This is a genomic window from Devosia lacusdianchii (assembly GCF_022429625.1).
GTDB lineage: Bacteria > Pseudomonadota > Alphaproteobacteria > Rhizobiales > Devosiaceae > Devosia > Devosia lacusdianchii.
In genome coordinates this window covers 2,599,656-2,656,034 of record NZ_CP092483.1, presented here as the reverse complement: position 1 = coordinate 2,656,034, position 56,379 = coordinate 2,599,656, and the positions used below count along the sequence as shown (strand labels likewise).

At 63.1% G+C, this 56,379-nt stretch carries 52 protein-coding genes (2 of these 52 running past the window's edge); 23 read left to right on the top strand and 29 right to left on the bottom strand.

Annotated features, from left to right (window positions below):
- Together MF606_RS13095 and MF606_RS13090 are read left to right on the top strand one after the other, a co-directional pair.
- Positions 1-886: the 3' portion of an MFS transporter gene (locus MF606_RS13095; protein ID WP_240229741.1), read on the top strand. The gene continues 314 nt to the left of window position 1, outside the view; the window shows 886 of its 1,200 coding nt (coding positions 315-1,200); its start codon lies off the left edge, out of view; its stop codon occupies positions 884-886.
- Positions 887-889: 3 nt separating this feature from the next.
- Positions 890-1,294 (top strand): NlpC/P60 family protein, encoded by a 405-nt coding sequence (locus MF606_RS13090; protein WP_240229739.1) that lies wholly within the window; start codon positions 890-892, stop codon positions 1,292-1,294.
- A 61-nt stretch (positions 1,295-1,355) separates the two neighbouring features.
- Here MF606_RS13090 and MF606_RS13085 read toward each other — a convergent pair whose 3' ends face one another.
- Entirely contained in the window at positions 1,356-6,731 is a 5,376-nt protein-coding gene (locus tag MF606_RS13085) for an apolipoprotein A1/A4/E domain-containing protein (RefSeq protein ID WP_240229737.1), read from the bottom strand.
- A 357-nt stretch (positions 6,732-7,088) separates the two neighbouring features.
- Between MF606_RS13085 and MF606_RS13080 the strand changes: the two genes are divergently transcribed.
- The 4 genes from MF606_RS13080 to MF606_RS13065 all read left to right on the top strand — a co-directional run bounded on the left by MF606_RS13080 (position 7,089) and on the right by MF606_RS13065 (position 11,009).
- Positions 7,089-7,481: an Hpt domain-containing protein gene (locus MF606_RS13080; protein ID WP_240229735.1), complete on the top strand. Its 393-nt coding sequence runs from the start codon at positions 7,089-7,091 to the stop codon at positions 7,479-7,481.
- Positions 7,482-7,655: 174 nt separating this feature from the next.
- A complete protein-coding gene (locus MF606_RS13075) occupies positions 7,656-9,257 on the top strand; it encodes a peptide chain release factor 3 (RefSeq protein WP_338084373.1) in 1,602 nt (533 codons plus the stop codon).
- Positions 9,254-10,429, top strand: coding sequence for a class I SAM-dependent methyltransferase (locus tag MF606_RS13070; protein WP_240229733.1), 1,176 nt, complete (start codon positions 9,254-9,256; stop codon positions 10,427-10,429). The genes MF606_RS13075 and MF606_RS13070 overlap by 4 nt, the downstream gene beginning before the upstream one ends.
- 259 nt (positions 10,430-10,688) lie before the next feature.
- Positions 10,689-11,009 carry a 2Fe-2S iron-sulfur cluster-binding protein gene (locus MF606_RS13065; RefSeq protein WP_240229731.1) on the top strand — a complete coding sequence of 107 codons (321 nt, stop codon included), beginning with the start codon at positions 10,689-10,691 and terminating at the stop codon, positions 11,007-11,009.
- On the opposite strand, the gene MF606_RS13060 is transcribed toward MF606_RS13065, so the two are convergent.
- The gene (locus tag MF606_RS13060; protein WP_240229729.1) at positions 11,006-11,434 is read right to left on the bottom strand and encodes a hypothetical protein; all 429 of its coding nucleotides are present in this window, start codon (positions 11,432-11,434) and stop codon (positions 11,006-11,008) included. The two genes, MF606_RS13065 and MF606_RS13060, sit on opposite strands and share 4 nt — an antisense overlap.
- 246 nt (positions 11,435-11,680) lie before the next feature.
- Here MF606_RS13060 and cysG point away from each other — a divergent pair, with 246 nt between their 5' ends.
- From cysG to MF606_RS13030, 6 genes are all read left to right on the top strand, one after another.
- The gene (gene cysG, locus MF606_RS13055) at positions 11,681-13,072 is read left to right on the top strand and encodes a siroheme synthase CysG (protein WP_240229728.1); all 1,392 of its coding nucleotides are present in this window, start codon (positions 11,681-11,683) and stop codon (positions 13,070-13,072) included.
- Positions 13,072-13,395, top strand: a complete 324-nt coding sequence (locus MF606_RS13050; protein WP_240229727.1) for a DUF2849 domain-containing protein — start codon at positions 13,072-13,074, stop codon at positions 13,393-13,395. The genes cysG and MF606_RS13050 overlap by 1 nt, the downstream gene beginning before the upstream one ends.
- Entirely contained in the window at positions 13,382-15,040 is a 1,659-nt protein-coding gene (locus tag MF606_RS13045) for a nitrite/sulfite reductase (RefSeq protein WP_240229725.1), read from the top strand. Before MF606_RS13050 ends, MF606_RS13045 begins: the two co-directional genes overlap by 14 nt.
- Positions 15,027-16,301 carry a phosphoadenylyl-sulfate reductase gene (locus tag MF606_RS13040; protein ID WP_240229723.1) on the top strand — a complete coding sequence of 425 codons (1,275 nt, stop codon included), beginning with the start codon at positions 15,027-15,029 and terminating at the stop codon, positions 16,299-16,301. Before MF606_RS13045 ends, MF606_RS13040 begins: the two co-directional genes overlap by 14 nt.
- 168 nt (positions 16,302-16,469) lie before the next feature.
- Positions 16,470-17,495 carry an NAD(P)/FAD-dependent oxidoreductase gene (locus tag MF606_RS13035; protein ID WP_240229721.1) on the top strand — a complete coding sequence of 342 codons (1,026 nt, stop codon included), beginning with the start codon at positions 16,470-16,472 and terminating at the stop codon, positions 17,493-17,495.
- 162 nt (positions 17,496-17,657) lie between these two features.
- Positions 17,658-17,978 carry a 2Fe-2S iron-sulfur cluster-binding protein gene (locus MF606_RS13030; RefSeq protein ID WP_240229720.1) on the top strand — a complete coding sequence of 107 codons (321 nt, stop codon included), beginning with the start codon at positions 17,658-17,660 and terminating at the stop codon, positions 17,976-17,978.
- Here the strand turns inward: MF606_RS13030 and MF606_RS13025 are convergent.
- The 3 genes from MF606_RS13025 to MF606_RS13015 form a co-directional block, all read right to left on the bottom strand.
- Positions 17,975-18,439 carry a MarR family winged helix-turn-helix transcriptional regulator gene (locus tag MF606_RS13025; protein ID WP_240229719.1) on the bottom strand — a complete coding sequence of 155 codons (465 nt, stop codon included), beginning with the start codon at positions 18,437-18,439 and terminating at the stop codon, positions 17,975-17,977. The two genes, MF606_RS13030 and MF606_RS13025, sit on opposite strands and share 4 nt — an antisense overlap.
- Before the next feature lie 8 nt (positions 18,440-18,447).
- On the bottom strand, positions 18,448-19,590 hold the full coding sequence (locus MF606_RS13020; protein WP_240229718.1) for an Acg family FMN-binding oxidoreductase: 1,143 nt from the start codon (positions 19,588-19,590) through the stop codon (positions 18,448-18,450).
- A 94-nt stretch (positions 19,591-19,684) separates the two neighbouring features.
- Positions 19,685-20,260 (bottom strand): NADPH-dependent FMN reductase, encoded by a 576-nt coding sequence (locus MF606_RS13015; protein ID WP_240229716.1) that lies wholly within the window; start codon positions 20,258-20,260, stop codon positions 19,685-19,687.
- A gap of 96 nt (positions 20,261-20,356) precedes the next feature.
- Here MF606_RS13015 and MF606_RS13010 point away from each other — a divergent pair, with 96 nt between their 5' ends.
- Positions 20,357-20,782 (top strand): winged helix-turn-helix transcriptional regulator, encoded by a 426-nt coding sequence (locus MF606_RS13010; RefSeq protein ID WP_240229714.1) that lies wholly within the window; start codon positions 20,357-20,359, stop codon positions 20,780-20,782.
- Between the two features lie 186 nt (positions 20,783-20,968).
- On the opposite strand, the gene MF606_RS13005 is transcribed toward MF606_RS13010, so the two are convergent.
- Both MF606_RS13005 and MF606_RS13000 read right to left on the bottom strand, forming a co-directional pair.
- Positions 20,969-21,982 carry a YcjF family protein gene (locus MF606_RS13005; RefSeq protein ID WP_240229712.1) on the bottom strand — a complete coding sequence of 338 codons (1,014 nt, stop codon included), beginning with the start codon at positions 21,980-21,982 and terminating at the stop codon, positions 20,969-20,971.
- A complete protein-coding gene (locus MF606_RS13000; protein WP_240229711.1) occupies positions 21,979-23,430 on the bottom strand; it encodes a YcjX family GTP-binding protein in 1,452 nt (483 codons plus the stop codon). The genes MF606_RS13005 and MF606_RS13000 overlap by 4 nt, the downstream gene beginning before the upstream one ends.
- 153 nt (positions 23,431-23,583) lie before the next feature.
- On the opposite strand from MF606_RS13000, the gene MF606_RS12995 reads away from it, so the two are divergent.
- From MF606_RS12995 to MF606_RS12985, 3 genes are all read left to right on the top strand, one after another.
- Positions 23,584-25,515, top strand: coding sequence for a glycosyltransferase family 2 protein (locus tag MF606_RS12995; protein WP_240229710.1), 1,932 nt, complete (start codon positions 23,584-23,586; stop codon positions 25,513-25,515).
- Positions 25,512-26,624 carry a hypothetical protein gene (locus MF606_RS12990; RefSeq protein ID WP_240229709.1) on the top strand — a complete coding sequence of 371 codons (1,113 nt, stop codon included), beginning with the start codon at positions 25,512-25,514 and terminating at the stop codon, positions 26,622-26,624. Before MF606_RS12995 ends, MF606_RS12990 begins: the two co-directional genes overlap by 4 nt.
- Positions 26,625-26,804: 180 nt before the next feature.
- Positions 26,805-28,787 carry a PhoX family protein gene (locus MF606_RS12985; protein ID WP_240229708.1) on the top strand — a complete coding sequence of 661 codons (1,983 nt, stop codon included), beginning with the start codon at positions 26,805-26,807 and terminating at the stop codon, positions 28,785-28,787.
- A gap of 58 nt (positions 28,788-28,845) precedes the next feature.
- Here MF606_RS12985 and MF606_RS12980 read toward each other — a convergent pair whose 3' ends face one another.
- Positions 28,846-29,757 carry a homoserine O-succinyltransferase gene (locus tag MF606_RS12980; protein WP_240229707.1) on the bottom strand — a complete coding sequence of 304 codons (912 nt, stop codon included), beginning with the start codon at positions 29,755-29,757 and terminating at the stop codon, positions 28,846-28,848.
- 67 nt (positions 29,758-29,824) lie between these two features.
- A complete protein-coding gene (locus MF606_RS12975) occupies positions 29,825-30,691 on the bottom strand; it encodes an ATPase (RefSeq protein WP_240229706.1) in 867 nt (288 codons plus the stop codon).
- Positions 30,692-30,917: 226 nt separating this feature from the next.
- Here MF606_RS12975 and MF606_RS12970 point away from each other — a divergent pair, with 226 nt between their 5' ends.
- The 3 genes from MF606_RS12970 to MF606_RS12960 all read left to right on the top strand — a co-directional run bounded on the left by MF606_RS12970 (position 30,918) and on the right by MF606_RS12960 (position 36,573).
- A complete protein-coding gene (locus MF606_RS12970) occupies positions 30,918-32,699 on the top strand; it encodes a flagellar hook protein FlgE (protein WP_240229704.1) in 1,782 nt (593 codons plus the stop codon).
- A gap of 70 nt (positions 32,700-32,769) precedes the next feature.
- A complete protein-coding gene (flgK, locus tag MF606_RS12965; protein ID WP_240229702.1) occupies positions 32,770-34,632 on the top strand; it encodes a flagellar hook-associated protein FlgK in 1,863 nt (620 codons plus the stop codon).
- 12 nt (positions 34,633-34,644) lie between these two features.
- Positions 34,645-36,573 carry a hypothetical protein gene (locus MF606_RS12960; protein WP_240229701.1) on the top strand — a complete coding sequence of 643 codons (1,929 nt, stop codon included), beginning with the start codon at positions 34,645-34,647 and terminating at the stop codon, positions 36,571-36,573.
- Between the two features lie 66 nt (positions 36,574-36,639).
- Here MF606_RS12960 and flaF read toward each other — a convergent pair whose 3' ends face one another.
- From flaF to MF606_RS12920, 8 genes are all read right to left on the bottom strand, one after another.
- Positions 36,640-37,005: a flagellar biosynthesis regulator FlaF gene (gene flaF / locus MF606_RS12955; RefSeq protein ID WP_240229699.1), complete on the bottom strand. Its 366-nt coding sequence runs from the start codon at positions 37,003-37,005 to the stop codon at positions 36,640-36,642.
- Positions 36,965-37,381 (bottom strand): flagellar biosynthesis repressor FlbT, encoded by a 417-nt coding sequence (flbT, locus tag MF606_RS12950; protein ID WP_240229697.1) that lies wholly within the window; start codon positions 37,379-37,381, stop codon positions 36,965-36,967. Before flbT ends, flaF begins: the two co-directional genes overlap by 41 nt.
- A 108-nt stretch (positions 37,382-37,489) precedes the next feature.
- Positions 37,490-38,923, bottom strand: a complete 1,434-nt coding sequence (locus MF606_RS12945) for a flagellin N-terminal helical domain-containing protein (RefSeq protein ID WP_240229696.1) — start codon at positions 38,921-38,923, stop codon at positions 37,490-37,492.
- A gap of 257 nt (positions 38,924-39,180) precedes the next feature.
- The gene (locus tag MF606_RS12940; protein ID WP_240229695.1) at positions 39,181-40,614 is read right to left on the bottom strand and encodes a flagellin N-terminal helical domain-containing protein; all 1,434 of its coding nucleotides are present in this window, start codon (positions 40,612-40,614) and stop codon (positions 39,181-39,183) included.
- Positions 40,615-40,823: 209 nt separating this feature from the next.
- A complete protein-coding gene (locus tag MF606_RS12935) occupies positions 40,824-41,171 on the bottom strand; it encodes a hypothetical protein (protein ID WP_240229694.1) in 348 nt (115 codons plus the stop codon).
- Between the two features lie 102 nt (positions 41,172-41,273).
- Entirely contained in the window at positions 41,274-41,741 is a 468-nt protein-coding gene (locus tag MF606_RS12930; RefSeq protein WP_240229692.1) for a flagellar protein FlgN, read from the bottom strand.
- The gene (locus tag MF606_RS12925) at positions 41,738-42,064 is read right to left on the bottom strand and encodes a rod-binding protein (RefSeq protein WP_240229690.1); all 327 of its coding nucleotides are present in this window, start codon (positions 42,062-42,064) and stop codon (positions 41,738-41,740) included. Before MF606_RS12925 ends, MF606_RS12930 begins: the two co-directional genes overlap by 4 nt.
- Entirely contained in the window at positions 42,064-43,188 is a 1,125-nt protein-coding gene (locus MF606_RS12920) for a flagellar basal body P-ring protein FlgI (protein WP_420842208.1), read from the bottom strand. The genes MF606_RS12925 and MF606_RS12920 overlap by 1 nt, the downstream gene beginning before the upstream one ends.
- 247 nt (positions 43,189-43,435) lie before the next feature.
- On the opposite strand from MF606_RS12920, the gene MF606_RS12915 reads away from it, so the two are divergent.
- Together MF606_RS12915 and dksA are read left to right on the top strand one after the other, a co-directional pair.
- A complete protein-coding gene (locus tag MF606_RS12915; protein ID WP_240229688.1) occupies positions 43,436-43,855 on the top strand; it encodes a flagellar assembly protein FliX in 420 nt (139 codons plus the stop codon).
- A 152-nt stretch (positions 43,856-44,007) separates the two neighbouring features.
- Positions 44,008-44,427 (top strand): RNA polymerase-binding protein DksA, encoded by a 420-nt coding sequence (gene dksA / locus MF606_RS12910; RefSeq protein ID WP_236898844.1) that lies wholly within the window; start codon positions 44,008-44,010, stop codon positions 44,425-44,427.
- A gap of 52 nt (positions 44,428-44,479) precedes the next feature.
- Here the strand turns inward: dksA and MF606_RS12905 are convergent, their stop codons facing one another.
- The 9 genes from MF606_RS12905 to MF606_RS12865 form a co-directional block, all read right to left on the bottom strand.
- Positions 44,480-45,067 (bottom strand): ankyrin repeat domain-containing protein, encoded by a 588-nt coding sequence (locus MF606_RS12905; RefSeq protein ID WP_240233845.1) that lies wholly within the window; start codon positions 45,065-45,067, stop codon positions 44,480-44,482.
- Between the two features lie 138 nt (positions 45,068-45,205).
- Positions 45,206-45,694, bottom strand: a complete 489-nt coding sequence (locus tag MF606_RS12900) for a GlcG/HbpS family heme-binding protein (protein ID WP_240229686.1) — start codon at positions 45,692-45,694, stop codon at positions 45,206-45,208.
- Between the two features lie 120 nt (positions 45,695-45,814).
- Positions 45,815-46,399 (bottom strand): response regulator transcription factor, encoded by a 585-nt coding sequence (locus MF606_RS12895; protein ID WP_240229684.1) that lies wholly within the window; start codon positions 46,397-46,399, stop codon positions 45,815-45,817.
- The gene (locus MF606_RS12890) at positions 46,396-47,949 is read right to left on the bottom strand and encodes a sensor histidine kinase (RefSeq protein ID WP_240229683.1); all 1,554 of its coding nucleotides are present in this window, start codon (positions 47,947-47,949) and stop codon (positions 46,396-46,398) included. The genes MF606_RS12895 and MF606_RS12890 overlap by 4 nt, the downstream gene beginning before the upstream one ends.
- 175 nt (positions 47,950-48,124) lie before the next feature.
- On the bottom strand, positions 48,125-48,544 hold the full coding sequence (locus MF606_RS12885) for a curlin (RefSeq protein WP_240229682.1): 420 nt from the start codon (positions 48,542-48,544) through the stop codon (positions 48,125-48,127).
- A 309-nt stretch (positions 48,545-48,853) separates the two neighbouring features.
- Positions 48,854-49,237, bottom strand: coding sequence for a curli-like amyloid fiber formation chaperone CsgH (csgH, locus tag MF606_RS12880; RefSeq protein ID WP_240229680.1), 384 nt, complete (start codon positions 49,235-49,237; stop codon positions 48,854-48,856).
- Between the two features lie 86 nt (positions 49,238-49,323).
- Positions 49,324-49,755, bottom strand: coding sequence for a curlin (locus MF606_RS12875; protein ID WP_240229678.1), 432 nt, complete (start codon positions 49,753-49,755; stop codon positions 49,324-49,326).
- 247 nt (positions 49,756-50,002) lie between these two features.
- Positions 50,003-51,592 (bottom strand): ABC-F family ATP-binding cassette domain-containing protein, encoded by a 1,590-nt coding sequence (locus tag MF606_RS12870; RefSeq protein WP_240229677.1) that lies wholly within the window; start codon positions 51,590-51,592, stop codon positions 50,003-50,005.
- A gap of 301 nt (positions 51,593-51,893) precedes the next feature.
- Entirely contained in the window at positions 51,894-53,384 is a 1,491-nt protein-coding gene (locus MF606_RS12865) for a carboxypeptidase M32 (RefSeq protein WP_240229675.1), read from the bottom strand.
- A 118-nt stretch (positions 53,385-53,502) separates the two neighbouring features.
- Here MF606_RS12865 and MF606_RS12860 point away from each other — a divergent pair, with 118 nt between their 5' ends.
- Positions 53,503-53,868 (top strand): hypothetical protein, encoded by a 366-nt coding sequence (locus MF606_RS12860; RefSeq protein ID WP_240229674.1) that lies wholly within the window; start codon positions 53,503-53,505, stop codon positions 53,866-53,868.
- A 3-nt stretch (positions 53,869-53,871) separates the two neighbouring features.
- Here the strand turns inward: MF606_RS12860 and MF606_RS12855 are convergent, their stop codons facing one another.
- Positions 53,872-54,423: a methyltransferase family protein gene (locus tag MF606_RS12855; protein ID WP_240229672.1), complete on the bottom strand. Its 552-nt coding sequence runs from the start codon at positions 54,421-54,423 to the stop codon at positions 53,872-53,874.
- A gap of 141 nt (positions 54,424-54,564) precedes the next feature.
- Between MF606_RS12855 and MF606_RS12850 the strand changes: the two genes are divergently transcribed.
- Complete coding sequence (locus MF606_RS12850) at positions 54,565-55,380, top strand: alpha/beta fold hydrolase (protein WP_240229670.1); 816 nt, start codon at positions 54,565-54,567, stop codon at positions 55,378-55,380.
- 155 nt (positions 55,381-55,535) lie between these two features.
- On the opposite strand, the gene flgH is transcribed toward MF606_RS12850, so the two are convergent.
- Both flgH and flgA read right to left on the bottom strand, forming a co-directional pair.
- Positions 55,536-56,273, bottom strand: coding sequence for a flagellar basal body L-ring protein FlgH (gene flgH, locus MF606_RS12845; RefSeq protein WP_240229669.1), 738 nt, complete (start codon positions 56,271-56,273; stop codon positions 55,536-55,538).
- Positions 56,274-56,293: 20 nt separating this feature from the next.
- Positions 56,294-56,379, bottom strand: the final stretch of a protein-coding gene (flgA, locus tag MF606_RS12840) for a flagellar basal body P-ring formation chaperone FlgA (RefSeq protein WP_240229668.1). Its footprint extends 859 nt past the window's final position; the window shows 86 of its 945 coding nt (coding positions 860-945); its start codon lies off the right edge, out of view; the stop codon is at positions 56,294-56,296.

The window sequence follows — 56,379 nt, the reverse complement described above, 5'->3', positions numbered from 1 at the left end:
GTTCTGGACCTTGATCAGCCTGCCAACCGGTGCGATCGGCCCGGTGCTCGACGCAGCGACGATGCGTCTGACGCGGCGTAATGGCACCGATTTCGGCACCATCCGAGCCTGGGGCACGGTCGGCTATATGCTGTTCAATGCCCTGACCGGCTTTCTGGTCGTCTGGTTCGGCTCGGCGATCTTCGTGCCGCTCTTTGTCGGGCTCGCCTTGGCGCGCTCTGCCGCTTCACTGCAGTTGCCGGCCTTCCGCGCGCCGGCCGAGCAGGCCACTATCGCCGCTGTGCGCCCGGTGGCCGGCAAGCTGCGCGAGATCATCTCCAAACCCTGGTTCGTCCTGCCGCTCATCGGCTTTGCGCTGATTTTCGGCACTCACGTCGTGCTCAATGCCTTCGCGTCGCTGCTCTGGAAGGAACAGGGGATTTCCGAGAGTGTCATCGGGCCGCTGCTGGCGCTGGGTGCCCTGGCCGAGGCCGTCACGATGTTCGGCTGGAAGCGTTTCGGCGGCAGGATTTCGGCGCGCCATATGATCCTGATTTCAGCTGTTGCGTCGATACTGCGCTGGACGGCCATGGCGTTCTCGCCGCCAGTGCCCGTTTTGGTGCTGCTGCAGCTCACCCATGGCCTGACCTATGCGCTCGGATTCCTCGGCTGCGTGCACTTCATCGCCAACTGGACCAGCGAAGATATCGCGGCGGAGACGCAGAGCCTGTTCACCGTCGTGCAGCAGGTCGCCGCAGTGGTCGCACTCATCGGTTTTGGTTGGCTTGTCGGCCTGTTCGGTGCCCATGCCTACCTCGTCGCGGCCATCGCTGCCGCAATTGGCGCATTGTGCATCTGGCAATCGCTGCGCATGATGCAGCCGAAGGACGACGCAACGGCGAGGTAAGGCTTGGCAAATCTGCTGGACCGATTGCCACCAGAGTTCGGGACCGTGCCGTACAATGGCGCCGCCATTCCGGATGGTAGTCATGATCTGACGGCGGGCGCCAACTGCCAGCGCTTCGCCTATGCGGTGCTGGCGCATTTCGGCCTATCGCTGCCGCCCTGGTGGTCCAGCGAGCTCTGGCAAGACACCGCGCTGACTATCGTGGTGACCACGTTCGAGCCGTTGGACCTGCTGCTGTTCAATCGTACCGACGAGCCGTTCGGCGCGCATCTGGGCGTCTATGCCGGGCAGGGCGGGGTATTGCATCTCGCCAAATCGGTCGGCATTCCCGCGATCTGGCCGGTGGTGGAGTTTGCCCGGAGGGACGACTATCGCGTGCTGGTTGGCGGCAAGCGGGTGCTGCAGTAGAGAGCGCGCTCAAAGCAAAAGGCCCCGGTTTACCGGGGCCTTTTCATTCTAAATGTGAGGCCTAGCTCAACCGGCCGCTGGCATGTGCCAGTGTGGTGTAGACCTTGCCGCGATCGGACAGCAGGTATTCGCGGGTCTCGGCGGCAGGCTGCGGGCCGGCGGCGGCGCGCTTCAGCAATTGCTCGAACTCGCTCATATAGGCCTGAGCCGTACGGGCGAATTCGGGGTCGCGCTGCAGACGCTTGCGCACGTCGTCGTAGGTGCCCTGGCCAGCCAGGGTGTAGATGCGGCGCGAGAACACGTTGCTTTCGCCAGCCTGGTAACGGGCCCAGGCGTCGGCCAGCGCATTGTCATCGATCGAGCGGGCGATCTCTTCGGTCAGGCCGGAGAGGCCGGCCTGCGGTTGGGTGCTCTGCTGCTTGGCGGTGGCGTTGCGCAGCACGTCGCGCAGCCAGCCGCCATTCTCGCCCTGCGGGGTCGCTGCCGCCGGAGCTTCAGCTACCGGCTGCGGTTCGGGCTGGCGGACCGGTTCCGGCTGGCGGACGGGCTCGGGCTGACGTACGGGCTCTGCCTGGCGGACCGGCTCGGGCGGGCGTTCGATCGTGCGGATAGGATCGACCAAGGTCTGGCGGGCCGGCTCGGGGCGGTAGGCCTCGCGCGGCGGCTGATAGGCGGGCGGATCGTTGCGAACCTCCTGGCGTGGCGGCGTGGAACGCTGCGGCGGACGGCGGTTGTTGAGGTCATGCGTGGCCGGCTGGCTGCGCACGATGGCATTGAGCTCGCTCAGCGCCTCGATCTGCTCTGCCACGACGCGACGCATCGCGGCGGCGCTGGCGCGGGTTTCTTCCGGCAACTCGTTGACGCCGCGGGCCAGTTCGGCGCGCGTGGCTTCGAGTTCGCCGCCCACTTCGCGCGCTGTCTCGCGCATGGCGCGGGCGGTGTCGTTGAAGCGCTGGGTCGCTTCCTCGATGGCGCGCTGCATTTCGGCGACCATCTGCTGCTGGGCCTGCTGCAGGGCAGCATTGGCACGGCGGCCTTCGGCATCGGCCGCGCCTCGGAACTCACCCAGGCGGTCGGTGACTTCGCCCGACGTTTCGTCCAGCGCCTGGCGGAAGGTGCCGGTGGTCTGGTCGATGGCCTGGCGGAGTTGGCCGGTATTGGCAGCGATAGCGCTGCGCACAGAGCTGGCGCTGTCATTGATGGTGTCGGCCAGCGTGCTCGTGGTCGAGGTCAGCACGTCGGTGACATTGCCAGCGGTAGAGGCCAGCACATCGCTGACCCGGTTGGCGTTCTGTTCGAGCGCGTCGTTGACCTGCGAGGCCTGGTCCGACAGCGCCAGACGTACCGACGAGGCGGTTTGGTTCAGAGCATTGGCGGCCGCGTCGGCGGCGCGCTGTACGACGTTGTCGACCTGGGCGGCATTGCTGTTCAGCGTGGTGTTGAAACGCTCATTGGTGGCGTAGAGCGCGTTGCTGACGTTGTCCGAGGTCGAGCGCAGGGTTTCGTTGATCTCACCGGTGGCTGCAGCCAATGTATCGGTGATGGTCGAGGTAGTCTGCGCAAGCGTCTCGGCAACAGTGCCTGTCGTGGCACTGAGGGCCTCGTCCATGGCGCGGCGGGCACCGATGAGGCGGCGTTCGGTATCGTTGACAGTGTCGGCAATTGACTGGGCGAACATGCGCATGCGGCCGTCGATATCGTCGGCGCGGGCCGCAAAGCTCTGCGCCAGGGCATCCATGGCGCCGCGGCGTTCCTCGAGGGTTTCGAGGGCGTTGTCGCTGGTCGTGGTGAGGGCGGTCGATGCTTGGGCCATATGGGCGGCTTCGGTATCGAGCTTGCCGAGGACGGTCGAGAACTCGTCGACCATGCCGCGAATGGTGGCCTGCAGTGCGGTGACGTGCTGGCTGACCATGCTGCCGGCCTGTTCGGTCTGGCCGATAGCGTCGCGGATGGTGTTCGAATACGTCGAGGTCTGCTGGGCGACGCTGGTTTCCAGGTTGGCCAGGTTGGCGGTCGACGCGTCGAGCACGCGCTGCAGCAGCAGGTTGGAGTCGTTGAGCTTGCCGAGCGCCGCGGTGACATCGGTAAGGATGCGCGAGGTCGAAACCGCCATGATGGCTTCGGCTTCCCTGGCATTCTCGCCGAGCGCATCGCGCAGCAGGTTGCCGTGGCTGTTGAGCGCACCCTGGAGCTGGTCCGAACGTTCGCTGACCAGCGCCGCGAAGGCGTTGGTGTGCTCTTCCACTGAACGGTTGATGTCGGTCAGGCGGGTCTCGATCGTGTCGACCGCGGTGACGGCCTTGACCGTCAACAGCTGGTCGATATCGCCGGCCGCCACACGGATCTGGTCCAGCGCCACGCGCACGGCGCTGTCCATGCGGTTGGCCGTTGTCGTGATGTCGGTCGCGATGTTCTGCGTGGCCGCGGTGATGCGGGTCGCAATGGTTTCCTCGATGCGGTCAGCGCCGGCTTCAAGATCGGCCATCGATTGGGTGATCGAGGTATTGATCGAGGCATTGAGGGCAGCCAGGCGCTCGGCCGTGATATCGGCGCGGGCGGTGATGGCCTCGGGCAGGGTGCCCAGGCGGCTGTCGACCATGTCGGCAATGGCCTTGCGGGCCGAATTGACGCCGTTCTCGATGATGTCGGCGGCCTTGCGGGCGCTTTCGCCCACGGTGGCGCTGGCCGCGTCGATGCGGGTGGTGACGCCGTTCTCGGCATCGGTGATGCGGGCGATGGCGCTGTCGAGGCCCGAACCGAGATTGGTATTGAGCTCGGAAACGCGGTCGGCAATCAGCGTCGACATCGAGTTGACGCGCTCGCCCATCGTGTCGGTCGCGGCGCGCAGCGACGCATCGATTTTGGTGCGAGCTTCCTCGCCCTGCGCCGAGATGGTGTCGGCCAGTTCGGCCGTGCGCAGGCCGATGGTCTCGCCTATCGAGGCAGTGTGCGTGGCCAGCGTGTCGCTGAGAGCTTGGGTGCGCGTGCCCAAGGCTTCGGAAAGCTGCTGGGTGCGGGTGCCGACGGCCTGGGCGAGCTGCTGGGTGCCACCGTCGAGGGCGGTGCGCAGTTCGCTTGAGCGGGCATCGAGTTCGCCGGTCAGCGTGGCCGTACGTTCGGCGATTTCGCTGGCGATCAGCGTCGTACGCTCTTCGATGCGGCTGGTGAGCGTTGCTGCACGCTCGTCGATATGGTCTGCGAGCGCGGCAGTACGTTCGTCGAGCTGGCTGGTCAAGCTGCCGGTACGGCTATCGAGTTCCAGCGACAGGGCCGTGGTCTTTTCGGCCAGGGTATCGGCGAGGCGCTGGGTGCGCCCCTGGATGGCCTGATCGAATGCACTGGTGCTGCCGGAAAGGGTTTCGCCCAATTCCTGGCTGCGTACGCGAATGGCCTCGCTCATGTCGCGGCTGCGGCCGGAGAGCGTTTCGTCGAGTTCGAGGACGCGGGTCTCGATGGCGCTGGTCAACTCGCCGGTGCGGCTCGCCAGGATATCGTCGATGGCCTTGGTGCGGCCGTCGAGGGCTTCCGAGATGATGCCGGCATGGCCGTCGAGCGAGTCGGCGATTTCGCGGCTGCGGTTGAGCAGGCTTTCGGTGATCGCCTTGGTCTTGGCGCCGAGCACTTCGCCAATTTCGCGGGTGCGTTCGGACACGACGTCGTTGAAGCGGCCGGATTCTTCGTTCAGCGCCATTTCGAGCACATTGGCGCGGGCGGCAAAGCTCGTACCCTGTTCCTCGAGGCGCGCGATCAGGCTGTCGCCCTTGTCGCCGATGACGCCGTCCAGCGTATGCAGGCGCGTGTCAAGAATCGCGGCAATCTCGGTCAGGCGCGCGTCGAACTGGCTCAGCGAATCCTGCCCGGCCGAGGCCAGGGTGATGCGGGCGCGTTCGGAGGTGTCGTCGAGCGCGCCATTAATCTCGATAACCGCTGACTGCAGGCGGCTATCCATGGCGTTGAGCTGGATGGACACCGATTCATCGAGCTGGCGGGTGAGGGCGCTCAGCAGCACTTCGGCTTCGCGCGAGCGCGCCGTGATGTCGTCGGCAATGCGCTGGCCGATCATGTCGAGGCCGCCGGTCACTTCGTGGCCGCGATTGCGCAGCTGGTCGAGCAACGAAGCGCCGCCCGTGCTTAGCAGGTTGGACAGCGCGGCGGTGCGCTCGTCGATCGACGCAGCGAGACGGCCGGTCGTATCGTCCAGCGTCTCGGACAGCTTGCCGGTCGTGCCTTCGAGCAGGCCGGCGAGGTTGGCGGTACGGTCCTCGAACGTGCCGGTCAGGATGCCGGTGCGCTCCTCGATGATGCGGGTACGCTCATCCATGGCTGCGGCAATGCTGGCGGCGTGGCTATCGAGCGCATCGGTCAGCGCCGCGATGCGGCTCTCGACGCCGGCATTGAGGTTGCCGGCACGGCTGTCGAGCGCGTCGGTGAGGGTGGCGGTCTTGTCGTCGAAGGTCAGCGACAGGCGGCCCGTGCTGTCATCGAGCGAGGAGATGAAGTCGGTGGTGCGGTTGTCGACCAGCGTGACGAAGCTCTCGGTGCGTTCGCCGAACGAGTTGGTCAGCGTGTTGCCGGCGGTTTCGAGGGCGCGGGTCAGGTTGCCGCCGCTTTCGACGATGGTGCCGGCAATGCGCTGGCTGATCATGTCGAGGTCGAAGACGAGGCCGGTATGGCTCTCGGTAATGGCCTCGCGCACGCGCTCGGTATTGGTCAGCACGCTTTCGCGCTGGCTGGCCAGCTCGGCGATCAGCGCACGCATGCGCGATTCATTGTCCGAATAGGTTCGTTCGAGCGCGGTGACCTCGTTGTGGATCATCACTTCGAGCTCGCCGGCGCGGCTCAGCGCGCGCTCCAGGCCATCGCCCAGGGCATTGACCTCACGGCGGACGGCCTGGCCAACCGAGGCGACCTTGTCGGCGGCGGTGACTTCGGGCTCGGCCAGGCGAATGGCCGCCTGGGTGATCGACGACGCCGCGTTGCGCAGGTCCTGCGCGCGGCGGAAAAGGGTAGCGACGGCAAAGAAGCCGACCACCGGCAGGATCAGGATGGCGAGCAGCCCGACGAAATCGATCGTGCCGGCAAACTGGCTGAAATTGTTGAGCTGCGGGCCATAGCGCAGCCACGCAACGGTACCGGCAGCGGCAAGCCAAACCACCGACAGCAGCAGGGCGATCCAGGTCGGCGCGGCGGACGAGCGGTTCTGCAGGTTGTAGAGAATCTTGGACGTGGGGAAGCGGTCGTCATTGGCGACGGCGCCGGCCTGCTGCGCGATCTTGTCGGCAGCGCGCAGGCGCTCGGAGCGGGCGGCTTCGGGCTTCCGTTCGGAAGCCTGCTGCGGCGTGCTGTCGAGGCTGAAAACCGATTCCTTGAGAGCGTCTTCGACGGCTGAAAAGGCCAGCGCGGCGGGATCGTTAGTGGGGGTCGGATTCTTCGCCATACTCTTTACAACTCTCGCGTCGGCTTCACAGCGACAGGGCGGATTCTGGGAGTTGTTATGACTCCTGACCCGTTTCCGGGCCCATGGTCAAATAGGAACAATTCGATGCAAATGCCCCGCATCATTCCCCCAACCCTCGCCGCCGCGCGCTGGTTCAAAGCCCATTAATACATTCAATTTGAAGCAAACCGAACGCTTTCTTACCCAAAGGTTAATTTTCTGGGGAAGAGGCTGGCGCATCCAAATCGGCAAAGAAAGGCGAAGATGTGGCTTAATCACCTGTTCACCCGGGCCTTCTAGGCTGGCTGCTCGGCATTGTCCCGTTGGACGCGTAGCCGGGTGTATGAGGTGGCCAGAATGGCGCAGGCATCGGCAGCAGTCGAAAAGATCGTCCAATTTCCCATCAGGCGGGCAATGCGGCCGATCGACCTGGTTCACCTGGCCAAACAGTGCCTCGGCGACGAGCATCTCGAATACGAAATCCTGCGGCTGTTCGACACCACCATGCAGACCTATTTCAACCGTCTGGTGCTGAGCATGGGCACGGCCGAACTGGCGATGAACCTGCACTCCATCAAGGGCGCGGCGAGCGGCGTCGGCGCCTGGACCATCGCCGAACTGGCCAAGACCGCCGAGGCGGACATGCAGGCCGGCCGCGACGTCAGTCCTGAACTGGTCGCCGATCTGGGCTTAGCCGTGGAAGAAGTGCACACGTTCATCGAGCGCATGCTGAGCAACGAGCCGGCTTGAGGGGAAGCGGCCCCAACGGAAAGTCCCGCTGTCGCGGGAATGACGTTGTGGATGTTGAGGGTGGGTGAACCTTCGCCTGGACCATCCCCAATTTGACCCTCTCCCCGCCATCCCCTATATAGCGCCGCAATCCCGCCGCGGTGCTATCTGCGGCCCAACAGTCCAGCAGTACCGATGTCCATGTCCACCGCCGCCGAGGCCGCGCCCCGGCTCATTGCCGAACCGTTCCGCACTCGTCGAACTTTTGCGATCATTTCGCACCCTGACGCCGGCAAGACGACGCTGACCGAGCGCCTGCTCGCGGCCGCCGGCGCCATCCAGCAGGCTGGCGCGGTGCGCGGCAAGGCTGGCGTGCGCTCGACCCGATCGGACTGGATGGAGATGGAGCAGCAGCGCGGCATTTCGATCACCTCGTCGGTGATGACCTTCGATTATGACGGTCTCACGCTGAACCTGCTCGATACGCCGGGCCACTCGGACTTTTCCGAGGACACCTATCGCACGCTCACTGCCGTCGACGCCGCCATCATGGTGATCGACGCCGCCAAGGGTATCGAGGCGCAGACGCTGAAGCTCTTCGAAGTCTGCCGCCTGCGCGACATTCCGATCATCACTTTCATCAACAAGGTCGATCGCGAGGGTTTGGCGCCGCTCGACCTGATCGACGAAATCCAGGGCAAGCTGGCCCTCGACCTCACCCCCGTGCTGTGGCCGATCGGGCAGGGTGTCGATTTCCACGGCTATCTCGATCTGCTGGAAAAGCGCGTGCTGTCGCCGCAGGGCAAGCCGGTTGCCGAATACAATGCCATCGAAGACCTGCTCGATAACGAGACGCTGATCGAAGACCCGGTCTTCATGACGGCGCTCGAAACGCTCGAAATGGCGACGGCGATGCTGCCGAGCTTCGATCTCGAAACCTTCCACGCCGGGCATCTCAGCCCGGTGCTGTTCGGCTCGGCGCTCAAGGGCATCGGCGTTGCCGAACTCCTGCGCACGCTGGGCGAATGGGGGCCAGAGCCGCGCCCGCAGCCGGCTATTCCCGCGCCGATCGAACCATCGGACAAGAAGGTCACCGGCTTCGTGTTCAAGGTTCAGGCGAATATGGACGCCAACCACCGCGACCGCATCGCCTTCGTGCGCCTGTGCTCGGGCACTTTCACCCGCGGTATGCGCCTCAAGAATGTGCGCTCCGGCAAGGACATGGCCGTCAGCAACCCGATGTTCTTCTTCGGCAATGATCGCGAACTGGCCGAGCAGGCGGTTGCTGGTGACATTGTCGGCATTCCCAATCATGGCACTTTGTCGGTTGGCGATACGCTCACTGAAGGCGCCACGATCAACGTCACCGGCATTCCGAATTTCGCGCCGGAAATCATTCGCCGCGTGCGCCTCACCGACCATATGAAAACCAAGCAGATGGCCAAGGCACTGTCCGACTTGTCGGAAGAGGGCGTCACCCAGGTGTTCCGTCGCGTCGTCGGCGCCGACTGGATCGTGGGCGTTGTCGGTCAGCTCCAGCTCGAAGTGCTGTCGTCGCGCGTCGCCAAGGAATATGGCGTGCCGATCACCTTCGAGAGCCTCAACTACGAAGTCGCCCGCTGGATCGAGAGCGACGAGTCGGCGGAGTTGCAGAAGTTCATTACCGCCCAGAAGATGAACATTGCCGAGGATCGCACCGGCGCGCCGGTCTTCCTGGCCCAGAACGCCTGGTGGGCCGATCGGGCCAAGCAGGATTTCCCGAAAATCCGCTTCCTCACCACGAAGGAACGGCATTGAGCGCGGAACGCATCGAAGAGTTTCTCGGCGCGGTAAAGTCGGCCTTTGCCGGCAATACGCTAATCAAGCTCAAGCTGGGCGGCTATCACGGCGGCGAGGCCGATCTCAAGTCGATCGACGTCAAGAAGATCGTTGCCAAGGGGGCGGAGAAGTTCAGCTTCACCTTCCACTACAAGACGCGCGACATCATCAAGAACCACATCCAGCCCGAGGCGCTGGCGCTTCTGCGCAGCGCGCTCAAGGACGAATTCCGCAGTGCTCAGCTCGCAACCACCGCGTTCGACATGAGCTTTGAGCGCAATGGCGACAAGGTTCGCCTCAAGCGCACCGAAGTTGCCGGACGCGACTCCGTGTCCACCGAGCACAACCGCGCCAAGAACCGGCCTTTGGCGGCGACCGACAAGCCTTATCTCCATGCCCTCGGTATTACCGGCAAGGATGGCCAGATCCGCAACGATGCGCAGGATAAGTTTCGTCAGATCAACAAGATGGTCGAGATCTTTGCGCCTTTGATTCAGGCGATCAAGGCCGACAAGCCGCGTATCGTCGACATGGGGGCGGGCAAGGGCTACCTGGATTTTGCGCTTTACGACTATCTCGCCAACGTCGCCAACCGGTCGGCCGAGATTGTCGGCGTCGAAATGCGCGACAAGCTGGTGGCGGATGGCAATGCCACCGCGGCCGGTTCCGGCTTTGACGGCTTGAGTTTCGAACCTGGCACGATCCTCAACTACGACGCCACAGGCGCTGACGCGGTTATTGCGCTGCACGCCTGCGACACGGCTACCGACGACGCTATCTACAAGGGCATTGCGGCGGGAGCATCGCTGATCGCCGTCGCGCCCTGCTGCCACAAGCAGATCCGTCGCCAGATGGAAGCCGGGAAGCCTGTGACCCAGCTCGACGTGCTGTTGCGCCACGGCATTTTCCTCGAGCGCCAGGCCGAGATGGTCACCGATACCCTTCGCGCCCTGCTGCTGGAGCTCAGCGGCTATCGCACCAAGGTGTTCGAGTTCGTCTCGGACGCGCATACGCCCAAGAACAACCTGATCGTCGCTGAAAAGGATGGCAGGGTGGGGCGCGATCGTGACGCCATCCTCAAGCAGATTGCCGACACCAAGGCGATGTTCGGCATCGAGCAGCACTATCTCGAGGGGCTGCTGGGGCTCTAGCAGGGCGCGCGATTCCCTCGCCACTTGAGGGAGAGGGACGACCAAGCTGCGTTCAGCGGATTGGTCGGGGTGAGGGGTGCTGCGTCATCCCATGCCCCGGAGACTTCGGGAAGAACCCCTCATCCACCCTTCGGGCATCTTCTCCATCAAGGGGAGAGGGGGAACGCCCGTCGGGTAGCTCTCGATTTTCCAAGCAAAGGGTTTATAAATCCGATGCCAACGGCTATATGCTGATGGAACAGCAAGCTCTTCGAGACCTATGACCAAGATCACTTTCGTCCAGCAGGACGGCGAACGCATTGAAACCGAAGGCCAGAACGGCGCGACCGTGATGGAAACCGCCATCATGAACGGCATTCCCGGTATTGTCGCCGAATGCGGCGGCGCCTGCACCTGCGCCACCTGCCACGTTTATGTCGATGACGCCTGGACCGAGACGGTCGGCGGCCCTTCGATGATGGAAGAAGACATGCTCGATTTCGCCTTCGACGTGAAGGCGCAGAGCCGTTTGAGCTGCCAGATCAAGGTTCGCGATGCACTGGACGGGCTGGTCGTGCACGTGCCGAGCCGGCAGGGTTAGTCACAACGCGTGAAGGCGTAAGGCTCACCCCAGTCGACGCCCGCCTCGACATCCAGGTCGTACAGGTGAAACCGGTCCGGGTGGACCCAGACGGCGAAGTATGATGGCCCGCCGGCGACAGGCAGCCAGCGCGTGCGGCCGTCTTTCGCCACCAGTTCTGTTGCGGCTTCGGCCGGCGTGTCCTTGGGACCTTGATAGAAGATGTGACGGTCATCTGCCGCTTCGATGCGTACCGGCAACTCGCAGGTCGCATAGGTCGTATCAGGCTGGCCGGCGAGCACCATCGACCAGCTGCCGACGAACGGTGCTGACTTGCCATTCTCGACCTCGGCGATGCCCTCGCGCGGCCAAGGCATCATTGCCGAGGCCGGGGCCATGGAAAGCAGTACGCAAACGACCGGTGGCACGAGGCGTTTCGGGATCATTGATGCACTTACTCCTTTAACTGCGCCACGCGCATGTGCCGCGTTACCCTTCAAATCTGACGCAGCGAAAGCAAAATTTGCTCCGCACGGTCATCGCAAAGATTCATTTAGCGGGTTTGTTGTCTCCGCATGTTTGGCGTTCCAACGCCGGCTCCCGCAGAGAAATATAAAAGCTATTGAATTTCAACATCTTGCCGCGTTGGGCTGGTTTGGATTATTTTCTCGCCAATCATCACCAAGGTTCCAATGGGTCAACTCAACACATTTCCGTTGAGCTACAAAGTACAGGGTCAGCGCATCGTCATCGTCGGCGGTGGAGAAGAAGCCCTCAACAAGACCCGGTTGGCAACTAAGACTACCGCGCAGGTCGTGATTATCTCCCGCCATATCGAAGCCGATTTCAGCGGCTTTGCGGTTGAGATGGTCGAGCGCGCTCTCGTGCCCGCCGATCTCGATGGCACGGCCCTGGTCTTCGTGGCCGAAGAAGGCGCGGACGCCGAATTGGCCAAGGCCGAGGCCCGAACTCGCGGCATTCCGCTCAACGTCGTCGACGTTCCCGCCGAGTGCGATTTTTACACCCCGTCCATCGTCGATCGCGCGCCATTGACGGTCGCCATTTCGACCGAGGGCGACGCGCCAGTCCTGGCCCGGCTGGTGCGCGCGCGCATCGAGGCGATGCTGTCGCCGCGGATCGGCAAAATTGCGCGTCTGGCCGGTAGCTTGCGCAAGACGGCTGAGAGCCTGATTGACGACGGCGCTGCTCGCCGCCGCTTCTATGAAGCGCTGGTGACCTCGCCCGAGATCGAGGCTGCCGAGCAGAGCGGGCAGGGCATTGCTGCGGCAACGGACCTGCTGAACCAACATGCCGCCGGCGAAAGCAGGGGCGTCGTCTGGCTGATCGGCGCTGGTCCCGGCTCGGAAGACCTGCTGACCCTGCGCGCCCAGCGGCTGCTGCAGGAGGCCGACGTGATCGTACATGATCAGCTAGTGCCATCAGTGGTCGTCGATATGGGCCGTCGCGATGCCGAGCGGATCGATGTTGGCAAGGCCAAGGGCCATCACAGCTTCTCGCAGGCGCAGATCAATACGCTGATCGTCCGGCTGGCGGGGCAGGGCAAGCGCGTTGCTCGCCTCAAATCCGGTGACCCAATGATCTTCGGGCGGGCGGGCGAGGAAATCGCGGCGCTGCGCAAGACGGGCATCGACTATCAGATCGTGCCAGGCATCAGCGCCGCCCTCGCCGCCGCCGCCGATACCGCCACGCCGCTCACGCTCCGCAAGGTGTCGAGCGGCTTCATCATGGCGACTGCACACGGCGCCGACGACAGTGACTTGCAGCACTGGGCGGCGCTGGCGCAATCCGGACTGACGCTGGCGCTTTATATGGGCAAGTCCATCGCGTCCGAAGTCGCGGCGCGGCTGATCGCCCACGGAGCGCTTCCGGCGACGCCTGTGGGCATCGTGGTCAATGCAGGCCGCGCAGGCAAATCAACCTATTCCGGCACGCTCGCCACCCTGGCCGCTGGTCAGGTTGCGTTCAGCGATGGTCCGGCAATCATTTTCGTAGGCGAAGCCGTTGAGGCCGGTGATTGGGCGGACGCCGCCCAACTCGCCGGTATGAGCTTCAAGGTAGCATGATGGAAATTCTGACAGGCAATGAACTGACGTCCGGCGCGACGGTCTATCTCGATGCCAGGGGCGAGTGGGTCGAAGACCTGCAGGTCGCACGGCTGTTCTCCAAGGAAGAGGTCGCCGAGCGCGATGCCGCTGTGGTGGCTACCAAGGGCACTGGTCGCATCCTCAGTCTCGAGATCGAGGAAGTGACTCAGGATCAGGGGCTCATCGTGCCCAAGCGCCTGCGCGAGCGGATACGGGCTGCGGGCCCCACCGCGCCGCTGACACTGAACGGCGAGATATACGACCGCCAGCATCTGGATGAGGACGGTCATGTATCGATATGACGAATTCGACGCGGCCTTTGTTGCGGGCCGCACCGCGCAGTTTTCCGATCAGGTCAAGCGCCGGCTGTCGGGCGAACTGAGTGAGGACCAATTCCGTCCGCTTCGGCTGATGAACGGGCTCTACCTGCAATTGCACGCCTATATGCTGCGCGTTGCGGTGCCCTATGGCACGCTGTCGTCGCGGCAGATGCGCAAGCTGGCCCATATCGCGCGCGCATATGATCGCGGCTATGGTCACTTCACCACGCGACAGAACATCCAGTACAACTGGCCCAAGCTCAAGGACATCCCTGTGATCCTGGAGGAGCTTGCTTCGGTCGAGATGCACGCCATCCAGACCTCGGGCAATTGTATTCGCAATGTCACCACCGACCAATTCGCCGGCGCGGCGCTGGACGAGATCATCGATCCGCGGCCGGTGGGCGAGATCATCCGCCAGTGGTCGAGCCTTCACCCCGAATTCAGCTACCTGCCGCGCAAGTTCAAGATCGCCATTACCGGCTCGCCCAACGACCGCGCCGCGATCCGCTTCCACGATATCGGGCTCCAGGCCGCCGCCAATGCGGCCGGTGAGATCGGCTGGGAAGTCTGGGTCGGCGGTGGCCTTGGTCGCACGCCGATGATCGGCAAGCTGATCAACAGCTTCGTGCCCAACGAGCACCTGCTGGCCTACCTCGAGAGCATCATGCGGGTGTACAACCGCTATGGCCGCCGGGACAACAAGTACAAGGCGCGCATCAAGATCCTGGTGCATGAGGAAGGCCTCGAGACCATCAAGGGTCAGGTCGAGGCCGAGTTCGCCGAAGTCCGCGGGGGTGTGCTGACGCTGCCGTCGGCGGAAGTCGATCGCATCACCACCTACTTCGCCCCGCCCGAGTTCAAAGCGCAGGCGGCGACCAGAATCGACGTGGCCTATGAGTCGATCATCGATCCCGCCTATGGCCGGTGGCTAGACAACAACATCAATTCGCACCGCCAGGCCGGCTATGCCTCGGTCACGATCTCGCTGAAGCCAGTCGGCGGCGCGCCGGGCGATGCCACCGACGCACAGATGGACGTTGTGGCCGATCTGGCCGAGCGTTACTCGTTCGATGAGCTCCGCGTGACGCACGAACAGAACCTGGTGCTGCCGCATGTCGCTATCGCCGATCTGCGCGCGGTTTATGACGCGCTGGTCAAGTCTGAGCTGGCGGAGGGCAATACCGGGCTGATCACCGACATGATCTGCTGCCCGGGCCTCGACTTCTGCGCCCTGGCCAATGCCCGTTCGATCCCGATCGCACAGGAAATCTCGCGCAAGTTCGCCGAGCCCAAGCGCCAGGCCGAAATCGGCGATCTCAAGATCAAGATTTCCGGCTGCATCAATGCCTGCGGGCACCATCACGTCGGCCATATCGGCATTCTCGGCGTCGAGAAGAAGGGCGGCGAGCTCTACCAGATCACCCTGGGCGGCGACGCCACGCAGGATGCTTCGGTGGGCAAGATCATCGGACCGGGCTTCGAGGCCGACGCCGTGCCCGGCGCCATCGAGACGCTGGTCGATACCTATATCGCCAAGCGCGAAAGCGCCGGCGAGACCTTCATTCAAGCCTATCGGCGCCTGGGGGAAGCGCCATTCAAGGAGGCCCTTTATGGCGCTGCCTAAACTCGCCCACGTTCCTGCCGCGCATGACAAGCTGCGCGCCCTCGGCATCCTCGCGCTCAACGGCATGTTCGACGAGATGGATGCGGTTGGCGTGCTGCGCCAGGCGGCAAATGACGTACTGCCGGGCGATCTCGCCATCGTCTCCTCGTTCGGCGCCGACTCCGCCGTGTTGTTGCACCTTGTGGCCCAGGTCGATCCGAGCCTGCCGGTCTATTTCCTTGAAACCGGCAAGCACTTCGCCGAGACGCTGGATTATGTCGAGACGCTCAAGAAGCATCTGGGGCTGATCAACGTCCACGCGATCCATCCAAACTCGGAGGACGTGAAGCGCTTCGATCCCAATGGCGACCTGTGGGAGACCGATCCCGATAGCTGCTGCCATATCCGCAAGACCGAGCCGCTGGAGCCTATCACCGAGCAGTATGGCGGCTGGGTTACCGGGCGGAAGCGCTTCCAGACCAAGGAGCGCGGCGTGCTGCCGCATTTCGAACTGACCAGTGATGATCGTATCAAGGTCAACCCGCTGGCCTACTTCAACGATGCCGACGTCAACCAATACAAGATCGACCACGGCTTGCCCGAGCACCCGCTGTTCGCTAAGGGCTACAAGTCGATTGGCTGCGCGCCCTGCACCTCGGTGGTTGCCGAGGGCGAGGATCCGCGCGCCGGACGGTGGCGCGGCCTCAATAAGAAAGAGTGCGGCATCCATTTCGATTTTAACGGAGCGATTGCCTCGCCAATGACTGCCGCGACCCGACACACGCTATGGAAGGACGGCGCCTTCATCGCCGACCCGTTCCATGAATGGGCCGAGGACAGCGATCCGGCGACGGCGAGCTACAAGCACGTGCCGCTGCCGGTGTTCCTGGCCAATCGCGAGGCGTTCCTCGCCACTCAGCATCCGCTGGGCCTTCTGGTGGTGCCAGGCGATCGGATCGAGGACGTGGAGGCAGACCTCGGTCGTTTCGCGTCGATCGCGATCAAATTTCCAGCCTTCTCTGACGGTCGGGGCTATTCGACCGCGCGCCTGTTGGCTGAGCGTTACAAATATGCCGGTGAAATCAGGGCTGTAGGCGATGTTCTGCAGGATCAGATTCCGCACATGCGGCGCTGCGGTTTCACCGCTTTGGTGGTGACGCACGAGCCGAGCCGTGCGGCGCTGATCGAAAATCGCCTGCCGGAGGTGGCGATTTTCTACCAGCCCGTTGGCGTCACCGAAGTGCCGGTGGGCACCCGGCCCTTCCTTCGCCGCGTTTCCTGAGGTAAGTGGAGCGCGTTAGTCAGGAAATCCCGCGAGGGGTATCCATCCACCACTGCGTCATTCCCGCGAAAGCGGGAATCTTCCTTGCCGCACAAACGGGAATCCCCGCAGGTGCGAGGATGACGTCGAGCAGAATGTCGGCCCGTTTGGCCCCAAGAAGAGTCTGAAATGAGCACTGAAATCACCACCGATGTCGTCGTGATCGGCGCGGGCCCCTGTGGGCTGTTCGCGGCCTTCGAACTCGGGCTGCTCGATATCAAATGCCATTTCATCGATATCTTGGATCGCCCCGGCGGGCAGTGCGCAGAGCTCTACCCGGAAAAGCCGATCTATGACATTCCGGCCTTTCCCGTTGTTACGGGCCAGCAGCTGACGGATAACCTTATGGCGCAGATCGCGCCGTTCGCGCCCGAGTTCCACTTCAACCGCATGGTCAATTCCATCGAGAAGCAGGAAGACGGCTCGTTCAAGCTGGAGACTGACGCCGACGAAATCTTCCACGCCAAGGTGATCGTCATCGCTGCCGGCGGTGGCTCTTTCCAGCCCAAGCGGCCGCCGGTGGAAGGCATCGAGCAGTATGAGAACAAGTCGGTATTCTATGCCGTCCGCAAGATGGATGATTTCCGCGACCAGGACGTCGTCATTGTCGGCGGCGGCGACTCCGCGCTCGACTGGACGCTGAACCTGCAGCCCATCGTGCGCTCGCTAACCTTGGTGCACCGCCGCGATGCCTTCAAGGCTGCGCCGGCCTCGGTCAACAAGATGAAAGAGATGGTCATGGAGGGGAAGATCAACTTCCTCCTCGGCCAGATCGGCAAGCTCGATGGCGAGAACGGTCAGATCAACCACGTGCACCTGACCACCGATGCCGGCGACCTGTCGGTGCCGGCGACGCGTTTGCTGCCGTTCTTCGGGCTGACGATGAAGCTCGGCCCGGTCGCCGATTGGGGCCTCGAGCTCAACGACAACACGATCAAAGTCGATACCGAGAAGTTCGAGACCTCCGTCCCCGGCATCTTCGCCATTGGCGATATCAACTGGTACCCGGGCAAGCTCAAGCTCATCCTCAGCGGCTTCCACGAGGCGGCGCTGATGGCCCAGGCGGCCAAGGCGATCGTGTCGCCGGGCGAGCGCGTGGTGTTCCAGTACACGACCAGCTCGACCAAGCTGCAGAAGAAGCTGGGCGTCGCCTAAGGCAGCCCTACCGCTTCCATCGTCATTGTCCGGCTCGTCCGGGCAATCCATTTGGGCGCGGAACCATGGATCACCCGGACGAGCCGGGTGATGACGACAAAGGTTGGTCTTGCCGTGACCGGCGCATGAGGCTAATGGCACCGCGTTGTTGAGGACACGCCCATGATCATCAATGTGACCGACCAGGCCGGCGAAAACCACGAGCTCGAAGGGCTCGAGGGTTGGCGCGTGATGGAGGTCATCCGCGACTGGGGGCTCAACATCAAGGCCGAGTGCGGCGGCGCGCTCAGTTGCGCCACCTGCCACGTCTATGTCGACAAGGATTGGCTCGATGTCGTCGGCGCGCCCAGCGATGATGAAGAGGACATGCTCGACAGCGTCGGCGACGTCCGCTCCAACTCGCGCCTGAGCTGCCAGATTCTGTGCAGCGACGCGCTTGATGGCCTCAAGCTGACGCTCGCGCCCAGCGCGGCCAAGGACTAGCCCGCCTTCGGTCCATCCCGCTCGGCATCGAGCAGCTTGCGCACTTTTTGCAGCACGGGCAGGGCGCTCATCAATTCGTCCACGCCGATATTGTCCGCCAAGTATTGAAAGGCCGGCCCCATGCTGGCGATGGCTTCGTCGCGAAAGGTGCGGCCGGCTGGCGTGAGCCGCACCACTTTGGAGCGGCCGTCGGTCGGATGAGCCTCGATGGCGATGAAGTCATGCTTGCCTAGAACGGCTAGGGTATGCGTCATCGTGGCCTTGGTGACCTGAAGCGCATTGGCGATTTCGACCGGTGTGCGGCCGTCGCCCATGCGCGTCAGGTGGTTGAGCACGATGAAGTGCGACAAATGGATGTTTTGCGGGACCAGTCGACCGAACAGCGCGCCGCTGAGTTGGGCGACGATGCCGATCTCGTTGAAGAAGCCGAAGATCGCACCATTGGTCTGCTTATTGTCCATGCTCGATCCTAGATAAGTTTGGCCTCCAGCGGCCAGCGCGGACTAGGCGCCACCGCGGCGGCATAGCCCAGACGCGCCAACATTTGGACAGTGCCGCCGCTGGGCGCAAGCATTTGATGGGCTTCGGCGTAACAGCTCTCCATTTCGGGGAATTCCTGTAACGCCTGGCTGAGCGGTTGGATGCCGATTCCGGCTTCCGTGGCAGCAAGATTGATGCGCAGCCAATCACGTCCTGCGGCGATCTGTTCGGCGCGGCTATTGCCGGGACTGATCAGCCAGACGTGGGCCATGGCGCTATCGACATTAGCCATCACAGCCTCGACGCCCTGCGCAAATACCATGGAGTTGGTGTCGAGTGCGGTTTCGCGCGTGAACTGACCGAACAGCGCCAGCGTGTCGAAGAGCGGGCCGCCAAAGTCGATACCGTCCGGGTTGGCCTCGATCTCGGCCTTGCCGATGCGGAACAGGTCGACGCTTTCGCGATAGGTGTGCGGCGTGTGGATTTCGATGTCGAGCGCGCGATGGGTCAGGTCGCGCAGGGCGGCGACATGGTCGGCCTCGCCGCTCGTGGCGATGCTGTTGCCGTGCCGTCCGACGGTGGCCAGTTCGGCGAGATCGAGGTCAGGCACCGGACGGTTCAGGTCATAAGGTTCCTTGAGTGAGCGGCGCTCGAGGACATGGGCGAAGAGCGGGTCGGCGATCAAAGTGCGGTCGGCCACGAAGCGGATATCAGCGATGGGCCGGGCGTCGAGATGACCAGTGTCGCTGCCCTGCGGGAAGAGTTCAGTTTCGAGCCGGTAGCCGTCGGCGGCTGCGGCCATGGCCATGAGTTCGAGAAAGCAGCCCAGGCCGATGGTAATCTGGCGGTTGAACGGGTCGGTCTGGGGCAGCAGGCGATCGGTATCGACGTGCAGCCGCAGCGCGTCGTCTCCGACCAATTCCACCAGCCAGGGCTGACGATTGTGCGGGTTGGGGGCGAGAATGGCGTAGGACAATGCGCGCCGACGCGGCTCGTCGTAGAGTTGACCCGCGTCGCTCCAGGGCCGTAGGGCGCTTTCGGGCGTGCGTGTGGCCACGAAGGCGCCCGCTGCCCCTGTGGCCGCAAGAACAACACCGCCGCCCGCGAGCAGCACAAACTGACGTCTCTTCATCATTTCCTCCATATGGTTTGATGTTGTACTAAATAGTATGACATCAAACCATATTCAAGATGGACGAAACGACGAACGAGATGCGCTGCGTCGCCTACTCCGCCGCGACGCTGAACGAGCGCTGCTCACCATGCTTGGCGATCCACTCCACATACTTGTCGACGAAGTTCTCAAGAAACCCGCGCGACTGTTCGTCGGTGACTTCGAAATGCTCGTCGATCAGGCCCGGCTTGAACTGGAAGTAGACCTCTGGCTGCCCCATCGTGACGAAGCCGAGCGGCGGCAGGATGGCGCGGAGCTGGCTCTGGCCGGCCGCGGTACCGACGCCACCCGGACTGGCGCCGGCAATAGCCAGCGGCTTGCCCATCCAGGAATTCTGGCCGTAGGGCCGTGACCCCCAATCCAGCGCGTTCTTGATAACGGCGGGGAACGAGCGGTTGAACTCGGGCATCACGATCAACACCGCATCGGCAGCCTCGACGCGCTGCTTGAGGTCGGTAACAGCGGCCGGCGGGTTGTCCCACAGGTCATTGTTGTAGAATGGCAGGTCGGCGATCGGAAGGTAGTCGAAGCGCAAATGCTCCTCCGCCAGCTTCTCGATGGCCTTGACCAGAGTCTTGTTGATCGATTTCTCGCTCAGGCTGCCAAGCAATACGGCGACGTTCTTCATGTCAGGAACCTATGGTATCCGTTGGTAACTGACGCTATATGAATAACCTAAAGAAGTGCCGCAAGACGGCACTTTTTCGAAACACGAGGTACAAAAATGAAACCGGATGACGCGCATCTGCCGCACGATTGCCGGCCTGTTGGCGAGATACTGAACCAGATCGGCGGCAAGTGGACGGTGCTGATCATCAACCTGCTGAGCGACGGGCCGATGCGTTTTTCGGGCATCAAGCGCCAGATTGGCGGCATCAGCCAGAAGGTGCTGACGGCTACTTTGCGTGACCTGGAGATGGACGGCTTCGTCACCCGCACGGTGACGCCATCCATCCCGCCGCGTGTGGATTATGAGCTGACCGAGCTTGGCTACGACCTACAAATTCCGCTCAAGACGCTGGGCAAATGGGCGGTCGATAATCGCCCTAAGGTGCTGGAGGCCCGCCGGCAATATTTCTTGACCCACCCCGAGGCGATGCCGCAGCGAAAAGGCCGCATTGCTCAAACGACGCTGGCGGCGGCCGAGTAGGCTCAGAAGGCGGTTATATCGATGGGCGGAAAGCGCAGCGACTTGCTGTCGCATTCGTGCCACGTCATCTCAGCGCCCGCCTCGTCTTCCTGGCCGACACACCAATCGCGCTCGTTGAGCGCGGCGCCGTAAACGGAGCGGGCGGCGCAGGCGGCCCAGGTTCGAAAACAATGCGACGAGAGCGTGTCAGCTCTTGCCCTGGTCACCGGCCAGCTTCACCAGCTCGGGGATGAAGTCGCGCACCATGGGTTGCGGCTGGGTTTCGAAGGGCAGGGGGCGAACGACGCGCATGGCGGCAATGCCGACGCGCACGGTCATGAGGCCGTTGACGACGCCCTCACCAAGCCGGGCCGACAGTTTTGCCGCAATGCCCTGGCCGACAAGCTGCTCGACGATACCATCGGTCAACACCAGGCCACCGGTCACGGCAAGATGGGCGAGGATGGCACCTGTGAGGCGCCAGAACCCGAAAAAGCCTGGGCGAGCGCCGTAGAGGGCGGCAATCGCCCCGGCGAGGCGAATGCTCTCATAGATGACGAAAGCGATGTCGACGAGCGCGCGTGGGGATACAGCCGTCACCAGCGCAACACGTCGCGCTGATGCTGCGGTCAGGGCCTTGGCGCGCGCGTCGAGCGGAGCCATCAGGCTGCGCTCGGCCATGGCGACCATTTCGTGCCCGTCGAACATATGCGGCAGGTTGTCGGTGACGGTCTGGCGTGCCCGAGCCAAATCGGCTCGATCAGCGTAGATGGCGTTCAAGCTTTTGAGGACATTGCTGGCAGCATGCTGGTCGTTTGCTGCCGTTGCGCTGGCAGCTTGCTGGCGCAATACATCGAGCACGCGGAGGCGGCGGAGAGCGAAGGCCTCGCGCGCGGCCAGGGCCAGAACGGCGACGACGAAGACGCCGAGTACGCCCATGCCCAGCCAGCCGAGCCACTCATTGGCGGCGAACAGATCTCGGATCAGCCGGTCGGCGGCAAGGCCGAGCCCCGCGGACACCAGGATGCCGCCCGCGGTCCAGGCAAGGCGGCTAACCCAGCCCATGCGGCGGGGTGGCGGGGCGACAAGCGTCTCGTCGATGGCCTCGTCGAACGCCGCCTCGGTGATTTCGACCTTGGCCGGAGCAAAGGCGCGGGGCACGCGGACGAGTTCGACGTCGTCGGTCGCGGTGTTTGTCGGGCGGGCTACGGGGCGTTTCATGCGAGCCAGTCTCCCACCAGATAATCCAGCGCCCGGTCGAAGCGGATATGGGGCAGCACGACGTCGCCGCCGGCGTTGCGGTCGAGCTTCTGCGGCGGGGTGAAGCGCAGGAAATTCAGCGCCACCGGCGTTCCGTCCTCGAACAATGAGTCCGGCCGCTCCGGTAAGTCACCGGGGAACAAAGCAATTTCGGTTTTGCCGTCATAGGTCACGCCGTCGAGTGTCTCGCTCTTGATGGGCGTGCCGATGATCGTCGGCAGGGTCTCGCCACCTTCGTTGATGGTGCCTTCACGCGTGGCGCGTATGCCGGCAAGGGCGATGGAGCGCGTTTCGGCGCCGGCGAAGCGTGCGCGTTTGGTGGCGTTGGACACCAGGCGGTTGAGGATCGTCTCCAGCCGATCGTGGCTGGTGTGGTGCACATGATCGGCCTTGGTGGCGGCGAACAGGATACGGTCGATCTTACGCACAAAGGGGCGGAGCAGGGGATTGGTTTCGCCCTGGCGGAAACAGCCGAGTACGGCTGTCAGCGCGGTTTCCAGATCAGCCACGGCGGTCGGACCGGCATTAAGCGCCCGCAACGTGTCGACCAGCACGACCTGACGATCGAGGCGGGCAAAGTGATCGCGGAAGAATGGACGCACCACGCGGTCCTTATAGGCCTCGTAGCGGTGTTCCAGCATGGCATAGAGGCTCGTGCCGCGAACGGCCTGGCTCGCCGGCGGCAGCGGCGCGAAGGTCAGCGCGGGCGAACCCTCCAGGTCGCCGGGCAGCAGGAACCGTCCAGGGGGAAGTGTCGACAGCGCGCCATGTTCGCGGCTGCGCCGCAGATAGTCGGTGAAGGCCGCAGCCAATCTCTCGGCGTCGGGGTCGTTCGCGTCCTTGAGCGGGTCGATGCTATCGAGCATGTCGAGAAACGGCCTGGCTTCCTTGCCCGAGCCGGGCCGGCGAGCGCGCTCCAGTGCCTCGGCGTTCCACTCGGCGAAGCTCAGGCCCAGCAGGGGTAGATCGAGCAGCCACTCGCCGGGATAGTCGACGATATCGAGGTTGAGGGTGGAGGGTCCGGAAAGGCCCGAATACCAGCGCTTGGACTGGAATTTGAGCACGACGCGAAGCTGGGAGATGCGGCGCGTGCTTTCCGGCCAGCTCGGCACCGATCCCGTCAGCGCCTCCATGTGCTGCTCGTAGGCAAAGCGCGGAATGGTTGCGTCGGGATATTCAGCCAATCTGGCGCCGATGAATCGCCCCTCGGCGAGAGGGGTGAAACCCGGCATGCGGCCGCCGGTCAGCAGGTTGTGCACCAGCGCGGTGATGAAGATGGTCTTGCCCGCGCGGCTGAGCCCCGTCACCCCGAGGCGCAGGGTGGGGGTAAAAGCGCCGGTGGCGCTATCGGCAAGATTGGAAAGGGCGATGCCCAATTCGTCGACGATGGTCGTGGGAGGTTGGGGCACGCGCGGGTCTCTCGGTCAGCCCGCAAGATAGGGATTTGTGCGTTTCGTTCAAGCGCCGCGCATCGCCGCGGCGGCCGATCACATCTGCGCGGCCCGTTTCATTTGGCGCGATCGGTTGAGAAATGCTTCATTTGTAAGGCGGTAGCATGCGGTATGTTGAATACCATACGCCCCCTGGACCTGCCGGTACCTGACCCGCAGGCACTGCCAAAAGGGGACGCTCTGCATCTGGCAGTTGCCAACCTGCTGGTCGCCGAGGGTCACCTGACGCTGGTCAATCTCGCTGCTGCGACGCGCGCCAGTGCGGAGTGGGGCCATGAGCTGTCGCACGTCCTGATTGCACAGGGCTATGTGCGGCGCATGCAGTATTATCAGGCCCTTGCTGCGGTCTACGGCCTGCCCTTCGTCAATCTCCGCGAGCAGCCGAGCGATCCACTCCTGGTCGACCCGGACGATCGGGCCGACTACACCGCCCATAATCTGACACCCTGGCAGCTGGTGGACGGCAAGATGCTGATCGCTGCGACCAGTGTTTCCGAGACCAATATCGAGTGGGCTGAGGATCGATACGGCAAGGCCTATGGCTTCGTCATCACCTCGCCCTACGACATCCTGTGGCAGACGCAGTCGATGTTCCGCGATCGCGACAGCCACACCGCGCGGGAAGGTCTATACGAGTGGAAACCCGAGCATTCGGCCAAGTTCACCGTCACCAAGTCGCAGAAGACCACCATCCTGGTCTGCTTCGCCCTCGTGGTTCTGGCGCTGGTCGTCGCGCCGATGGCGACCTTGGTCGTCCTCATGTCAGCAGCGACAGTGCTTTACACGCTCACCTTCGCCTTCAAGTTCCTGCTGACCTGGGTCGGGTCCAGCCGGCGTGCCGATATCATGGTGTCGGACGAGGCCGTCGCGAGCCTCGTGGACCGCGACTTGCCGGTCTACACGGTGCTGGTGCCGATGTATCGCGAGGCGCGGGTGCTGCCGCTGCTGGCCAAGGCGCTCAAGGGCCTCGACTATCCGGCGTCGAAGGTCGAAGTGAAGCTGGTGCTCGAAGAGGATGACGACGAGACCATTGATGCCGCCAAGGCCCTCAATCTGCCGGGCAATTTCGAGATCATCCGGGTGCCGGCCAGCCAGCCCAAGACCAAGCCAAAGGCCTGCAACTATGCGCTGCAATTCTGCCGGGGCGAATTCCTGACCATCTACGATGCCGAGGATCAGCCTGAGCCCGACCAGCTCAAGAAGGCCGTGCTGGCGTTCCGCACCGCCGGGCCAAACCTTGCCTGCGTGCAGGGGCGGCTCAACTATTTCAATCGCGGTGAGAACTGGCTCACCAAGATGTTCACGCTCGAATATTCACAGTGGTTCGATTTCATGCTGCCTGGGCTCGACCGGCTCAAGGTGCCGATCCCGCTCGGCGGTACGTCGAACCACTTCAAACTGGCGGCCCTGCGTCACGTCAACGGCTGGGATCCCTACAACGTTACCGAGGATGCCGATCTCGGCGTCCGGCTGGCGCAGGAGGGGTACACGGTCGGTGTCATCAACTCGACGACCTATGAAGAGGCCAATGGCGTGCTGCCGAGCTGGATCAAGCAGCGCAGCCGTTGGATCAAGGGTTACATGCAGACCTGGCTGGTGCATATGCGGCACCCGGTGCAGCTCTACAGATCCATCGGTCCGGTTGGCTTTTTCGCCTTTCATTTCTTCATCGGCGCGCCGGCTTTCACCGTGTTGCTCAATCCGATCCTGTGGGCGATGACGCTGGCCGTGCTGGTCACCAATACCCAGTCCTTCGGCTGGCTGTTTCCCGAGCCGTTCGGCACTATGGCGGTGTTCAATCTCGTCGTTGGCAACCTGTTCCTGATCTATTTCGGCGTTGTGGCTGCGCTCAAGCGGCGCTATTTCGACCTCGTCCTGGTGGGCGTAACCCTGCCGTTCTACTGGGTGCTGCATTCCATCGCCGGGTACAAGGCGCTCAAGCAACTCATCAGCAATCCCCACTATTGGGAGAAAACCGAGCACGGCACCTCCGCGATCACCCAGGCCAACCTGGCCGAGGTCAAGGCGGAGAACGCGGCATGAGCGCGACAGCCGTGCCGATGATCGTGCGGCGACCCGCACGGGACTGGACAATGCCTGCCGGGCTGCTGGTCGCGATCCTGCTGCTGGTGGTTGGTGGCAATCTGGCTGGTAATGGCGTGTACCCGCAGACGCTTGCTGGTAGTGCTTCGCTGCCCGGATGGGAGCAGGGGAGCCTGTTCCGTGTTGTGGCCGTCTGGGTGGCCAGCTGGCCGGTGCCTGGTCTCGATAGCGCCACCGCGTTGCTGCTGATCTACGTGTTCCTCGCTAGCGTCGGGGCAGTGCTAACGTACCGCTTTCTTCGGGTGAGCGATTGGCCCGCCTGGCAGGCGCTGGCGGCGCTGGCGCTTATCGCGTCGCATGGCTTGATGCTTTATTCCGTGACGACAACCAGTGCGGAATTCCTGCTGGTCATCGCCGCCGGGGCGCTGATCCCCGCCGTTCGGCGGCTGGAGGCGGTGGGCGACGTGCAGTCGATCATCAACTATGGCCTGACCCTGACCTTGCTACTGCTGGCGGGACCGATCCTGGCGGCGCTCATTCCGCTGCTGGTGCTGGCCGTGCCCTTGCGCGAGGCAGAGGCGCGGCAGAAGCCCCAGGTGTTTGCCGCCATGCTGCTGGTCGCAGCGGTTCCCGCGGTCATCATCATTGCCGGTGTGTGGGCGATGGCCGCGCGCGCCAGCATTGGCGTCGATACCCTGGCGGCGCCGTTCCGAGATGTGTTCACGCCGTCGCGGGGACCGTTGCTACCGGGGCTGATCCTGCTCGCCGTGACAGCCCCTGTGGCCGCCGCACTACTGCTGCATCTCGTGGTCCCGGATCGCCGCCGCAAGATATTCACCAGCCTGCTGGCGGTAGCCCTGCCGCTCTACGTGGCGGTCGGCAATAGCCTGTTCGATTGGGGGCTGGCCGTGTGGGCGCCAGCGGCCGTGATGATGGCGACGGTGATTGGCTGGCTTGGTACGACGCGCATTCGGCCATGGATGCGCTGGCTGGTGCTGGCCCTGCTGCTGCTGAGTTCGCTGGGGAGCTGGATGCTGGCCCGATCCTGGGCCGATGCCGCATGGTTGAGCGGTCTGCTGCCCATGCGCCTCTTTAGTTTCCACATCTGATTGTCGGCCATCTAGCCGCCGCAGGCCGGGCTTTTCCGAGCCCCCGCGACGGCTCGCGCGTGCTCGCTCAGTTCTGTCATCCAAACGTCATGCAAGTGTCGCGTGGCTGTCGAAGCTCTGCCCACAGATTGGAATGGTTCGAAATTTCACGCCGTTCAAAGCTGTTGAGGAGCTTCCCTGATGAGCGACCAGACCCCGATCTTCAAGACGTCCCAACTCGAAGCGGCCGATGCTCCGCCGCGCAACATGACGGCCAACCCGACGATGGGTGAATTGATCAGCGCGCGCTTCTCGCGTCGCGGCTTTCTGCAGGGTTCGCTGGCGGTTTCGGCCATTGCCGCGACGGTCAGCCCGCTCGCCATTTTGACCGCTCGCGAAGCCAAGGCGGCCGGCACTTCCGCCTTCTCCTTCACCGAGGTCGAGGCCGGCATCGACGAGACGCACCACGTCGCCGAAGGCTATGACGCCGATATCCTGCTGCGCTGGGGCGATGGCCTGTTCCCCGATGCACCCGAGTTCGATCCGACCAAGCAGACAGCTGCCGCCCAGGCGCGCCAGTTCGGCTATAACAACGACTATGTCGGCTATATCCCGTTCGAGGATTCCTCCGAGCATGGCCTGCTGGTGGTCAACCACGAATACACCAATCCGCACCTGATGTTTCCCGGCATCGTGACGCTGGCCGAGGGCGAGATGACCCTCAACCCGCTCACCAAGGAGCAGGTGGATATCGAGCTGGCGGCCCACGGCGGCACCATCGTCGAGATCAAGAAGACCGACGGCAAGTGGACCGTGGTCAAGGACGGCGCCCTCAATCGCCGCATCACCGTCGAAACGGAAATGGAAATCACCGGCCCTGCAGCCGGCCATGCCCGCCTGCAGACGGTTGCCGATCCCACCGGCAAGAAGGTGTTCGGCACTGTCAACAACTGCGCCGGCGGCGTGACGCCCTGGGGCACCTATGTGATGGCCGAGGAGAATATCCACGGCTACTTCGGCGGCGAGCTGCCGGCTGATCACCCGGAAGCGGCGAACTACGATCGTCTGGGCATTCCGGAAGGCTCCTACGAGTGGTCCAACTTCTACGACCGGTTCGATATCTCCAAGGAGCCGAACGAACCCAACCGCTTCGGCTACATCGTCGAGGTCGACGTGATGGACCCGACCTCGGTTCCCAAGAAGCGGACCGCGCTGGGTCGCTTCAAGCATGAGGGCGCCGAGTCGATCGTCAGCAAGGACGGCCGCGTGGTGTTCTATCTCGGCGACGACGAGCGCTTCGACTACGTCTACAAGTTCGTCACGGCGGGCAAGTTCAACCCCGATGACCGTGCCGCCAACATGGACCTGCTCGATGACGGCACGCTCTACGTGGCCAAGTTCGCCGAAGATGGCACCATCGAATGGATGCCGCTGGTGCAGGGCCAGGGCCCGCTCACCGAGGCAAATGGCTTTGCCAGCCAGGCCGATGTGGTAATCGCCACCCGCCTTGCCGCCGACCTGCTCGGCGCGACCAAGATGGACCGCCCCGAAGACATCCAGCCCAACGGTGTCAACGGCAAGGTCTACGTCATGCTGACCAACAACACCCGTCGCGAAGCAGGCCAGGAAGACGCGGCCAACCCCCGCGCCGAGAACGCCTTCGGCCACATCATCGAGATCGCGGAAGCCGATGGCGATTTCGCCGCCACCACCGGCACCTGGGAAGTGCTGCTCAAGTGCGGCGATCCCTCGATCGCCGAAGTCGGCGCGACCTTCTCGACTGACACCAGTGCCAACGGCTGGTTCGGCATGCCCGACAACTGCGCCGTCGACTCGCTTGGCCGCCTGTGGGTTTCGACCGACGGCAACAGCCCCTCGGGCACCGGCCGTACGGATGGTCTGTGGGCCGTGGATACCGAGGGCGATGCCCGCGCTACGTCAAAGCTCTTCTTCCGCGTGCCGGTTGGCGCCGAAATGTGCGGCCCGCTCTTCACCCCCGATGACGAGACGGCCTTCGTTGCCGTGCAGCATCCGGGCGATGGCGGTGACGACTGGGAAGGCTTCGGCCGCGTGTCCTACTACGAGGACCTCTCGACTCGCTGGCCCGATTTCGACGATGCCTTGCCGGTGCGTCCGTCCGTGGTGGTGATCACCAAGCAGGGTGGCGGCAAGATCGCGGTGTAATGAAAGTACTCGGGGCGCGGTCTAATCCGCGCCCCGATTCTACATCAATTGTCGCTGCCTACTTCCCAATCTCCGCCATGTCATACGGCGTCGTCTGGTAGATCTCATTGATCCAGTTCTGGAAGAGCAGATGAGCATGGCTGCGCCAGCGGTTTTCCGGCGTTGCAGTCGTATCGCCATTGGGGAACAGATTGGCCGGCGGCGGCGTGCCCAGGCCGGCCTTCACGTCCCGCTCATACTCGTCGGCCAGCGAACGATTGTCGTATTCCAGGTGGTTGAGGAAGTGCACGGCGCGATGCTTGGCGTCGCCGAGCATGGAGACGCCGATATCCGCATTGTCGATCAAGACCTCGAGGTCAGCGCCGAGCGTCGTTCGGTCGATGTCGTTGTAACGCGACACCGGGATCATCGGGCTGTCTGAAAATCCGCGCAGGTAGGGCGAGCGCGGGTTCACTACCTGATGGCGGAACACGCCGAAAGCCTTTTCGGCCATGCGGTAGCGCTTGGCGCCGTGGAAATGGTGCAAAGCGGCCTGGGCGCCCCAGCAGATGAACATGGTGTGGTGCACGTTGGTCTGCGTCCAATCCATGATTTCGAGCATTTCCGGCCAGTAGCGCACTTCCTCGAACGGGATGTTGGCGATGGGCGCACCGGTAACGATGAACCCGTCGAACTTGTGCTCCCGCACGTCCTCCCAGGTCTTGTAGAAGGTCTTGAGGTAGTCTTCCGAGGTGTTCTTGGATTGGTGGTCGGTGACCCGCACCAGCGTCAGTTCAACCTGCAGCGGCGTCGAGCCGATCAGGCGGGTGAACTGGGTCTCGGTGCGCTCCTTGTTGGGCATCAGGTTGAGCAGTCCAATGGACAGCGGGCGGATGTCCTGGCGCGCGGCGCGCGTAGAATCCATCACATAGACGCCCTCGTCTTCGAGGGTCTTGCGGGCAGGCAGGTTGTCGGGAATTCGTATAGGCATATCAGCCTCTTGAGCGAGAATGATCGGAAAGCGATTCAGGCTGGCGCGTCTCCATTGGGAGAACGCGCTAACGCATTCGCTTTTCGATTGCCGCAGCCATGAGGTCGACGAACTCATCGCCATCGCGCACCATCGCCAGATCCGAGGCCTCGACGGTGTAACCGAAATTATCGGCCAGCGTCTGGTAACGCGGCAGGCGGTCCTGTAGCAGGGCTTCGAAGCTCCACAGGCCAAAGCCGCTGGGGTCAACGTCGTAATCGTCGACAATGCCCTGGATCAGCTTGTACTCGGCCCACTTTTCCACCAGGAATTCGGGCCGGTAATAGAGCGGCTTCGGGCTCTTCTTGAAGCGCTTCACCAGTTCGGCGGCGTCCTTGCCGGTGCCGCGTATGTAGAGCAGGGCGGTGGCGCTCGCGAGCGTCTCGATCACCGGATCGGCCGGGTTAGTCGGATCGATGACCTCGATCAGTGAGCCGCCAGTGTCGGTGATGAAATCGTCGTAGCCATATAGCGCCTTGGCCCGCTCGATGAAGTGGGGCACATCCTGAAGCGCGGCGACTTCGGCAACCCGATGCTGTTCCTGCCGGCGTTGGTATTCGCCCAGTGGCAGGCCGCCCTTGTCGGGGTTGCCTGGCGTGCCGAGATAGGTCGACAGCGGATCAAGATTGTCGAAGGTCAGGTTGGACGAGATGTAGATCGAGTCCGAGCGCAGCAGCTCGGCCAGGAACGGCACCTTCATCGCCTCACGCTTGAAATTGTCGACGATGGCCTCGCCCATGTAGCGCGTGCCAATGCGATAGTCGGCCGAATAGTGAAACCAGTTCGAGGCGCGCAACATCGCGCTGAGGCGCGTCTTACCGACGCCGGCCATGCCGAATACGGTCACCGCGCGGCGCGGCGATTTCACGAACTCATCGGCGGACTCGAACAGCATAAAACGCCCCGTCTTCTGGCCCTTCCCATTAATGCAAGCGCCGTCCCTTCACAAGCGGGCGGCAATTTCTGCCGATGGCTCGGACTCAATTGCCGGGATGTCGCCACATTTGGCCTGGCTGGCAAGAAAAAGGGTAGCAAAATCAACGGTGCACTAAGTTGGCACCGTGCTTGCATTGATACTCCCGAAACGCGTCGGACGACGCATAGGGTTTACGGAGTATCTGATGGGCATTTATGGCGCTCTTTCCAGTGCGGTCACCGGTCTCAGGGCCCAGGCTCACTCGCTGGAAAACATCTCGGGCAATATCGCGAACTCGCAGACCACGGGTTACAAGCGGATCGAGACCGACTTCCTCGATCTGATCCCGGATGCGCCGATCCGCCGCCAGGTTCCCGGCGCCGTGCTTGCCCAGTCGCGCGGCACCAACGAAATCCAGGGCGACATCAAGACGGTGTCGAACGAGACCTTCATCGCCCTCAACTCCAACGGCTTCTTCGTCGTGGAGCCCAAAGTCGGTCAGTCGGACGGTAATTCGGTGTTTGCCGGCACCAATTTCTACACCCGTCGTGGCGACTTCGAGATCGACAAGGAAGGTATGCTGGTCAATGGCGCCGGCTACTACCTCAAGGGCCTGCCGATCGATTCTGGCACGGGCAATATCTCCGGCTCGGTCCCCGAAGTGATCCAGCTCTCCAACGCCTTCCTGCCGGCGCGCCAGACCAACCGCATCAACTACCAGGCCAACCTGCCGCAATTGCCGAAGCCGAGCGCCTACAAGGCCTCCATTCCCAATAGCGAACTGCTGCGTGCTGGTGATTACCTGCCGAGCACGTTTACGCCGGCGAACTCGGTGTCAAACGTGGAATACCCCGCCGTTGGCAACCCGGTCGGTGCTTTGGATGGAGACTCGCTCACCATTTCCATTGGCGGCAACCCATTCACCTACAACTTCCGCAACGGCGGCACGATCCCGCCGAACAACTCGTCGAACATGTACATCGACATCAGTGCGGCGGCCACGGATACCGTGCCGGAAGTGCTGGCGGCGATCCAGACGCACATGCAAGGCCGGGCCAATGGCAGCGGTTCAACCGTAGGCCTTGTCGGAGGCATGCTGCGCGTCGAGATGCCTGCAAATTCCGGCGTCTCTCTGGCCGTTTCGGGTAATGACAGTGCGACCTCGACTGCCGTCGCCTTCACCAACACCGCTCCCATCAGCTCGGTGCCCCAGGGCACGCCGGTGCCGACCATTTCGGCCAACCAGAACACGCAGTTCCTGTCGAACTCGATCTCTGGCGGCGCCATCACCGTCTATGCCGCTAACGGTGCGCCGGCCAACGTGCAGATGCGCTGGGCCAAGGTCGATAGCGCGACCAGCACGCCTCCAGGCGCTGATACCTGGCACCTCTATTACATGTCCAACAGCAACGCTGTTGGCACCGATACGCAGTGGACCCGCGTCAACGAGTCCTTCCAGTTCGCCGCCAACGGTTCGCTGATCTCGCCCAGCACCGGCGTGACGCCCCTGACCGGCCTCAACGTCAACGGTATTGCCGTGGGGGATGTCGAGCTGCGCTACGACACCAACGGCCTCTCCCAGTTCGCTGACGTCAACGGCACCGCTAACGTCTCGACGCTCAACCAGAATGGTTATGGCGCCGGTGAGTTCGTCTCTGTAGCCATCAATGACAATGGCCGTGTGGTCGCCACCTATTCCAACGGCGAGCGCATCGACATGGCCCAGGTGGTGACGGCGCAGTTCAATGCCACCAACCAGCTCAAGCGCCTCGATGGCGGTGTATTCTCCTCCACCTCGGAGTCGGGCGAAGCAATCCTCGATCTTTCGGGTAGCGGCGTCCTCGGCGGGTCACTCGAAGCCTCCAACACCGACATCTCGGATGAATTCACCAAGCTGATCGTGACGCAGCAGGCCTATGCGGCCGGCACGCGCATCGTCAGCACCGCCGACGAGATGCTGCAGGAAGCTCTCAACATGGTCCGCTAGGGCCGGGCAAGACGAGTTCGGGGTCGGAGCAACTGCCTCGGCCCCAGTCCCCTTGTGAGGAGCCCAAGAAATGGGTCTGACCACATCGCTCACCAACGCCGTTTCTGGGTTGCGGACCAACCAGGACGGCATCGACATCCTGAGCCGCAACGTCGCCAATTCCGGTACGCCCGGTTACCACCGGCAGTCGTTGAATGTGGTCGACTACAATAGCCAGTCGTCCAGCTATGCCCGCACGGCCGGCGCGACGCGGGCGTTCAACGCAAGCCTTCAGAGCTATTACACCCGCCAGGTGTCCGACACGGCCAATTCCGGCGTGCAGGCGAACTATCTCGATCGCCTGCAGGGATTTCTGGGCAAGCCTGGCTCGGCCGGCTCCATCGACAAGCTCTACAGCAACCTGAAGAACGCGCTGCAGGGCATTTCGACCAGCCCGGACGATTACACCGCCCGCTCGCAGGCCGTGGCCGCTGCGCAGAACATGGCTGAGACACTGAACCGCCTGTCGCGCAATATCCAGGAGATGCGGCAGGAGACGGAAGGGCAGATCGCCACCAGCGTGCACGAACTCAATGGCATGATGAGTTCGCTCTCCGAAGTGAACGCCCGCATGCTCGACCTGGGCATGACCGACACGGCCCGGGCTGCACTGCTGGACCAGCGCGATCGCCTCGTATCGCTGATCGCCGAAAAGATCGACGTGCAGGCCGACTACCGTTCCAACGGCACCGTGGCGCTGATGACGCGCTCGGGCGTGGGCATTCTGGACAATGGCGTTTCCACCTTCGCCTTCGAGAGCGCCGGCAACCTCGATGCAACCTCCGAGTTCAACGCCGACCCGGCGCTGACGCGCGCCGGCAAGCTTACCTTGACCACTCCATCCGGCCTGACGCTGGATCTGGTGCAGCAGGGCGTGCTGCAGGGGGGAGAGCTGGCGGGCCTCGTTACTCTGCGAGACAAGACGCTGGTGGAAGCCCAGGCGCAGCTCGACGAGATTGCGGCCGGGCTGGCGCAGGCGTTCTCGACCAAAACGACCAATGGCACAACGATCCCGGGCGGCCTGTCGACGCCAATCAGCGGCATGCAGCCGGGCAATTCGATGACCATGACGGTCAAGGTCGGCGGCGTCGACCAGACCATCAAGATCGTCAACACAACCCAGACGGGCGTCGACTATCGCGATGCCACCGGCGCCCGCGTCATCGGCATCAACATGAACAACGGCGCGACCGACGCCGATCGCGCCAGCGCCGCCGCCGCGCAATTGCAGGCGGTGTTCAATACGCCGACGTCGACGGAGGGTGTCCTTCCGGTCAGCGTGACCAACAATGGCGGGGCGCTCGAATTCACCGCCAGCGGCGCCAATTCTGTCACGGCGCTGACCAAGCGCGCCACATCCACGGCCCTGCAAGGCGACGGTCTGGCGATGTCGCTGTTCGTCGATAGCGGCAACAAGGGCTACACCGGCAATCTCGACTCCGATCCGCCGCAGAAGCTGGGCTTTGCCTCCCGCATCAGCATCAACACTGCCATCCTGGCCGACAACCGGCTGATGGTGCAGGACGAGGTCGGTGGCACGCTCGGTGACGCCGACCGGGCCAAATACGTGCTCGCGCAGCTCGATTCGATGAAGTTCGTGTCCGGCGGCGACCCCAAGACCAGCCCAACGCGCTTCCAGTTGAGCGGCAATCTGAGCGAAGTGATCTCCCAGGTTATCGGCTTCCAGGGGGCGTCCATCAATGCGGCGCTGACCAAGGCCGACGACCGCCAGCTCACACTCGACACGGTCGTCGATCAGATGGAGAGCGAGTACGGCGTCAATGTCGACGAAGAGATGGCGCGGCTGATGGAGTTGCAGAACGCCTATGCCGCCAATGCGCGCGTGGTGTCGGTGGTCAAGGAACTGCTCGATGCCCTGTTCCAGACGACCTGAGGAGTTGGGTAAATGATCGTCAACAAGTCGATGTTCCCGCTCCAGACCGGGTTTGGCGTCATCTCCAAGATGCAGGATCGGTTCGCGGACCTGCAGATGCAGCTTGGCACCGGCATGAAGGCATCGACCCTGGCGGAGATGGGCAAGGATTTACCCATGTCGCTGTCGGTCCGTTCGCGCCTCGCCAAGATCGAGGGTTTTTCGGCCAATATCGACACGGTCAACCTGCGCCTCAGCTTCCTCGACAAGACCATGGCGCGGTTCGACAAGATCGAAAGCGAAGCGCGCAATTCTGCCGTGCAGGGGCAGTACGGCACCAACAATATCAACATGGCGACCTTGCCGGATCTCTCCAAGGCGCGGTTCGACGAGCTGGTAACGCTGCTCAACTCGGATGTCGCGGGTCGCTATCTGTTTGGCGGCGCCAATACCGATACCAAGCCGCTGCCGGATACCGATATCCTGCTCAATGGCGAGACCGGCAAGGCAGGCTTCAAGGCCGTTGTGACCGAGCGCAAGTCTGCCGATGCTGGCATCGACGGGCGCGGGCGCCTCGCGTCCACCCACACTGCCGGCACGACGACAGTGACCCTGGCAGAGGACGGCGTGCATCCGTTCGGCATGAAGGTTTCGACGGTGTCGAGCACCAGCGGGGCGGTTACCGTTACCCAGCCGACGCCCGGCACATTGCCGCTCGGCGACCAGGTCGGCGTGACCTTCGCACCGCTGCCGGCTGCCCAGATCCAGGCTGGGCACACCATCTCGATGGGCTTCACGCTGCCCGACGGCACGGAAACCCAGATCACCATGAAGGCCGTGACAACCGCCAGTACGCCACCCTCGCCGAATGAATTCGTGATCGGCACCGATGCCGAGGCCACGGCCGCCAATTTCAAGACGGCGCTCGATACCAAGCTGGTCGAGGTCGGGTCGACGACGCTGGCCGGGGCTTCTACCTTCGCGGCTTCACAGAATTTCTTCAACGCGGCCGGCGAACCCGTGCTGCGCGTGCAGGGAAACCCGGCGACGGCGACGTCGCTGCGCGTCGCCACCGAGGCGGACACGGTGATGTGGTACAAGGGCCAGTCACCCGCGATCTCCGCCACCGGCCTGGGTCGGCTCGACATTTCGGCTAGCGGCAGCAGTGTAAGCCTCACGGAGCGCAGCCCGAGTTCGGCAGCCCACGGCTTCCAGATCACTGGCGCTACCTCGACCTCGGCGGTTCCCGGCGGCACGGTGGCCACCTATACTGGCGGCAACCCGGCAAATATGGGCGTGACCTTCGGCGCTGGTGCTGCGGCGGGCGACCGTGTGTCGCTGACGCTGCAGCAGCCCGATGGCACCACGCGGACGGTCGAACTGACCGCGGTCGTCGGCAAAGCTGGCCCCGGCCAGTTCAGCGTCAGCCCGACCAATGATCCAAATGAAACGGCGGCCAATTTCTCATCGGCGCTCAAGCTCTCGGTGACCACTGCGGCCACTGAGGCCGAGGGCAATCCGCGCCAGAGCGTCACCGCCCAGATCGACGACGCCACCAAGGCCAATTACGGCATGGAGGCCAATGAATCGGGCTATCTGCGCCTGATGCGCACCATGGCTTCCATGTCGGTCGAGACCTATCCGGATAGCGATCCGAGCGCCAGGGGACGCTTCGACGCCATGGCCATCCGGCAGCAGTCGGAAATGTCGGAGGCGCACAATTCCGAGCGCGGCTCGATCGAGATCATCACCATGGAACTGGGTGTTGCCCGCAGCGCACTCGAGAATGCCACCAAGCGGCACACCGACTACAAGGCGCAGCTTGAAAACCTGCTCAGCGATGTCGAGACGGTGAACAAGGAAGATGTCGCCATGGAAATCCTGGCGCTGCAGACCCGCTTGCAGGCCAGCTACCAGGTGACTTCCATGGTCAGCAAGCTGAGCCTGGTCAACTTCATCTAACGGTTCAGAGAAGCACAAAGCAAAACCCCCGCAGCGATGCGGGGGTTTTTGTTCGCTTGGCGAAGGTTAGTTGCCGCGCAGGCCTGCGGCGAGCTGGCGATTGAGCCGTACCAGCACATCAAGCTTTTGCGGCTGCGGCTGCAGCAGCATTTCGCGCGTCTGGTTCATGATGAACAGGCCGATATTAGCGATGTTCTGGCGCACGTCGGCAGGGAGAGGATTGTCTTCCTTGGTCACCGAAGCCATGAAGATGGTCCACAGCTTGCGGTTGAATACAAGGGCGGGCTTCAGGCTGTCATAGCTATCGGGCCACTCGTCCTTGATTTTCTGAAGGCTGGCGGCCGCCTTCATCAACAGCGCGGATTCGCGCTCACGAGGGGATTCAACGATCTTAGCGGTCTGTTGGTAGGCCTGGGCGCCCTGTTGATGCATGGGAAAGCAGTTCCTGTTCGAACTCGATCAGCCTGTGTGCGGCCTTCAAAGATTTGTACAGGGCGCCGGTTAATATCTCGTTGTTGATTTGGTTAACTATCTCCGTTGCTGAGGGAGCTGCGGTGACAAAGTCATTGACGAGCGCGAAGTACTCGTCCCGCATCGTGGCGATGTCGTCCTCGATGTACATCAGCTGCACCGCCAGGTAGATGCGCTTGGCTGGCGTATCGGCCGTGTCGGCCGTGAGGATGTCCTTCTCGCGCAGAATGGGCGCATGGCCATCGATGAACAGGCGCGTGCGCTGGTCGGAATTGGTGATGATGCAATTGCCCACCAGCAGCTTCTCGCCAGGCTTCAATTCAACCTTGAGCGCCATCGTTCGACTCCAAACGCAAACTGTATCATCTCTAGCGCGGCCATATCCCCAAAACAATTAAGGCGGGCCTCATGGGCCCGCCCTTTGATTGGTTTTTGTCGCCAGTTCTTACTGGAGCAGCTGCAGCACGCTCTGATCGGCCTGGCTGGCGAGCGAGAGCGAGGACTGCGACAGCGACTGGCGGGTCTGGAGAGCCAGCAGGTTGGCCGCTTCCTCGTTCATGTCGGCAAGGGTCAGGTTGCCGGCGCCGGTCTGCAGAGTGTTGATCATTTCCTTGGTGAAGTCCTGACGGTTCTGTACCTGCGAGAGGTTGGAACCGAAGGACGACGACTGCGAACGCAGCTTGCCAAGGGCGTCGCCGAGCTTGGACAGGACCGCGTCCAGCGAGGCATCATCGTCCGCGACGGTGAGGTTCTGGACGTCAATGCCAAGGTTGGTGGAGCTGATGCCGTTACCGTCCTTGGTCTGGATGGTCAGCGAGGACGAGCCGGACTCGTTGAAGGTCAGCTTGAGCGCGTCGCCACGGAGCAGGTTGATACCGTTGAACGAGGCGTCTTCGGCTGTGCGATCGAGCTGCTGGCGCAGGTCGTTGAACTGCTTGATCAGGTCGCCACGGACGGTGTTCTTGCCAACATCGGAGGTGCCGGTAGCGGCAGCGCCGGTGGTGATCTTGCCGCCGTTGAGGCCGCCAATCTTGACGTCAGCCGAGGTCAGCAGGTTCTCGATGCGAACCTTGCCGTTGTCGTTGGAGGCGCGGGCGCTGGTCTTGAGGGCAGCGTTCGAATTGATCGAGGTGACGATCTCATCAACCGACTTGGCCGCCATGGTCATGGTCTGCGCGCCGGTGGCGCCGAGGCCGGTGGCGTTGGCGCCGCCCAGGGTTACTGCTTCGCCATTGGCCGTGGTGAGCACGACCTTGGTGCCGGCAGAATCCTTCGATGCCGTCAGGCCCTGGGCCTTCAGGTTTGCATTGGCGTTGATCTTGCCGATGGCGTCATCGATGGTGTCGGTGGCTGCCAGGGTGATGCTTTCGGCGGTTTGAGAACCGACCTGCACAGTCACCGGGTTGGCAGTGATCGCCGTTGCACCGTAGTTGGCAGCAAGCGTAACGCTGCCCTTGACGGTGCTGATGCTGGTGCCGCCCGTTGCGACGGTACCGGCAGTACCGCCGATGACCACAGCGCCGGCCGTGTTGGCAGTTGCGCCGTCGAGTTCAAACGAGACGCCCTTGAAGGACTTGTCCTGGCGCGCCTGGCGGAGCGAGGACTGCATCGATTCAACGGTCTTGGTGATCGAGGAGAGGCCGTTATCGGCAGCTTCCAGGGTCTGGATGCCGTTGGCCATGCCGTCCATCAGCGCGTTCAAGTCGTTGGCGCGGCTATTGAGCGAAGCGGCGGTAAAGAAATTGGTGGGGTTGTCGAGCGCCGAGTTGACCTTGTTGCCCGTCGCAAGCTTCTCTTGCGTCTTGGACATCATGGATGCGGTGTTCTGCAGCGAAAGCAGGTTCGACCGAACGGCTTTCGAAAGGGAGATATCGGACATTGTGCTTCCTTCACTACGGCGCCGACAGTCGGCTCATTTCCTCTTCTTGAGGTTGCCCCTTTTTAGCTCAACGATTCCTAATGCCCCGTTAACCATGAATTTTTAGACGGCGCTAACCATACCGGGCAGCCGCTGAAGTTAGCCCGCGCATGCAGTTTTGATCGGAGGGTAGGGCCGCCTCGCGCGGCCTCTGGCTTTCGCCCAAACAAAAAAGGCGGGCCGAAGCCCGCCTTTCCGATTCTTGACGCTCGATCCGATTAACGGATCAGCTGGAGGACCGACTGATCGGCCTGGCTGGCGAGCGAGAGCGAGGACTGCGACAGCGACTGGCGGGTCTGGAGAGCCAGCAGGTTGGCGGCTTCTTCGTTCATGTCGGCAAGGGTCAGGTTGCCGGCGCCGGTCTGCAGCGTGTTGATCATCGACTTGGTGAAGTCCTGGCGGTTCTGGACCTGCGAGAGGTTGGAACCGAAGGACGACGACTGCGAGCGCAGCGTGCCAAGAGCGTCACCCAGCTTGGACAGGACGGCATCCAGCGATGCGTCGGTATCGGCCGTGGTCAGATCCTGAACGTCGATGCCGAGGTTGGTCGAGTTGATCGCGCTGCCACCCTTGGACTGGATCGTCAGCGAGGACGAACCGGTTTCGTTGAAGGTCAGCTTGAGAGCGTCGCCACGGAGCAGGTTGATACCGTTGAACGAGGCGTCTTCGGCAGTACGATCGAGCTGCTGGCGCAGGTCGTTGAACTGCTTGATCAGGTCGCCGCGGACGGTGTTCTTGCCAACATCGGAGGTACCGGTAGCGGCAGCGCCGGTGGTGATCTTGCCGCCGTTGAGGCCGCCAACCTTGACGTCAGCCGAGGTCAGCAGGTTCTCGATGCGGACCTTGCCGTTGTCGTTGGATGCACGGACACTGGTCTTGAGGGCAGCGTTCGCGTTGACGGCAGTCACGATCTCGTCGACCGACTTTGCCGTCGCGGTCATGGTCTGTGCGCCGGTGGCGCCGAGGCCGGTGGCGTTGGCGCCGCCCAAGGTTACTGCTTCGCCATTGGCCGTGGTGAGCACGACCTTGGTGCCGGCAGAATCCTTCGATGCCGTCAGGCCCTGGGCCTTCAGGTTTGCGTTGGCGTTGATCTTGCCAATGGCGTCATCGATGGTGTCGGTGGCTGCCAGGGTGACGCTTTCGGCGGTTTGAGAGCCGACCTGCACGGTCACCGGGTTGGCGGTGATCGCCGTTGCACCGTAGTCGGCAGCAAGCGTAACGCTGCCCTTGACGGTGCTGATGCTGGTGCCGCCCGTTGCGACGGTACCGGCCGTGCCGCCGATGACCACAGCGCCGGCCGTGTTGGCAGTTGCGCCGTCGAGTTCAAACGAGACGCCCTTGAAGGACTTGTCCTGGCGCGCCTGGCGGAGCGAGGACTGCATCGATTCAACGGTCTTGGTGATCGAGGAGAGGCCGTTATCGGCAGCTTCCAGGGTCTGGATGCCGTTGGCCATGCCGTCCATCAGCGAGTTCAGGTCGTTCGAACGGCTGTTGAGGGACTGAGCGGTAAAGAAATTGGTGGGGTTGTCGAGAGCCGAGTTGACCTTATTGCCGGTGGCAAGGCGTTCCTGGGTCTTCGACATCATCGAGGCCGTGCCCTGCAGAGACAGCAGATTGGACCGGACGGCTTTCGAAAGCGAGATATCAGCCATTTAAGACTTTCCTTTTCTAGGATTACGCAAACTACGACGCCTCTTCCTGAGGCCCGGCGACTTTCGTCCGGCAGCTCATAAAGAAGCGTTAAGCGGACGATGAATATTTAGGCAAATTCTACTCGACGATTGCTAGTCCGGACGCAAAAAGCCCCGGAAAACCGGGGCTTCGCGTAGAGGTCTGTCACGGGTCCGTCACATTGCGTTAACTAGGCTATCAGGTCCTTGAGGCGGGCCTCGGACTCGGCGGGGATCGGGCTATTGCCGATGCGGCGCACCAGTTCTTCCATGCTCTTGGGCGTGGGCGACAATGCCCCGGCGATCATCGCCGCCACGAAGATCGAGGACGAGTCCTTCTGCGGCGGAGCTGCCTGCTGTTGGCTTGGCTTACGCTCTTCCCGTGGGAAGCGGCCGTTGTCGCTGGCGCTCGGATTCTTCGGAGCCGTCGGCGCGCTGTCGGGCAGCATGCTGCGCTCGCCCATGGCTGGGCGATGGCGGTAGTCGCTGAGATTGGTCGTGCCCGAAATGGCTGGCTCGGGCGTGATTGCGGAGATCATGACGCTATCCTTGCATCCACGTATGCCAGCAGGCAGCGTACGAAGCAGGGATGTTCGTCAGATTACCGCAATAGAGACCAATTGATTCAAATTGGTTGTTGGTCAGAGGGCCCGGTTTACTGCAATTCCGCGGGCTGATGCGGCGGGGTCTGCTTCGACACTGCCAGCACGACCATAGGTCTTTGCCTTGTTTTGCTGGCCGACGACCTTGGCGACATCTGTGAGCAGATCTTCGGTCACCGTGCGCGAAGTGGCAAGGACACGCAGGTTCTCGGCCATCTGCGTCGCCAGGCGTTCGTGGCCGAGTTGTAGCCGCGCCACGGCGTCGGGGGCCTGGGCCTTGAGCCGGTCGCGCTGGCGCTGAACCGAGCGGGCGAAGCCCACATAGTCCTGCGCGAGGCGCGTTTTGTCGGGAGTCAGGGTGCTGGCCTGGCGCAGGTGACCGGCGCGGAGCAGGGTGGTTTCCTGGTTCATGACGTCGACGAGGGCGGCAAGCGCGATCTCGGCCATCTGGCACAGCTCGTTGGCGGGCAAGCTGTCGAGTGCGGCGAGGCGGGCGGCTGCGGTCATTCATAGGCTCCCATGGTCGGCATGATGGTGTTCTGGTTGTTGGCCGCTTCCTGCAAGGCCAGCAGGTCGGGCAGCAATTGATCGGCGATACCCAGGCCGCCATTCTGGGCCATGGTTCCGGCAAGCTGTTCGGCCTGCATGGAACGCCAGGTCTCCTCGCCGAAACCGCCACCCATGGCGCTCTCGTCGGTCTTGAGGCTCGAGAACAGTTGCTTGGTCAGCGTGTTGAGGAACACGCCCTCGAATTCCTCGGCCTGCTGGCGGACCCGGGCGATCTGGCTGGGGGTGAGGCTGGTTGTGGGCGACTTGAGCGCGTCGATCATCATAGCACCTCGATTTCGGCCTGCAGGGCGCCGGTGGCCTTGATGGCCTGGAGGATGGCGATCAGGTCGCGCGGCGAGATGCCGAGGGCGTTGAGGCCATCCACCAGTTCCTGCAGCGTCACCGACTCGTGGACCACGGCGAGGGCGGTCTCTGATAGATTGGCGTTAAGGGTGGTATTTTGTTCGACCGCAGTCTGGCCGAGGCTTAGCGGCGCCGGCTGCACGATGGTCGGGTCTTCGGCAATGGTCACGGTGAGGTTGGACTGGGCGACCGCCACGCTGGATACGCGCACATCCTTGCCCATGACGATGATGCCGGAATTCTCGTCGATAACGATCTTGGCCGGCTGGTCGGTCTCGACCATCAGCTGCTCGATATCGGTCAGCAGGTCGACGATATTGCCGTTGAAGCCCTGTGGCAGGCTTACGCGCACGGTTGCCGGATCTTCGGGCGTGGCTGTTGGCGCGCCGATGAAGTCGTTGACGGCCAGGGCGATGCGGCGGGCCGTGGTCAGGTCCGGATTGCGCAGCGCCAGGCGAAGGGAGGTCTGTGAGCCCAGGTGGAACTCGATCTCGCGTTCGATCAGCGCGCCGGAGGAGATGCGCCCGGTTGTCGGAACGCCGGAAATAATGGTGGCGGCGTCGCCCTCGGCCTTGAAGCCGTTGATCGCGACGGGGCCCTGCGCAATGGCATAGACCTCGCCGTCAGCACCGAGCAAAGGCGTCACCAGCAAAGTGCCGCCTTGCAGGCTGTCGGCATCGCCGAGGGCGGCCACCGAAACATCCATGCGCGAACCCTGCGTGCCGAACGGCGGCAGGTTCGCGGTGACCATGACTGCCGCGACATTGGCCGTGCGGACGTTCTCGCCGGCGGTGTTGACGCCGAGCCGTTCGAGCATGGATTGCAGCGACTGCTTGGTGAAAGGGGAATTGTTGAGGCTGTCGCCGGTGCCGTTGAGGCCGACGACCAGGCCGTAGCCGACGAGTTGGTTCTCGCGAATACCCTCGAAGTCGACAATGTCTTTGATGCGGGCGGCCGCCGCGAAGGCGTCGCTCATAGGCATGAGCACTATGGCGGTGCTCAATACGCCTGCAATCAGCCTTTGCATCCATGGTCTGGTCATCGGTCGTCCCCGTATTCGGGTCACGCCATCCCCATGGCGCGACATTCACCGGCTATATTGCGAAAACCGTGCCAGTCAGAAAGATTGATCGTAAGTCATTGTGGATGCACCGGATTTCTCGGTGACGCTTCGGTGGGGCGCGGCCGTCTCGGGCTGGCCGAGCAATTCTTGCCGGGTACGTTAAGGTCCTGTTAACGCCTGGCGGCAGATTTTGCCGGTCAGGCATCAAGTTGATTTGAGTCTTCCCGTGCGCATCGAAAACACCAACCGGACATCCAATGTCGGCAGAAGCGGTTCCGCTGGGCGGACCGGTTCCGGTGTCGATTTCGTGCCGGCAGGAGCCGATGCACCGGCACGGGCTGCGGGCACCGCGCCGGTAGCGGCGACGGCGGGTATCGATGCCATCCTGGCGCTGCAGGCCGTCGGTGGTCCCCTCGAGGGCAAGAAGAAGGCCGTGCGGCGCGGTCAGTCACTGCTCGACACGCTGGACGAGATCAAGGCTGATTTGCTGGTCGGGCGCGTCAGTCTCGACCGGCTGGACCAGCTCAGCGGCATGCTCGGAGAGATGCGGGAACGCTCGTTGCCGGGTCTCGATGCGGTGCTCGACGAGATCGATCTGCGGGTGCGCGTCGAGCTGGCCAAGTTCGGGCGCTTTCCGCCCGGCTGAGCTCTATTCATCAAAATGTTGTCGATAATGCGCTATGCGCCTGACGCGCTGGGGCTTTCACGTGTTAAGCACCCCCACTTTGCGCGCTTGCCGGGGGGTGCGCACGCGCATATATAGGCCGCCTTAGGGGCGCATTGGAGTTGAGTCTGCTGATGTCTTCGGTTGCAGAAGTGATTGAATACCGGCCCACTGACAACGAGCCGTTCATGAACCCGCGCCAGCGGGAGTATTTTCGGGCCAAGCTGAATGCGTGGAAGGATGATATCCTCCGCGAAAGCCGCGAAACCCTCGAAAACCTTCAGGAAGAAAGCCAGAACCATCCCGATATGGCCGACCGCGCCAGCTCGGAGAGCGATCGTTCGCTGGAACTGCGGACGCGCGATCGTCAGCGCAAGCTGATCTCCAAGATCGACGCCGCGCTCAAGCGTATCGACGATGGGACCTATGGCTATTGCGAAGAAACCGGTGATCCGATCGGTATCGCGCGCCTCGACGCTCGCCCGATCGCCACGCTGAGCCTGGAAGCCCAGGAAATGCATGAGCGCCGGGAGAAGGTCTATCGGGACGAATAGCCCGGAGCAGAACTTGAAAGGCCCGCAGCGATGCGGGCCTTGTCGTTTCGGCCTATTGCCGGGCCTGCAAAATGGCGACGATAGCGGAGAAACCGCGCTCCTGGGCGTGCTGCAATGGCGTGACGCCCTGATTGTCGGCCAGGTCGATCGTCGCACCGGCATCGACCAGCAGTTGCACGATCTGGATATGCGCGTCGCCGCCATCGCCGAGGATGATGGCCTCCAGCAGGGCGGTCCAGCCCAGATCATTGACGTGATCGACATCCACGCCAGCCGCGATGAGGGTGCGGACGGTTTCGACATGTCCGCGCTCGGCTGCAGGAATGAGCGCCGTGCCGCCGAAGCGGTTGGTGCTTTGCAGGTCGGCCCCATGCTCAAGCGTCATGCGCAAGATCTCGAGGTGCCCGCGGGCACCGGCATAGAGGTAGGGGCTGTCATTGATCGCATCCTTGGCATTGACGTCCGCGCCGGCGTCGATCAGCAGTCGGGCCGCCTCGACCTGGTTTTCGTGGGTGGCAACAAGCAGGGGCGTGGCCCCGTGGTCGTCGCGCGCTTCGATATCTGCGCCGTCCTCGATGAGCGCGGCGATGGCTTTGGTGTCGCCCGCCCGGGCGGCGGCGAGCAGATTGCGGCTGTCCATGTCTGCGTTCGCGGTTCCTGCAAATAGCGCCAATGCCGTCAGGATGATGGCGATCAGCGGAAGGCGGTAAGTGAGCATGATCGGGCTCCGTTTGCGATACCCCCGGGAGATGTCCCCGGGAGCGAGAGCTGGCCTGGGTTAGTTGAGGCGGTCCTGGACGGTTTCAATGGCAGCGAGGGCGCAGGCTTCGTCAAGGTGGCCGCCGGGTGCGCCGCCGACGCCGATGGCGCCGATGGTCGCGTCGCCCACTTTTACTGGCACGCCGCCGGCCAGCACGAGGAAACCTTCAATGCCAACGAGCTGGGCTGCGGCAGGGTTGTTCTGCACGGTTTCGGCCATGGCGCTGGTGGGCTGGCGCGAAGAGGCCGAGGTGTAGGCCTTAGCGGTCGCGGCATTAGCGGTGTGCGGGCCGGCATTGTCGGCGCGCAGCAGCGCCCGCACGATACCGGCACGATCGACGACGGCCGCCGCGACATTGTAGTTGTCGGCAGCGCAGGCGGTCACGGCCGCCTGGGCCATGTCCAGGGCGATGTCGAGGCTCATGTTCTTTTCTTCGAGAACGGCAGCCGAGGCGGCAGCGGTCATGGCGAAGACGGTGGTGGCAGCGATCAGCAGACGCTTGGTCATGTGGGTATCCTTGGATTGATCTGGATGCGCAGAAGCCTCGTGGCTCCCTGAATCCCAATCTAGAATTCCCGATGATCGCGCTGAATTGGCAGACCCACCGGGGCGCCTCGGTAGCGCTACCTATGCCAGCAGCAGGCGAACCTGTTCGGCCAGCGAGCTGGTGCCAAGTTTCTCGGCAATGTGGGCGCGATGGGCGTCGATGGTCCGGATGGACACGCCGAGCGCGGTGGCAATCTCCTTGCTGGCCCAGCCCTGCGTGGCCATTTCGAGCACTTCCCGCTCCCGCGGGGTTAGGCTTGCCAGCAGCGCCCGGGCTTCATGCCGGGCCCGGATGGTGTTGAGCGCCGCAAATCCGGCATGGAGGGTGTCCACGAGCACCTGCTCATCCACCGGCTTGGTCAGGAAGTCCTCCACTCCGGCCTTGAAGGCGCGGCGGCAGGCATTGACGTCACCATGACCTGTCATCATCACGACCGGCCAATCCACGCCGCGTTCGGCCAGCCGATCAAGCAATTGCAGGCCGGTGATCGCCGGCATGCGAAGGTCCACGAGCAGCACGCCCGGCCGCTCGATATCGAGATGGGCCAGGAATGTTACCGCACTGGCATAGCTCTCAACGGTCAGCCCATAGGTCGACAGCAGCAGCGTAATGGCTTCCCGCACGGCGTCGTCATCATCGACAAGGTAGACAGGTTCGGCGGTCACGGCGTCACCGCGCTCGGCAGCGTCACCGCAAAGCTCGCGCCGCCCTCGGGTCGATTGTGCATCGTGACCGTGCCGTCCATATGCTCCATCAGGGTTCGGCAGATCGAAAGCCCCAATCCCATGCCGTCGGGTTTGGTCGAGAAGAACGGCTCGAACAGCTTTGCCATCGTGGCTTCGTCGAGGCCTGGGCCGTTGTCGTTCACGGTAATGGTGCCCGTTGTCGTGTCCATTTCGGTCTTCAAGGTGATGATGGGACCGGCATGCTCGCTTCCGGCAATGGCTTCGGCGGCGTTCTTGATCAGGTTGTGGAGCACCTGTTGCAAAGCAATGTGATCGGCCTGGATGACCACCGGTTCGGTGCGGAGTTCGAGGTTGAGGCGAATGCCGCGTTTGTGGAGATCGGCGCGGAGCAGTTCAGCGATATCACGGACGACCGCATTGGCATCGACCGGCGTCAGGGCAGGCGGCTTGTTGCTCGCATAGGCCCGCATGCGCTCGAGAATGGTGCCGGCGCGGCGTGCCTCGCGCACATTGGCCTCGAGTGCGCGCGTCATCTGTGAGGTGTTTTCCGCTTTGTCGGCCAGCCGCAAGGCGGCCTGGCTCTGGCTCAGCAGAGCCGTCAACGGTTGGGTCAATTCGTGGACAATGCCAGAGGCCAGTTCCCCAAGGCTGTTGACCCGGGAAGCGTGGGCCAGTCGGACTTCACGCTCGCGCAGCAGGGCGCGTTCCTCGGCCTCCCCAGCCAGAGCCTGCGCCGCGCGGGTGCTGGCGATCTGGGCCAGAACGAAATGCAGCGCCAGCAGCGCTGCAAGCGTTGCGGCCGCGAATACCAGTAGCGGCAGGGGCGGCAGCAGTTCGGCCAATGCCGGGCGGCGCTCCACCCTCAGGATCAATGGCTGACCGTCGGCTTCGACGGTCTTGCTGAAGCTCAAGAGGGGCAACCAATCGGGTGCGCTCGTGCCGTCCGCGACATGCTGCAGGATTGGCTGCCCGGAAAGCGAGAGCGTCAGGCTGGCCCAGGCCGGGCGGTCGGCAACCTCAAGCAGTAGTCGGGGATCGATCTCGACCAACAGGCCCATGTCACCGCGCGGTGTTCGCTTGGCCAGCCAATAGCGGTCCGGTCCGCTTGGTTCCACATAGCTGCGCAACTCGCCCTGGCGCTGTTGGGCAACGCTGGCGACGAATGGCGCCACGGCAGCGGCATCAGCCGTATCGGGCACCTTTGCCAACGGCATCCCGGTTGCGATGTCGGCCAGTACGACCGCCGAAATATGGGGGTAGAACTGGGCGATGCTGGTCGCGACCTGCCGGAAAGCGATGAGTGGTGATGGCTCGCTGGCCGATGCCAGGGCGATCAGGCTGGTCATGTGGGCGGCATTTTGTGCGGCGCGTTGGGAGATCAGCCGATGCAGCGTTTCGCCGGTGGTCTCGACCTCGGCCGTAAGCGTGCGCAGGCTGGTTTGCAGCGTCACGCCGGCCATTGCCAGCAGGGCCAGTAGCCAGATCGCCACCACCGCAGGCCGGCCAAATCTGGTGAAAGCCGCGGTCATGACCGCGCTCCGGGATGGCGCAGCCGAGGGTGACGGGCGGAACCTTTAGTTGGCAATTGCGTCGCTCTATTCAGTACTAGGTCCGTGTACCATAGCGCGGCGCACCCGGCGAGGCGGGCCCAAAACGGAAACGGGGCCAATGGCCCCGTCTGTATCTTCTGTGCGGTGGATGAGCTTAGAAGCCGAACACGCCGGTGACGCTGGACTGGCCGTTGCCGTTCTGGTCGCAGGAGGCGTTGGTGTTTTCGCCGAACTGGAACAGGCCGCAGCTGTTGTTGTTGCCGTTCTGATTGACGGTGCCGGTGTGGCCGTTGCCTTCCTGGAAGATCACGCCATTGTTGCCCGAGCCATTCTGGCTGCCGCCGGCAGAGTTGCCGTTGCCGTTCTGGCTGACATTGGCGCCGGTGGCATTCATGCCCTGCATCAGGGAGAACAGGCCGAGGCCAAGGCCCAGGGCCTGTGCTTCATCCGGGTCGGTCGGGGTGTAGCTGACGGAAACCTGGCCGGCGGCCATTGCGGGGGCGGCGAGGCTGGCGACGCCGATGACGGCGGCGGCGAAAGCGGCGACGAAGGTCTTGGTGAACTTGGTGGTCATGGCGTCTCTCCTATTGGGTTCTGGTTCATTGAGTTGCTGGGGTGTTCCAGCCGATGACCTGACAATAGGAGCGGGTGACTGAACCGATCCGGAGCCGGGCATTCAGAATTCGTTCACTGACGAAAATTTGTTGCAGCGTTCCGGATTCTCGTTTCGTCGTCATTGCCCGGCTCGTCCGGGCAATCCAGGCCGCGCAAAGAATGGACCACCCGGACGAGCCGGGTGGTGACGGTCGGTGGCGCAGCAGCGCAATAAGAAAAAGGGGCCCCAGTCGCCTGGAGCCCCTTCAGCCGCTTGAGTTTCTCGGTTTCAACGCAGGCTCGCAATCTCCTGGTCGCAATCAAGTGTCTTGCCATTGGCGGTGACCTTGAAGTCGACCTTGTAGTTGGAGCCGGCATTGATCATCACCTTGCCGAGCGCGGTCTGCTGGTTGGCCGCGGCGGTAAAATAGCCGCCCTGGCTGATATTGTTGCTGCCGCCGCCGCCCGAGCTCTGGATGCTGAACTGGTAGGAGCCGTCGAGTGCAACGGGGCTGAGCACCGCGCCTTCAATGACGAGCATGCCGTTCTGGGTGCTGGTGACGAAGCCGCAGCCATCCGTTGTGCTGGCATTGGCAATGCTTGACGTGGCGGCGATTGCCGCAAGGCCGAAGCCGAGCAGGGCGATGGTGCTGATACGGGTCGTAGTGGTCATCTGGTCCTCCTGGAGTGGGCTATCTATGAGCGATGAGCCGGAAGGGGAGTGCCCTTCCGGCCATCCGCAGTTCACGTCAGAACCGCTCAGGGGCAAGCCTGGACGAAGGCAGTGACATTGCCCGAACCGGCCTGGTTCACGTTGGCATTGCAGTTGTTGCCGACCTGGACACCGGCTGCGACGTTGCCGTTACCGTCCTGGGTCAGGACTGCATTGTGGTTGGAACCGAACTGGCCGACACCGGCGGCGTTGCCGTTGCCCTGCTGCCAGACGTCAGCGCCGTTGTTGAAGCCGTGCTGGCCGACAGCGCCGGTGTTGCCGTTGCCGAACTGCTGGACGATGGTGTCGTTCCAGACGCCGTTCTGATCGACGCCGATGGTGTTGCCCGAGCCGACCTGCTGGCCGCCGACCTGGTTGCCGAAGCCGAACTGGTTGACATAGATGCCAGCGGCGAAAGCAGGGGCTGCGGTGATGGCGAGAACGGCGGCGATGGCGGTGGTGATGACGATGCGCTTCATTTGGTCTCTCCTGTTTGGCTGCGCTCCCTCCGAGCGCTTCTTGCCGATGACTGTTGGTTTAGACAGGTGAGCCGGAACCGGGCCTGAACTCCGAATTCAGAATCCGTTCATCATCAAAGAACCTTCATTTTCTCGCACGCCCCTCCTGAGACCTCATGGTGAGCTTGTCGCACCACGAGGTCGAGCGAGTGGAGGCTGCCTGCCACGCCTCGTGGTTCCACATACTCACCATGAGGCCACAGGGTATCTAGCTGTCTCCCAGCTCGATCACCCGCTCGATGCCGATCGCTGCAAGGAAATCGGCATCGTGGCTGACCACGAGCAGCGCGCCGTCAAAGCCCCGCAAACCGGCCTCGACTTGCTCAATTGCCTGGATATCCAAGTGGTTGGTGGGTTCGTCGAGGATGAGCAATTGCGGGGGATTATTGCCGCCAATGGTGCAGGCCAGACCCGCCCGCAACATTTCACCGCCGCTCAAAGTTCCCACGATCTGCAGCGCCGCATCGGCGCGGAACATGAAACGGGCCAGCGCTGAGCGGCCGGTATTTTCATCGGCCTCCGGGTTGAGCGCACGAAAATTATCGCGAATGCTGAGTGTCGGATCGAGCAGGCTGACGGTCTGGTCCAGCAGCGCATAGGGCACGAGGATACGCGCCGTGCCGCTTTGGGCTGGCAGAATGCCGGTGAGCAGGCGAAGCAGGGTGGTTTTGCCTGACCCATTAGGGCCCGTGATGGCCACGCGCTCCGGTCCATCAAGGCGAAACGACAGGTCTCGAATCACTGGCGCGATGCCCTCCGGGCCACCTGTCAGCGAATCGACCTGCAAGACGCTGCGGCCAGCCGGGAGGTTCGTCGGCGCCAGCTTGACCGAGAGCGGCGTCAGGATTTCTACCTTGGCCCGCGCCTCGCTGGCCAGTTCGGCTGCATCGCTGCGCAACCGATTGGCCAGGCGCGCATTCTCGCCGCTGGTTTTTTCGGAATTGTCCTTCATGCCGCCCAGCAGGATCTTCGGTATGTCGCCCTTGGCGGCTTTGCGTTTGCCGGCCCCGTCCTTGCGCGCCTTGCGCTCGGCGACGGCCTGGATTTTGCGGTCGATCTCGGCGACCTTTCGCTCTGCGCTCGATAGATCGTGCTCTGCGGCTGCCAGCTCTAGCGCCTTGCGCTCTGCATAATGGTCCCAGTTGCCGCCATAGCTGGTGGCGCCAAGGGTGGTCAGTTCGACGATGGCGTCCATCTCGCGCAGCAGGGCGCGATCATGGCTCACCACGATGGCCGCGCCCTTCCAGCGATGCAGCATTCCGACAACCGCCGCGCGACCGTCGGTGTCGAGATTGTTGGTCGGCTCATCGAGCAGGATGATGTCAGGCGCTTGCAGCATCAGCCTGGCCAGGGCCAGGCGCGTACGCTGACCACCGCTGAGCGTATCGAGTGGGCGACCGGGTTCGTAAGCCGGCAGCCCGACCTCGGAGAGGGCGGTTTCGATCCGGGCAGGAAGGGTCCAGTCGGCTTCGGCTGCGTCGTCGGCGGTGCCGAGTCCCTGTTCCATGCGGTCGAGCCGGTCGAGCTCATCGGCAATACCGAGATGGTCGGCCACCGTTTCGCCGGCGCCTACCTGCACGATCTGGGTCAGCATGCCGACGGTGCCGCTGATCGCAACAGACCCAGAGGCGGGGGCTGCGATTCCAGCAATAATGCGGAGCAGGCTGGACTTGCCGGTGCCGTTGCGGCCGATCAGGCCGGTGCGTTCGTTGCCGAACGACAGGTCGAGCTTGGCGAAAAGCGGCTGGTTGTCAGGTGTGGAATAGGAGAGCTGGTGCAGCGTGACGGAGGCGGGCATGGACGGATTCCAGGTGAGCGATGCGGGCGAGGCAGTCGTTCAGCGTGGAGTCCATGGGTACCGTCCGGTCAGTGCTGCGGATGGCCGGAAGATAGGGATGGAGGCGTGGATGTCAAGTTTGGGTATTGTCGAACGCGCGTTCCGCCGTCGTCATTGCCCGGCTTGTCTTGGGAATCCATCCGCTCCCGTGCCTGGAGAGATGGATCACGCGGACAAGCCGGGTGATGACGACATCTCGATGTTTGGTCGCGTCGGAAACTGATTCCGATCTTCCGTCTAACTTGTTGGCGATTCTGGCCAATTACCCCAGATACCGCTTGTTCAAATGCGCCTTGAAGAAGTCCGCGTTCAGCGGTTCGCCGGTCGCCTTGGTGATCAGGTCCGGCGTCGACCAGCGGGAGCCCTGGGTCCAGATGTTGTCGTTGCGCCATTGGTTGACGCCGCCGAACTCGCCCTTGCGAATATCGTCGCGGACACCCGGCTGCGCCTTCTCCAGCGCGGCCCATTGCTGCGCGGCGATCATGGCGCCCAGCGTATAGCTGGGGAAGTAGCCGAACGCGCCGGCCGGCCAATGCACGTCCTGCATCGGGCCGTCCTTGGGGTCGTTGATGGTGGAGATGCCGAGATATTCGGTCATCTTGGCATCCCAGGCGTCCGGAATCTGGCTGGCCTCGAGTTTGCCGTTGACCAGCTCCTGCTCCAGTTCGTAGCGCAGGATGACGTGGAGCGGGTAGGTGACCTCGTCAGCATCGACGCGGATGTAGCCGCGCTCGACGTAGTTCACTTCATTGAGGATGTCGGCGATATCCCAGCCGGGAATGGCGTCCTCGCCAAGGTGCAGATGCACCAGCGGCAAGGCGAATTCCCAGAATTCGGGGCTGCGGGCGAGTTGCATCTCGACGAATAGGCTCTGGCTTTCGTGAATGCCCATGCCGCGCGCCTTGCCCAGCGGCCAATGCGACCACTCCTTGGGCAGGCCCTGCTCATAAAGCGCATGGCCGGTTTCGTGCAGCACGCCCATCAGCGATGACAGGAACTCGTCGGTGCGGTAGCGCGTGGTCATGCGCACGTCTGTCGGCACGCCGCCACAGAAGGGGTGATGCGACACGGCAAGCGAACCATGGGTGAAATCGAAGCCGACAGCGCGCATGGCAGCGAGGCCCAGTTCGCGCTGCTTTTCGATCGGGTAGGGGCCGCTCAATGCCTTGCGCGTGCGCTTGGCGAGGCGGCGTTCCTGCGCGTTGAGCGCCTCCGGTACGAAGCCCTTGAGGAAGCTCTTGAGATCGCCGAACACCCCATCCAGATCGGCGGTGCGGTTGCCGGGATCGTATTGTTCCATCAGTGCGTCGTAGGGAGCGAGCTTCAGCGCATCGGCGCGCAATTGTGCCTCCTCCCGTACCAGTGCGATGACGCCCTCGAGCGCCGGCAGGAAACTGTCCCAGTCGCCCTTGGCCCGCAACTCGCGCCAGAGCTGTTCGGAGCGCATGGTCGCGGCGGTGCGGCGTTCGACGAATTCTGTCGGCAGGCAGGTCGCGTTGATGTATTGGCGCTTGAATTCGGCCAACGCCAGCTTCTGGTCGTCGCTTTCGGGCTTGGCCGCGTCGATCCAGTCGGCGATCTCGGGGGCAGTGGCCTGGGCGTGATACATGCCGGCCAGGTTCGACATGGCCTCGGCCCGCTTGTCGCCACCGCCAACCGCCATGTGGGTGGCCTCGTCGGCGCCAAGAATGGACAGCGCATGCTCCAGCGCTTCGAGTTTGCGGCCGAGATCGTCGAGTTTCTGGAAGGACATGGCAGACTCCGCTATTGCCCGATTTGTCTTTCACAGCCCGGCGCGATGGGCAAGAGTGAGCGCAAATCCGATCAAGCGGGACACCACTTCAGGGCCCATCTTGCCGACGGAGGAAGCCATGGTCGACGACAGCTACATCAAGAACAGACCCCATAGCGTTGGCGGGGTGATGGTGGATCAGGCCATGCTGATGCCCAGCGCCGAGGCCATCGCAGCACAGATGCACGCGGTTCCACCCGGGGAGACGCGCTCGCTGGCCGAGTTGCGGCAAAGGCTGGCGGACCAGTACGGTGCCGAGGCGACTTGCCCGGTCACCACGCAGCGCATGATCAAGATTGTCGCGGCCAAGTCGGTGACGGACCACGCTGCCGGAAAGCAGGCCATACCGTTCTGGCGGGTGGTCGATCCCGACAAGCCCAATGGCGCTAAATTGCCAGGGGGACGCGACTTCATCGTCGCCCGGCGCAGGGAAGAGACCAGGTAACGCTCAGCCCAATCGCCGGGGCCAGAACAGCCCGGCACGCTGCCGATAGGCGGCGTATTCGTCGGCCAGCGCCGTCGTCGCGAACAGGCGCTCCTCCATGCGCGCCGCCAGCACATAGAGCGTGGCGACGATGATTAGCGGTAGCACCGACCATAGCGACCAGGTGGCGATCGCCCAGCCGATCCAGAATAGCAGATAGGACGTGTAGAACGGGTGCCGCACATATTGGTACGGTCCGATGGTCACCAGCGAATGCGGTGGCTGATCGTCGAAGGCAAAGCGCAGGCGGGCTGTTCGCGAGGCTTTGATCGCAGCCCAGAATAGCGCCAAACTGCCGAGTTCGATCAATACGCCAACGACTTGCGCCCAGATCGGCTGGCTGTGTGTCCAGACCAGCAGCAACAGGCAGGCGCAAGTCAGCAGGGCAGCGGCGGATGTTACCCGGGCACCGTTGGCCATTGTCTCGGACGCAAAGTGCCCACGGAGCGCCCAAACGTGCTGCGCCAGGATGGCGATGCTCACCACGGTCACGACAAGATCTGCGATCAATTCCACGGGTTCGCTCCACCTATCGTTAACTAGCCGCACACACTGGGCCTTAGGCACTCCAGGCTATGCTGGCGGAAGTATCATCAGCGGCAGCGCGATATGTCCACATCAGAGTTTAGGGTTCGCACACCTGCGATGGAAATCGCTGTGCGAGAATCAAAAAGCGCGGGTACGCCGGTGCTGCTTCTGCATGGCTCGGGCTGTTCCAAAGACGTTTTTGCGCGCCAGTTCGATGGTGTGCTGGGCGAAATCTATCGACTGATCGCCATCGATCTGCCAGGGCACGGCCAGTCCGACAATGCCACGCATCCCGAGACGACCTATGCGATCGAGGGCATGGCCGCAGTCGTCTCGGATGTGGTGGATGCTTTGTCGTTGACGCGGCCCATCGTTTTCGGCTGGTCGCTTGGCGGTCACATTGCCATCGAAATGGCCAGTCGGCGATCCGATATTGCCGGCCTCGCATTGACGGGCACACCGCCGATAGGTCGGGGTGCCATCGCCAGCCTGCGCGGCTTTCACGCGCGCTGGGATATGTTGCTGGCGTCCAAGGAAGTGTTCACGCCGCGCGATGTCGAGCGCTATCTGCACCTTTGCTTTGGCGAAAGCGGCACGCCGGCATTCATCGAGGCCATAAAGCGCAGCGACGGCAAACTGCGCGCCAATTTCCTGCGCAGCATGCTGCGCGGTGACGGCGTGGATCAGAAGCGGTTCGTCGAGACGGCAGACCTACCCATCGCGATGATCAACGGTGCCGACGATCCGATTGTGCGCCGCAGCTATATTGAGCATCTGGACTACGAATGGCTCTGGGAAGAGCGCTGCCAGTTCATCGAGGGGGCCGCTCACGCGCCATTCTGGGAGCAGGCCGTCATGTTCAATCGCGTGCTGCACCGTTTCATCAAGGATATCGCGATCCTGCCCGCGGTCGATGCCGAGCAGGAGGCAACCCGCCGCGCCTAACAATTACCTTCAAAAAGGGGAAGAGGCGCAGCCGGGGGACTGCGCCTCCGGAGAGGTCGGTTCTGTTCTGGAGCCGACCGGGCAGGGCCTTCTGGCCTCTGCCGGGAGGCCTCGCTGCACCATTGGGGGAATGCGCAGCGAGGAAACTGAGGGGATTAGAAGGGCAGGATGGCGTCCATGACCTGCTGGCCGTAGCGCGGCTGCTGGACTTCGGTGATCTGGCCACGGCCGCCGTAGGAGATGCGGGCTTCGGCGATCTTGGACGAGGGAATGGTGTTGTTGGCCTGGATGTCGGACGGGCGGACGATGCCGGCCACGATAAGGTCGCGGACCTCGAAGTTCACCCGCACTTCCTGCCGACCCTCGATCACCAGATTGCCATTAGGCAGGACCTGGGTGACTACGGCGGCGACAGACGTTTCGAGGCTTTCCGAGCGATTGACCGAACCATTGCCCTTGTTCTGCATGCCCGAGGTGAAATCCACCGCCGCGGATGGATCGATGGCGCCGCCGGTAGCGGTGTCGATGGCGTTGCCGAGGATACCGCCCATGCCGGCCGAGTTGCTGGCGGTGCGGCCGCTGGCGGTAGTGTTGGCCATCTTGGCGCTGTCGTCGATGGTCACGATGACGGTCAGGATATCGCCGATGCGGTGAGCACGTTCGTCCTTGAAGAAGCCGCGGGCTGAGGTGCGATAGAGCGAGTTAGGCTGGTAGGTGTCGGCGATGGCTGGCGGCATCGGCATGTTGACCGGCTGGTAGCCGGCGGTCGTCGTCGGGTCGACGATGGCGGTCAGCGGCGGCGCATTACCCACATTGGCGAGGCGATCCATCGTGTTGCAGCCGGCGAGCGTGGCCGTGAGCGTCAGGAGGGTTGCGAGCTTGATGAGGTTCATTGGTCTGGTCTCCTGAAGGCTTAGAGGCCGGCGAGAGCGAGCGGATCGGTGCTCACTTCGACTGCGCCGGGGGCAAGGGCGATGGCGCTGATGACGCGCTTGGACA

Bases quoted from the DNA above. Each gene is read 5' to 3' on its own strand.
- MF606_RS13085 (WP_240229737.1), bottom strand. From the start codon at position 6,731: ATGGCGAAGAATCCGACCCCCACTAACGATCCCGCCGCGCTGGCCTTT.
- MF606_RS13080 (WP_240229735.1), top strand. From the start codon at position 7,089: ATGGCGCAGGCATCGGCAGCAGTCGAAAAGATCGTCCAATTTCCCATC.
- MF606_RS13075 (WP_338084373.1), top strand. From the start codon at position 7,656: ATGTCCATGTCCACCGCCGCCGAGGCCGCGCCCCGGCTCATTGCCGAA.
- MF606_RS13065 (WP_240229731.1), top strand. From the start codon at position 10,689: ATGACCAAGATCACTTTCGTCCAGCAGGACGGCGAACGCATTGAAACC.
- MF606_RS13060 (WP_240229729.1), bottom strand. From the start codon at position 11,434: ATGATCCCGAAACGCCTCGTGCCACCGGTCGTTTGCGTACTGCTTTCC.
- cysG (WP_240229728.1), top strand. From the start codon at position 11,681: ATGGGTCAACTCAACACATTTCCGTTGAGCTACAAAGTACAGGGTCAG.
- MF606_RS13050 (WP_240229727.1), top strand. From the start codon at position 13,072: ATGGAAATTCTGACAGGCAATGAACTGACGTCCGGCGCGACGGTCTAT.
- MF606_RS13045 (WP_240229725.1), top strand. From the start codon at position 13,382: ATGTATCGATATGACGAATTCGACGCGGCCTTTGTTGCGGGCCGCACC.
- MF606_RS13040 (WP_240229723.1), top strand. From the start codon at position 15,027: ATGGCGCTGCCTAAACTCGCCCACGTTCCTGCCGCGCATGACAAGCTG.
- MF606_RS13035 (WP_240229721.1), top strand. From the start codon at position 16,470: ATGAGCACTGAAATCACCACCGATGTCGTCGTGATCGGCGCGGGCCCC.
- MF606_RS13030 (WP_240229720.1), top strand. From the start codon at position 17,658: ATGATCATCAATGTGACCGACCAGGCCGGCGAAAACCACGAGCTCGAA.
- MF606_RS13025 (WP_240229719.1), bottom strand. From the start codon at position 18,439: ATGGACAATAAGCAGACCAATGGTGCGATCTTCGGCTTCTTCAACGAG.
- MF606_RS13020 (WP_240229718.1), bottom strand. From the start codon at position 19,590: ATGAAGAGACGTCAGTTTGTGCTGCTCGCGGGCGGCGGTGTTGTTCTT.
- MF606_RS13015 (WP_240229716.1), bottom strand. From the start codon at position 20,260: ATGAAGAACGTCGCCGTATTGCTTGGCAGCCTGAGCGAGAAATCGATC.
- MF606_RS13010 (WP_240229714.1), top strand. From the start codon at position 20,357: ATGAAACCGGATGACGCGCATCTGCCGCACGATTGCCGGCCTGTTGGC.
- MF606_RS13005 (WP_240229712.1), bottom strand. From the start codon at position 21,982: ATGAAACGCCCCGTAGCCCGCCCGACAAACACCGCGACCGACGACGTC.
- MF606_RS12995 (WP_240229710.1), top strand. From the start codon at position 23,584: ATGTTGAATACCATACGCCCCCTGGACCTGCCGGTACCTGACCCGCAG.
- MF606_RS12990 (WP_240229709.1), top strand. From the start codon at position 25,512: ATGAGCGCGACAGCCGTGCCGATGATCGTGCGGCGACCCGCACGGGAC.
- MF606_RS12985 (WP_240229708.1), top strand. From the start codon at position 26,805: ATGAGCGACCAGACCCCGATCTTCAAGACGTCCCAACTCGAAGCGGCC.
- MF606_RS12980 (WP_240229707.1), bottom strand. From the start codon at position 29,757: ATGCCTATACGAATTCCCGACAACCTGCCTGCCCGCAAGACCCTCGAA.
- MF606_RS12975 (WP_240229706.1), bottom strand. From the start codon at position 30,691: ATGCTGTTCGAGTCCGCCGATGAGTTCGTGAAATCGCCGCGCCGCGCG.
- MF606_RS12970 (WP_240229704.1), top strand. From the start codon at position 30,918: ATGGGCATTTATGGCGCTCTTTCCAGTGCGGTCACCGGTCTCAGGGCC.
- flgK (WP_240229702.1), top strand. From the start codon at position 32,770: ATGGGTCTGACCACATCGCTCACCAACGCCGTTTCTGGGTTGCGGACC.
- MF606_RS12960 (WP_240229701.1), top strand. From the start codon at position 34,645: ATGATCGTCAACAAGTCGATGTTCCCGCTCCAGACCGGGTTTGGCGTC.
- flaF (WP_240229699.1), bottom strand. From the start codon at position 37,005: ATGCATCAACAGGGCGCCCAGGCCTACCAACAGACCGCTAAGATCGTT.
- flbT (WP_240229697.1), bottom strand. From the start codon at position 37,381: ATGGCGCTCAAGGTTGAATTGAAGCCTGGCGAGAAGCTGCTGGTGGGC.
- MF606_RS12945 (WP_240229696.1), bottom strand. From the start codon at position 38,923: ATGTCCGATATCTCCCTTTCGAAAGCCGTTCGGTCGAACCTGCTTTCG.
- MF606_RS12940 (WP_240229695.1), bottom strand. From the start codon at position 40,614: ATGGCTGATATCTCGCTTTCGAAAGCCGTCCGGTCCAATCTGCTGTCT.
- MF606_RS12935 (WP_240229694.1), bottom strand. From the start codon at position 41,171: ATGATCTCCGCAATCACGCCCGAGCCAGCCATTTCGGGCACGACCAAT.
- MF606_RS12930 (WP_240229692.1), bottom strand. From the start codon at position 41,741: ATGACCGCAGCCGCCCGCCTCGCCGCACTCGACAGCTTGCCCGCCAAC.
- MF606_RS12925 (WP_240229690.1), bottom strand. From the start codon at position 42,064: ATGATCGACGCGCTCAAGTCGCCCACAACCAGCCTCACCCCCAGCCAG.
- MF606_RS12920 (WP_420842208.1), bottom strand. From the start codon at position 43,188: ATGACCAGACCATGGATGCAAAGGCTGATTGCAGGCGTATTGAGCACC.
- dksA (WP_236898844.1), top strand. From the start codon at position 44,008: ATGTCTTCGGTTGCAGAAGTGATTGAATACCGGCCCACTGACAACGAG.
- MF606_RS12905 (WP_240233845.1), bottom strand. From the start codon at position 45,067: ATGGACAGCCGCAATCTGCTCGCCGCCGCCCGGGCGGGCGACACCAAA.
- MF606_RS12900 (WP_240229686.1), bottom strand. From the start codon at position 45,694: ATGACCAAGCGTCTGCTGATCGCTGCCACCACCGTCTTCGCCATGACC.
- MF606_RS12890 (WP_240229683.1), bottom strand. From the start codon at position 47,949: ATGACCGCGGCTTTCACCAGATTTGGCCGGCCTGCGGTGGTGGCGATC.
- MF606_RS12885 (WP_240229682.1), bottom strand. From the start codon at position 48,544: ATGACCACCAAGTTCACCAAGACCTTCGTCGCCGCTTTCGCCGCCGCC.
- csgH (WP_240229680.1), bottom strand. From the start codon at position 49,237: ATGACCACTACGACCCGTATCAGCACCATCGCCCTGCTCGGCTTCGGC.
- MF606_RS12875 (WP_240229678.1), bottom strand. From the start codon at position 49,755: ATGAAGCGCATCGTCATCACCACCGCCATCGCCGCCGTTCTCGCCATC.
- MF606_RS12870 (WP_240229677.1), bottom strand. From the start codon at position 51,592: ATGCCCGCCTCCGTCACGCTGCACCAGCTCTCCTATTCCACACCTGAC.
- MF606_RS12865 (WP_240229675.1), bottom strand. From the start codon at position 53,384: ATGTCCTTCCAGAAACTCGACGATCTCGGCCGCAAACTCGAAGCGCTG.
- MF606_RS12860 (WP_240229674.1), top strand. From the start codon at position 53,503: ATGGTCGACGACAGCTACATCAAGAACAGACCCCATAGCGTTGGCGGG.
- flgH (WP_240229669.1), bottom strand. From the start codon at position 56,273: ATGAACCTCATCAAGCTCGCAACCCTCCTGACGCTCACGGCCACGCTC.